Here is a 50300-nt window from a genome sequence, read left to right as displayed (position 1 = left end):
CCGATGGTAGTGTGGGGTCTCCCCATGTGAGAGTAGGTCATCGTCAAGCTTTTAATACCAACCCCAGGCCAGAGATGGTCTGGGGTTTTTTTATGCCTGTGACTTCGGTTCGACAGACGATGACCTACTCTCATGAGAGCCGAAGCGTCGGACCGAACGTAGCGCCGCCCGGGTCCTCGTAAAGCTTTTAATACCAACCCCAGTATCGAAAGGTCCGGGGTTTTTTTTATGCACTGGTTAATACCCTTTTACAGCGAATGGTTTTTCAACGGCGTCTTAACTCGTTATACTTCGCCCACCTTCGAATTTGATTACATAATACAGGTCTGATAATGAATAAACTGATAGGTCTGATCACCGTAACCCTGTTGGCGGGTTTCGCCTGGGGTGAGTCTTATGAAGATCAGGTGCGCGAGCGCCTGGCGCCAGCTGGTAATGTGTGTGTTGAAGGCCAGGAGTGCGCAACAGCGACAGTTGCCGCTTCCGCACCACAAAGCTCTGAGCCCAGAAGTGGTGATGCAGTCTACGCTGCGGCTTGCGCTGCCTGTCACACCTCGGGTGTATTGGGGGCTCCGGTTTTCGGAGATGCCGGTCAGTGGTCTGCTCGCCTGGAACAGGATACAGCAACACTGTACGACCATGCGATCAACGGCATTGGCTCCATGCCAGCCAAAGGCGGCAATGCCAGTTTGAGCGATGAAGAAGTTCAGGCAGCCGTCGATCACATGATAGCGGCTGTACAGTAGACGGCACTCGACGCACTTCGGCCTGTCAGAACCGACTGCAAAGGCCTATTTGCTCAACAGAAAAGCCAGATTGAGCCGGTAATCCGGCTTGCTCTGGCTTTTTTGCTGTTGGCCGGTTGGCCGGTCGAGAGAGACCGGATCACTGCTCGCCTTCAAATATTCTGAAGACCGTGGTCAGTTTCTTCTGCTTTTCTCACCCCACCGTTCCGTTACCATGGTCGTTAATAATTTAGGGCTGTCGCTTAGTGATGGCTGGGGCCCGGTGTCTTCATGCAGTTACCTGTGTGGAGGCTACAACCACCAGAGGAGAACACCATGGGGCTGTTAGTAAACGGACAATGGCAGGATAAGTGGTACGACACCAGTAAAAGCGGTGGCAAATTCGAGCGTGAAGACGCGCATTTCCGTAACTGGGTGACCAGAGACGGTGAAGCTGGGCCTTCGGGTCGTGGTGGTTTCAAGGCTGAAAGTGGGCGCTACCACCTCTATGTCTCTATGGCGTGTCCCTGGGCCCACCGCACCATGATTTTTCGCAAGCTGAAAGGTTTAGAAGACCACATTGGTTTGTCGGCCGTGCACCCTGACATGCTGGAAAATGGCTGGACGTTTGAAGGCCCCAATCTAGACAGCCCGACTGTTGTTGGTGATAACCTGCACCAAAGCCGGTTTTATCATGAGCTCTACACCCGGGCCAAGGCCGACTATACCGGTCGGGTAACCGTGCCAGTGCTGTGGGATACCGAGCAAAACACCATCGCCAGCAACGAAAGTGCCGAGATCATTCGCATGCTGAACAGCGAATTCGATCACATCACCGGCAACACGCTCGATTTCTATCCGGAAGCGCTGCGTACGGAAATCGATGAGGTCAACGACCGGGTGTATCACACCGTTAATAATGGGGTCTACAAAAGCGGCTTCGCAACCACTCAGGACGCCTACGAGAAAGCGTTCGATGAATTGTTCGACAGTCTGGACTGGCTGGAGGATCGGCTGAGCACCCGGCGTTACCTGGTCGGCGAGCAAATCACTGAAGCTGACTGGCGTTTGTTTACCACCCTGGTTCGGTTCGATCCGGTGTATGTGGGACATTTCAAGTGCAACCACCAGCGCATCCAGGATTACCCGAACCTGCAAAACTATGTAAGGGATCTTTACCAGCAGCCTGGTATTGCCGAAACAGTGGATCTGGTGCACATCAAGCGCCATTACTATTTCAGCCACAAGACCATCAACCCCCATGGCGTCATCCCGAAAGGCCCGGCGCTGAGCTTTGATGCGCCCCACGATCGCGATCGCTTCAACCGCTGAATAGCCTGTACCAGTGAACCGGTGCCCTAAGCCGCACCGGTTCCTCCGCTCTGCCGGGTGGGGTATCATCCGCACTCGGTTCTAGCGGATAACCTCCTGATGATTCACCCTCAATTCGACCCGGTTGCCCTGGCTCTGGGGCCTCTTAAAATCCAGTGGTACGGCCTGATGTACCTGGCTGGCTTTGCCGCCGGTCTGTATCTGGGGATCTGGCGTGCGCGCAAGCAGTCCTGGCGCGGTTTCACCCCGGAACAGGTGCAGGATCTGCTGTTTTACATTGTCGTCGGCATCATTGTAGGTGGGCGCGTCGGCTATGTCCTGTTCTACAACCTGAGCGAATTTTTCCAGAACCCTCTCTATCTGTTCCGTATCTGGGAAGGTGGTATGAGCTTCCATGGCGGCTTCCTGGGGGTCTGTCTGGCCGTGATTCTGTTTGCCCGCAAGACCGGCAAACGGATATTCGCCGTAGGCGACTTTGTCGCGCCGCTGGTACCGCCGGGCATCTTCTTTGGTCGCCTGGGTAACTTCATTAACGGAGAGCTCTGGGGGCGCCCCACCGATGTTTCCTGGGGCATGATCTTCCCGCAGATAGATGGCCTGGTGCGCCACCCGTCTCAGTTGTACCAGATGGCCGGCGAAGGCCTTGGGCTGTTTATTCTGATGTGGTGGTTTAGTCGCAACCCGCGACCACGCATGGCGGTGTCGGGTCTGTTCATTGTCGGCTATGGTGTCTTTCGGACCACCGCCGAATTCTTCCGGGAGCCAGACGAGCACCTGGGCATTCGGGCGCTGGGTTTCCTGACCCAGGGCATGATACTGAGCATACCGATGATCCTGATCGGCATCCTGATGATGGTCTGGGCCTACCGTCGTAATGTGTTTGATACGGCCTCTGCGGTTGAACCGAGCGTGACTGGATCAACCTCAGCCTCAACGGCCAAAGCCGGTAAGACATCTTCCAAAAAGCAGTCCGGGAAGTCGGGCAAAGGCAAGCGCACATGAAGCAGTATCTGGACCTGATGCAACGCATCAAAGACGAAGGCACCCGAAAGGCAGACCGTACCGGCACCGGTACCCTCAGCATTTTCGGCCACCAGATGCGGTTCGACCTGAACCAGGGGTTTCCGCTGGTGACCACCAAAAAACTGCACTTGCGCAGTATCATCCACGAACTGCTGTGGTTTCTGAGTGGCGACACCAATATTCAATACCTGAAAGACAACGGCGTACGCATCTGGGATGAGTGGGCCGATGAAAACGGTGACCTGGGTCCGGTTTATGGCCAGCAATGGCGTCACTGGCGCACACCGGATGGCGACACCATTGATCAGATCAGCCAGGTGATGCAGACCCTGAAAACCAACCCCGATAGCCGGCGTATGCTGGTCGTTGCCTATAACCCGGCCGACGTCGACAAGATGGCGCTCCCGCCCTGCCACAGTTTGTTTCAGTTTTACGTCGCCAACGGCAAGCTCAGTTGCCAGCTGTATCAACGCTCCTGCGATGTGTTTCTCGGGTTGCCGTTCAACATTGCCAGCTATGCGTTGCTGACGCACATGGTGGCCCAGCAGGCCGGGTTGGGCGTGGGCGATTTTGTCTGGAGCGGCGGTGATGTGCATCTGTATCTGAACCACCTGGAACAGACAGACCTGCAGCTCAGTCGCGAGCCATACCCTCTGCCGCAACTGCGCCTGGCGCGGAAACCGGAGTCATTGTTTGACTATCGGTTCGACGATTTTGAGATTCTGGATTATCAGTCACACCCGCACATCAAGGCCGAGGTTTCGGTCTGATGCATGGCCCTGGCATCCGGAGTAGGGACATTCCGGCGAGCCTGGTGACAGACCCGTTATCAGGCCTGGTAGCAACGCATAACTCACACTGTTTGCTCTTGGAGTATTGAATTAAGCAGGACGCTTGCTTCAACAACTCGGTAGAGTAAGGAACAAAATGCCCAACACAGTCACAACCCCGACAGCCGATCGCTTGCAGCCCGAACAACTCAAAGCTCAGGTGTCGCTGGAGCATCTGCTGATCGAAACCTCAGACGATCTTGAGGGCGTTAGCGGCTTTCTCGGCCAGCCACGCGCCAAAGATTCGCTGGAATTCGGCATCGCCATGCGGGGTTCCGGGTACAACCTCTATGTGATGGGCGCTTCCGGCACCGGCCGGCAATCGCTGGTCTCCAAGTACGTTAAAGACCTGGCCGACACCCAGCAGTCGCCAACCGAATGGGCTTACATCAATAATTTTGACAACGCGCGGGAGCCCATGACACTGGAGCTGCCAGCCTCCCGTGGCGACGACTTGCTGAAAGCCATCAACGGTTTTATTGGCGAGTTGATGGATACCTTTCCGGCGGCGTTTGAAAACCCGACTTACCAGCGCAAACGCACCGCCATCGACCGGGAATTCAATCAGAAATACGACGCCGCCATGGCTGTGGTGGAGCGGTTTGCCAACCAGCATGAAATTGCCGTCGTCTCCGATGGCAATTCGGTCATGCTGCTGCCAGTGATCGATGGCAAAGCCCTCGATGAAACCGAATTTGCACAACTGCCAGAAGAACTGCGCAGTGAATTTCAACGTCGCATCAGTGAGATTGAAGAGCACCTGAACGAGCAACTGCTGGAGATGCCCACCTGGCGGCGTACCAGCTCGGAAAAGCTGCGAGAACTCAATAACGAGACCGTGCAGCAGGCCATCAAGCCATTGCTCAAGGAGCTGGAAGTTCGCTATCAGAGCCAGCTGTCGGTGCTGCGTTATCTGCGTGCGGTTAAACAGCATTTGCCGCCGCTGATTCTCGAATTGTATTCTGATGAACTGGGGCTGGAAGTGCGTTCAGACCAGGAGCGCAAGCAAACGCTGCAGACCTATTTGCGGCCCAATTTACTGACCCAGCACGAAATGAACGCCGGCGCTCCGGTGGTTTACGAAATGCTGCCAACGTACCAGAACCTGTTTGGCCGCATTGAGTACAGCACCCAGCAAGGCATTCCCGTCACCAACTTTCAATTGATCCGACCCGGGAGTTTGCTGCGTGCCAACGGCGGTTACCTGATTCTCGATGCGGAAAAACTGCTGATCGAGCCCTTTGCCTGGGAAGCGTTGAAACTGGCGTTGAAGACCAAGCAAGTGAAGATGGAATCGCCTTTTATCGATGCGTCACTGATGCACACCATCACGCTCAGCCCGCAAAGCATTCCGTTGAACGTGAAAGTCATTCTGATTGGCTCGCGTGATATCTATTATCAGCTGCAGGAATGGGACCCGGAATTCAATGAACTGTTTCGGGTGCCGGTCGATTTCGATAATTTCATTCCGCGCAACGCTGAAACCGTTGATAACCTGATTCTGCGCATCAAAGCCTATGGCGATGACAAGGGCTTCCGCCCGTTAACGCGCGCCGCTCTGGAACGGCTGGTTGAATTCAGCCTGCGCGAGGCGGAACATCAGTCAAGGCTGTCGGCCCAGGTGATCAAGGTGTTCAAGGTGTTTGCTGAAGCCGATTTTCTGTGCCGGCACGACGACGCCCGGGTGATCGATGCCGAACACATAGAGCGCGCCCTGAATGCGGCGGAGTATCGCAATGGTCGTATTGCCGATCAGATGCTGATGGAAATTCAGGAAGGCACCGTGTTGATTGACACTCAGGGTCAGCGCGTCGGTTGCGTGAACGGCTTGACCGTGATGGAAATTGGCGAGAGCCGCTTTGGCTCCCCGGCTCGCATTACCGGCACCGTGCATGTGGGCGCCAAGGGCGTTGTCGACATCGAGCGCGAAGTCGAGCTCGGCCAGGCGATTCACAGCAAGGGCGTGATGATCCTCAGTGGCTTTCTGGGCCATGATTTTGGTCGCCAGTTTCCGCTGACGTTGTCGGCACACATTGCCATGGAACAGAGTTATGGCGCTATTGATGGCGACAGCGCCACCGTCGCCGAATATTGCGCGCTGATCAGTGCCATCGCCCAGATTCCAGTGAATCAGGGCTATGCGATTACCGGCTCAATGAACCAGCTGGGCGAAGTACAGGCGGTCGGCGGCATTAATGAAAAAATCGAGGGCTTCTTCAAGCTCTGCGAGATTCGTGGGCTGACCGGTGAGCAGGGTGTGATTATTCCGGCCGATAACGTCAAGCACCTGATGCTGAAACAGGACGTCATCGAGGCGGTCAGCGCCGGGCGCTTTCAGATTCATGCGGTGCGGCACGTGTATCAGGCGCTGGCGCTGCTGACCGGCATGCAACCCGGCGAAGCCGACAGCAAAGGGCTGTTCCCGGGCGATTCCGTGAACGGCCAGGCCCAGGCTGCCTTGAAACAGCTGTTCGAGAACTATCAGGATACCGACGAAGAGTAAGTCAGCTCTCTCTGCGCTCCTGGCATAGGCATTGATTGTCATGAGCCGAATCGACTAATGTCGCATTGTGGTTCAACCGCCAAAAACAACAATAGGAGGCTACACTCGACTAGCCATGGCCGGGTGCTACTCCCTGCTCCGGGCAACCGACGCACAGGGAGTTCAGCTGAAACGGCCAGAATCATTTTAAAACAAGAACATAGGGGAAGAATATGGACAGCAAGGTCTATCCGGTGCCCGCTGCGGCACGTGAACGTGCCCTGGTCACTTCTGAAGACTATGACCGCCTGTATCAGCAGTCAGTCGAAGATAACGAGGGTTTTTGGCGCGAACAGGGCCAGCGACTCGACTGGTTCAAGCCCTATACCCAGGTTCGGGACGTCAGTTTCGACAAGAACAACCTGCACATCAAATGGTTTCAGGATGGCACCCTGAACGTTGCCCATAACTGCATCGACCGCCACCTGGCCACCAAAGGCGATCAGACCGCCATTATCTTCGAAGGCGATGAACTGACCGACGAGAAGACCGAAATCACCTATCGCCAACTGCATGGTCACGTCAGCCGGTTGGCGAACACCCTAAAAGACCTGGGCGTCAGCAAAGGCGACCGGGTCACCATTTACATGCCCATGATTCCAGAAGCCGCCTACGCCATGCTGGCCTGTGCCCGTATTGGCGCGATTCACTCGGTGGTGTTCGGTGGTTTCTCGCCCGATGCACTGGCCGGTCGCATTGAAGACTGTGATTCCAACCTGGTCATCACCGCCGACGAGGGCGTACGGGGTGCCAAGGCTATTCCGCTCAAGCAGAACGTCGACAAGGCGCTGGAACACTCCGGCACCGAGTGCGTCAACAAGGTGCTGGTGGTGCGTCGCACCGGCGCCCAGGTGGGCTGGAAAGAAGGCCGCGATGTCTGGTATCACGAGACGGTAGACAAGGCCAGCGATGACTGCCCTGCCGAGGAGATGAACGCAGAAGACCCGCTGTTCATCCTCTACACCTCCGGTTCGACCGGCAAGCCCAAGGGCGTGCTGCACACCACCGGTGGCTATTTGGTGTACGCTTCTTTGACGCACCAGTACGTATTCGACTACCAGGATGGCGATGTCTACTGGTGCGCCGCCGATGTGGGCTGGATCACTGGTCACAGCTACATTCTGTACGGACCGCTGGCCAACGGCGCGAAAACCCTGATGTTCGAAGGCGTGCCCACCTACCCGTCGGTGAAGCGCATTGCCCAGGTCATCGACAAGCACCAGGTGAATGTTCTGTACACCGCCCCCACTGCCATTCGCGCGCTGATGGCCAAAGGCAACGAAGCCACCGATGGCACCGATCTTTCCACCATTCGCCTGCTGGGCTCGGTTGGCGAACCGATCAACCCGGAAGCCTGGGAGTGGTACCACAGCCATTATGGCCGCAATGAAGTGCCCATCGTCGATACCTGGTGGCAAACCGAAACCGGCGGCATCCTGATTACTCCGCTGCCCGGCGCTACCGACCTCAAGCCCGGCTCGGCCACCCGACCTTTCTTTGGTGTTCAGCCAGCGCTGGTCGATAACGCCGGTCGCGAATTGAAAGGTGCAGTAGAAGGCAACCTGGTCATCACCGACAGCTGGCCGGGCCAGATGCGCAGCATCTATGGCGACCACGACCGTTTCGCCCAAACCTACTTCAGTACCTACGAAGGGTATTACTTCACCGGTGACGGCGCCCGTCGGGATGAAGACGGCTACTACTGGATTACCGGTCGTGTTGACGACGTACTTAACGTCTCCGGTCACCGTCTCGGCACGGCCGAGATTGAAAGCGCGCTGGTCGCGCACCCATCGGTTTCGGAAGCCGCGGTTGTTGGCTACCCGCACGATCTGAAAGGGCAGGGCATCTACGTCTACGTCAGCCCCATGGCCGGCGTGGTACCGAGCGATGAACTGACCAAAGAGCTGGTGCAATGGGTGCGCAAGGAAATTGGCCCCATCGCTTCACCAGACCTGATTCAATGGACTGATGGCCTGCCGAAAACCCGCTCCGGCAAGATCATGCGCCGCATTTTGCGCAAGATTGCCGCCAACGAGCAGGACAGCCTGGGCGATACCTCTACCCTGGCCGATCCATCGGTGGTGGATGATCTGATTGAGCATCGTCTGAATCAGAAATAAGCACCCGCTGTCTCCAAGGTAATCGACAACCCGGCCCCGAGCCGGGTTTTTGTTGGTTCACAGACGCCAAAAAACAGGTCAAACTAGGTTAAGAGAGAAACTGGCGTCAATCACGGCTCGACTACAACAACAAAATGCACCAACAAGCCAGACCCGAAGCCCCATGAACCGGTCTGGCCAAGCTGCCCTGCAGCCTCAGCAATAGGAAGGCCCATGTCATATCAGCTACTCATCGCCGATGACCACCCTTTGTTCCGGGATGCACTGATGATGGCCCTGCAGCAGGGTGACCTGAGCGACAGCACCATTGCCCTGGCCTCAACGCTGGAGGAAACCCTCACCGTGCTGGAGCAACGAGAGGATCTTGATCTGCTGATGCTCGATTTGCGCATGCCAGGCAGCGACGGCTTCTTCGGCCTGATTCAGGTTCGCAAGACGTTTCCGGACGTACCGGTTGTGGTGATCTCCGGCAGCGACGACCCGGCTGTCATCGCGCGTACCCGCACCTTTGGCGCGCTGGGGTTCATTGCCAAGTCAGCCCCGACAGACGTCATACGTCAGTCGGTACTGGCCATTCTGAACGGAGACGAAGTCTGGCCGGAGGGCGTCGATGCCACTCCGGAAGACGACGAACTGCTCGACATCGTGCGCCGACTCGGAGAGCTGACCGACCAGCAACGCCGGGTGTTGCAGCACCTGCAGCAAGGGCGGCTGAATAAACAGATCGCTTACGATCTGAACATCTCTGAAGCCACGGTTAAAGCCCACGTAACCGCTATTTTCCGCAAACTCGGTGTGTTAAACCGGACCCAGGCGGTCATTCTGGTCAATCGCCTGGCGATGGACTCCGAAAACACCTGACTGCCGAGAACCCAGCGACGTACTGACAAAAAGCGTCACATTCTGGCTGATACCGCAAAGGCTGTGAACCAGTACTCCCCTGGAATGCCGACTGAGCGGCTTTCCCAACATTGGCACACTTCTCGCTCTATGCTCTGTGTAGACGAATTAAATTAACGTATTTGATTCAGTACCCAGTGGGAAACAAGGGGAAGTGACATGACCTCCACGTTCAAACACAGCACCACCCGCCGCAGCCAGGACGACTCGGCCAGCAAGGTCGTGCACCTATATCAGGTTCGCCCCGAACTCGCGCTGGCGCACCTCAAGCGCACCACCGGGCTGGATTTCGATTCCGTACCCCAAAGTCTGGTCAATCATGTGAATCTGGCCAAAGAAGACGACGACCGGTATTCAGAGCCGCCTATTCTGACAGACGTAGTGGAGTGTCGCGGCTGATCAGCCCCTGAGGGCTGACAACCGCGACATGCTGGCAAGCGCTAGAAAAGCAGTTATCCATCCTTTGGGGCAGCGAATCAGCTCTCTGACGTGCCCCAAATGACCTTGCGCGCAGGGCGTGACCGCTCGGCCGATTTATCCTGCACCGGCTGTACAAAGAGTTCATCGACCACATAGTGATCGAGATCGCTCTGCAAAATGACATCGATGCGTTCCAGCCGGCCCGTCAATTTCAGATTGGCCACACCGGAGAGCAGCAGTGTCTTGCTGTTGATTCTTCCCTGGTCTACGGCAACATCTCGTACGCCAGAGGCATCCCGATAACGAAGCAGCAACCGAACCGGGCTGTTGTCCTGGGCGTCAAAGCGTATCCAACTGGCCACATTGAAGCGCTTTTGCCAGCGCTGGGTAACGGCGATCTGGTTCGGTGCAGTAAAGATGTGCTCCGGAACCTGGGTCAAAATGTGCATTTTCTGCATCTTGTGAATCCTCCTCGAACCACTCAGCTTATAGAAATGCCCGACCCAGTTCAGAGCATCAGGTCTCAACTTCAGTAATTGCCTAAAACATCTGTTTTAAGTCTCGCTGTCCATACCTTTGATGCCCCAATAGACTCAAGCCGCCGTCATCGCCCTCAGCAATGACCTCAGCGTGGCCGGTTTTACGGGCTTGCGCAGATAACTCAGCCCCATGGCTTCGGCCTCGCCGCGTAACTGGTCGTCCGGGTGCGCGGTGATCAGAATGCCCGGAACCGAGGCTTTCCAGTGTGCCAGCAACTGCGGGTAAAGCGTCAATCCGGTTTCGTTTTCACCCAGGTGGTAGTCGAGCAGCACCAGATCGGGCGCGGGCACCTCGAGCGCCTGGTCGCCACTGGTCGCGAAATGAGTCTCGCACCCCCAGCGTTGCAGCAGTGTAACCAGAGCGTCCACATTCTGGGGCTCATTGTCGATCACCAGTACCTTAAGGGTTAGGTCGGACCGGGAGGTGGCCGTTATGGTCTGGGCGGGTTTCAACACCACTGTTGGCTGCGCCAAGGGTAGCTCCACTTCGAAGCAGGAGCCTCGTCCCGGGCGTGAGTAAACCCGAATCGGGTGCTGCAGCAGCTGACTCAGACGAGTCACAACACCCAGACCCAGGCCCACGCCTTCGGCCTCCTGGCTGTGTTGGTCAAGCCGGGTGAAGTCATTGAAAATGCGCTGTAAATCCCGGTCATCAATGCCCAGACCGGAATCCCAAACCTGAATAACCACTCGGTCACCGCGCTTTCGCGCTCCCACCAGAACGCCACCCGAGCGTGTGTACTTAATGGCATTCGACACCATATTCTGCACGATGCGACGCAGCGCATTGGGGACCGACTTCACCGCCAGACGGGTGTGCCGAATCCGCAACTGAAGCTGCTTTTCGCGGGCGACAGGCTGAAACTCGTTGTCGATGCCCAGCAACAGAGGGCCTAACGCCATCGGTTGGGATTCGGGAGCCACCTCCTGACCATCGAGTCGGGCGATCTCAAGCAACGTCGACATCAGCTCTTCCGTCGTGCGCAGCGACTGATCCAGTTTGCCCAGCGTCGTCTCCGCCGGCCATTGCTCGGCCAGGGCCGCCGTATAAAGCCGGGCCGCGTTCAGAGGCTGCAGAATGTCGTGACTGGCGAGCGCCAGAAAGCGGGTCTTACTGGCATTGGCGCGTTCGGCTTCACTTTTAGCTGCCAGCAGCGCCGTTTCAGCGCGTTCCCGCTCACCGATTTCAGCCCGCAATTCCGCATTGATCAGCCGTGCCGCTTCCGTCCGTTCCGCTACGCGAATCTCAAGCGTGTTCTTGGCATCCTGCAGTTCATCCTGTGCTTTTACAAACTCGGTAATGTCGTTAAAGGTCGTTACAAAGCCGCCACCCGGCAGCGGGTTGCCCCGAATTTCGATCACCGACCCATCGCGCCTCACCCGGATAAAGCGGTGCGACGTACCCTGCTTCAAGTGCTCAACACGGCGCCGCACGTGCTCATCCGGTGAGCCGGGCCCGCATTCACCGCGCTCGGCATTGAACCGCACCAGCGTCTCGACCGGCACGCCTACCCGAATCATGCCTTTGGGGTACTGGTACATCTCCAGGTATTTGCGGTTCCAGGCGACCAGGTTCATATCGCCATCGAGCACTGAAACGCCGTGGTCAATGTTTTCCAGCGTGGCCGACAGCACCTTCTGGTTGAACTGGATTGCCTGAGTCGTCTCATCAAAGAAGGTCACCACATCTTCAAAGTTCAGGTGACGCCCCGACAGTGCCGAGTGCATCATGGCGCGGGCCGAACTGGCACCGATCACACCTGAGAGGGTGCGTTCGACGTAGCGTATGAAATCGGCCGTCGGGGCTTCCTGGGGGTTCAGGTGCAAGTGGTTCACCCGCTCGAAATCTTCGATCAGGGTGCGGGTGCGGCCGTAGCCGGCAAAGCGTTCCAGCATGGCAATCAGCTCACCGGTGCGAATGCTGATCTTGCGCGGCACTTGCCCGGGATGGTGCAGGTGCTCATCGAGGTTCACGTAGGCCGCCGCCTGCATCCGGTCGCTTAGGCTGGGCTGGGTGCGACGCGATAACCAGATGTACACCACCGTATTGGCCAGCAAGCTGAAGAAAACACCGTGGCTCAGCGGGTCGGTAAACTCGAACCCGAAGAGCGCCTCTGGTTTAAGCCAGTCGAACCCGAACAGGCCATGCTGCAAAAAAGTATCCGGGAGCATGGTGGAACGGACCAGGGTAGGCAGCATCAGCGTCCACACCCAGAGCAAGGTGCCGATCAGCATGCCGCCGTAAGCCCCCCAGGCATTGCCCTTGCGCCAATACAGACCCCCGATCAACGCTGGCATCAACTGCACCACCAGGGAAAACGCCAGCAGGCCGATGGTCGACAGTTCATCAATACCGCCGAAACTGTGGTGATACAGCCAGGCCGCCAGAATCACCCCGACAATGGCCAGGCGTCTCACCATGATCAGCGCCGGTCCAACCTGGCGTCTGGGCTCCGCCATGCGCCCGCGCATCAGCAGGGGCAAGATGACATCATTGCTGAGCATGGTCGACAGCGTGAGCGTAGTGATCACAATCATCGCCGTCGACGCTGAAAACCCGCCAATAAACACCAGCGCGCTTAGCCAGTTCTGCTGGGTTGCCTGGGGAATCAGCAGCACATAGGTATCAGCGTTGACCGTATCCGCAGGAAACAGCATCAGACCAGCCGTGGTAATGGGCAGAATCACCAGGCTGATCAGGATCAGGTACAGGCTGAACCCCCAGCGGGCCTGGTTCAGATGGCGCAGGTCGGTGTTTTCCACCACCGTCACGTGGAACTGGCGCGGCAGCACCAGAATGGCGCTGGCGGCCAGTATCGTCTGGGTAATGAAATTGAGCGATGGTCCATCCCAGTTGAAGACTTCGATTTGCCGGAAGGTCGTCATGTAATCTGCCGGGCCGTTAAAGAAGACATAAATCACGAAGAGCGCCAGCGTCACCAGGGCGGCCAGCTTGATCACCGATTCAAACGCAATCGCCAGCATCATGCCGCGGTGATGTTCCGACACATTGACTTGCCGGGTGCCGAACAGGGTGGCAAAGCCGATCATCGCCAGCGCCACCATCAGCGCCGTGTCGCTGATGCCGCTTTGCTGAATCAGCACCGGGTCGACCAGGACTTCCAGGCTGGTCGAGACCGCTTTCAACTGAAGCGCAATGTAGGGCACCCCCGCCAGGGTGCAAATAGAGGTTACCAACAGGGCTATGCCGTTGCGCTTGCCATAGCGCGAGGCCAGAAAATCGGCGATTGAGGTCGTATTCTGCCGGTGCCCGAGCTTCACCAGCTTGATCAGTACTGGCCCACCCAGGGTGAACACAATAATAGGCCCGAGATAAATGGGCAGAAACTCCCAGCCACCGCTGGCGGCACGGCCCACGCCGCCGTAGTAGGTCCAACTGGTGCAATAGACCGCGAGCGACATGGAATAAATGCTCGCGTTGATCCACCCTGGCCAGCGTTTTTCTTTTTGCCGGTCACCATAGAGGGCGATCACAAACAGGACCGCCACATAGGCGATTGCCAGGGAGAATAACGACCAGGGGTTCATCACGGGGGTACTGCACCTCTTATTATTGGGTATTCTTAGACGTCACCGGTTGAAAGCCGGCACCGGGCATGCCTATCCGGCAGCCGGCAGATTCTCCGGCTCTATTTAACGCTGCCCCGAATAGGCTGACCCGGTAGCTGGCACGATTTATGGCGCTGTTGAACCGTCAACCAGTGATATCCGTAGTGTCTGAGTCGCAGTGGTATAAAACCCGATGCCAGACGTGCATTATTGGTCAGCGGGCCTATCGCGTTACAATGCGTTATCAGTAATCATGGTTTTAGCAGTATTCATGGTGTAACCCTCGCCGTAAAGATCTACTCGCCCCTATCGCCCGATTGGAAGGAACGGAATGTCTAAACCCGAGCAACATCCTGCAGTAAAACACGGTCGCATTGGCGTCTTGCTGGTCAACCTGGGCACGCCGGATGCACCCGATACCGCCAGTGTGCGCCGCTATCTGCGCGAATTCCTGATGGACCGGCGCATTATCGAAGTCAGTCCGCTGATCTGGTGGCCCATACTGTTTGGCCCCATTCTGACATTTCGCCCGAAAAAATCGGCCGCTGCCTACCAGAAAATCTGGCTCTCCAACCCGGATGAATCTCCGCTGCGGCGTTACACCCGCGAGCAGGCAGAGCGTCTGCAACAGCAACAGCCCGAATGGGTCATCGACTGGGCCATGCGCTACGGAACCCCGTCGATCGCCTCGCGCATCGAATCCCTGATGGCTCAGGGCTGTGACCGTTTGCTGGTCTTGCCGCTGTACCCGCAATATTCCGCCACCACCTCAGCCTCGGTCACCGATGCGGTATTTGATACCCTGAAGACGATGCGCTGGCAGCCAACCCTGCGCGTTGCCCACCCCTGGCACGACCATCCGGCCCATATCGATGCACTGGTCTCACAAACCCGGGAACAACTGGCTGCGCTGGAGCAGGAGCCCGAGGTCCTAGTGCTGTCGTTCCACGGTCTGCCACAAGCCTATTTCGATAAAGGCGACCCCTATTACTGCCATTGCCAGAAAACCGCCCGTTTGCTGCGTGAAGGGCTGGGCTGGCCGAAAGACCGGGTGCGGGTGACGTTTCAGTCGCGGCTTGGGCCAACCAAGTGGCTGCAACCCTATACCGCCGAGGTGCTCGAAAAGCTACCGGAAGAGGGGATTAAACGCATTGCCGTGGCAACGCCGGGGTTTGTGTCGGATTGCGTTGAAACGCTCGAAGAGATAGCCATTGAGGCCCGTCATGGGTTTCTGGAAGCAGGCGGTGACGTATGCGACGTACTGCCGTGCCTGAATGCCTCCGATCGGAGCATTGAGATGCTGGACAAAATTGTTACTCAGGAGTTGCAGGGCTGGGTGTAAACCGGCATCCGGTAGTCGCCCTAACCCCCCTGGAAGGGTTCAGGGCGACTGGCTTGCAGGTTTAACTCCGGCGCTTGGGGTTCAGCGGTTTAACATTGCTGGGCGGCGTGTCTTGTTGGCTGACCAGCCGGTCGAGTTTGGCATCGATGCGTTCGAGCGCGCTGGCAATGCGGCCCAGGGCCGTATCGTCGGTCGGGGCTGACGCTTGCTCGCTGACCGTTGGCGTGTCGGCAACTGCGGTTGAGTTGTCCACTGTGCCCGACGGTTTCTCTTCGTCGCCGGTTTCCGCTTCCATATGGGCCATAAAGGTCTCACCCATCAGGTCCTGGCGAATTTCGACCAGATCGGCGGCGTTAAGGTGAGGGCGATCGTCGGAATAGGCGCACAGCATCAGGCCGTCGCATAACTTGTTGATCAACCGGGGAATCCCTTTGCTGAGTGCATAAACCTGTTGCACCGTGTCGGCGTTAAACAGGGTGTCGCCTTCGTAACCGGCAATAAAGAGGCGATGATCAATGTACTCACCAGTCTCCTTCGCGCTCAGGCCGTTGAGGTGAAAAAAGAGTTTAACGCGCTGTGCCAGCTGCGGAATGTTGTAGATGGCGTCTTTCAATTCGGGCTGGCCCAGCAGGATGACTCGCATCACCGGGCCACCCTTACCCTCCAGGCCCGATAGCATGCGAATGTCTTCCAGGTTTTCGCGGCTCAGGTTTTGCGCTTCATCCACTGCCAGTACCACGGGTACGCCATCGTCCGACAGTTTTTGCAAATAGTCGTTAATCGCCAGCAGCATCGATACCTTGTTCTTATCGTCATACGGCAAACCAGCCTGGCGGACAATCAGGTGGAACAGATCATCCGATTTCAGGTTGGTGTAGGCAATGTGAAACAGCTTCAGATCCTGATTCAGGCCACGCATCAATTTCTTGAGCAAGGTTGTCTTGCCCGACCCAATTTCGCCGCTGATGACGACAAAGCCTTCAGGACTCCAGACAGCCGAATCCATATACACGAACGCGCGCGAATGCTGCTGACTCATATAAATGAAGTCATCTTCCGGCGCCATCCGGAACGGGTGACGTTGCAGACCGAAATGTTCGAGGTACATGTTATTGCATCCAGTTGGGTGCCAGTCGTGGGCACCGAACAGTTTTAGGGGTGATGACAGATCTGGTCATCGGGGTCAGACCGCTCTTCCAAGTTCACTGGCAAAAAACACCGTGTCTGCCGGTTGATACTGCCGGTAACTGTTCGACACGGTATCAAACTGAAAATCATCCAGCAGTCGCTCCAGGCGAGCATAGCACCGGTCCAGATTCGTGTAGTGTCTGAATCGTGAAAACCAGCTGGCGGCATCGAACCGGGGTTGATCCGGGTCGATTTCCCAGGGGTGTAGATAGAACATTTGGGGAACGCTGTCCCCCTGGCTCGCCTGGCGAAACAACTGTCGGAATACAGGATAAGGAAATTGACGAAAATAACCACCACCAGCAGCCGGAATCGAGAGGCCCATAATCTGCGCGGTGGTTAACGGAAACTCACGCAAGGTTTGCCCGTTAGCGGCTTGCAGCAGGTAAGGCTCGCGCGGGGAACCGGGAATGCCGTAGTTGTCGTGGCGGATCGGGAAAATGCTGGAATCCCAGGTAAAGCCGAGTTCGGTCAGTACATCGAGTGCCCAGAGTGAACGATGGGTAATGGAATAACTGGCCGCGCGATAGCCCGTGACCGGTTGCTGAACAATGTCTTCAAGCAAGGCTTTGGAACGTCGGGTTTCTTCGGTGAAAACGTCGCGTGTCTGATTGTAAATAAGTTGGTGGCTGTAACCGTGCGACGCGATTTCATGACCGTGGTCAGCCAGTCGGCGAATCAGCTGTGGGTAGCGTTCGGCGACCCAACCGAGGACAAAAAACGTCGCCTTGACGCCTTTGCGTTCAAACAACTGAAGCAGCGCCTCTGTGTTGGCTTCTACCCGGGAAGGCATCGCATCCCAGTCAGCCGGTTTGACCACCTTGGCCATGGCCGCGACGTGAAAGTAATCTTCCACATCGATGCTCAGCGCGTGAACGGCTCGGGTCGGGTCGGGCTTGGTGTTTTGGCTCATGTGAACTCTCCTGCGGACATACCGCGGTTACAGACGCCAGACCGGTAGCTGCAGCTCAGCGCACCGGGCCCGATCGAGAATGCATTTTATGTCGAATGCGCCCGCCCCCGGAACCAACATGCCTTTTAGGTCGGCTGGGGTCATGGCCCGGTATTCGTTATGGGCGACGGCGATAACGATGCCATCCAGCTGATTCAGGTCTTCCAGTTTTGCCAGCGGCAGACCGTATTCATGCAAGGTGTCGGCTTCATCGGCGTGCGGGTCATGAACGAACACCTCAACATCCCAGCTGCGCAGACTGCGAATGACATCAATGACTTTCGAATTGCGAATGTCGGGGCAGTTTTCTTTAAACGTAATACCGAAAATGCCGAGCCGTGCGCCTTTAACCGGCTGATTTCTTGCCACCAGTTGTTTCACAATCTGGGTTGCCAGAAATTCACCCATGCCGTCATTAATTCGGCGGCCAGCTAAAATAACATCCGGGTGATAGCCAAGTTTCTCAGCTTTGTGTGTCAAATAATAAGGATCTACACCGATGCAGTGCCCCCCAACCAGGCCGGGTTTGAAGGGCAGGAAATTCCACTTGGTACCGGCGGCTTCCAGAACTTCGGTGGTGTCGATGTTCATGTGATTAAAAATAATGGCCAGCTCATTCATCAATGCAATATTAAGGTCGCGTTGGGTGTTCTCGATCACCTTGGCTGCTTCGGCCACTTTGATGGAGGGTGCCCGATGCACGCCGGCCGTCACCACCGATTCATACACCCGGGCGACGATCTCGAGAATTTCCGGTGTCTGGCCAGACACGATTTTCAGAATATTGGTAAAAGTACGCTCACGATCCCCCGGGTTGATTCGCTCGGGCGAATAGCCGACAAAGAAATCCACCCCGCAGGTCAGGCCCGAGGTGCGTTCGAGCACCGGCACGCAGTCTTCTTCAGTGGTGCCCGGGTAGACGGTTGACTCATACACGACGATGTCGCCGGTTTTCAGGTGGGGGCCCAGCGTCTCAGAGGCTCTGATCAGCGGCGTCAGGTCGGGTTGCTTTGAATCGTTAATCGGCGTCGGTACGCAGACGATGTGAAAATCGGCCCGTGCAAGGTCGGCCGCATCGCTGGTAAACAGAATGTCAGCCTGGTTCAGGTCCTCAATAGCCACTTCGCCGGTATGATCGTCGCCCTGCTGAAGCTGTTGGATGCGGCTGGTGTTCACGTCGAAACCAACGCAGCCATGCTGGTGCCCAAAAGCGACGGCGACCGGCAGGCCAACATACCCCAGGCCGATGATGGAGATACGGCGGTTGTGGGGCGAATGATCCGCCGGGGCGGGATCGAGAGCGGGATTGGAGTGTTTTTGGGTCATAGTCACATCCTGTGAGAGTGTGGTTGCCAGTGGTCAGTCAGGTCAATTGAACGAGCGAACCGTCCAGATTGGTGTAGGTCGTTGCCCAGCGATGGCCGGTAAAGCTTTGGCTCAGCGTGGTAAACTGAAAGTCATCAAGCAGGCGCTTAAACTGCTTGAAACAAGGCTTAAGGTGGCGGTAATGACGCAGCCGGGATACCAGGCTCAAGCCACTGAAATGCGGTTGTTCCGGGTCGATTTCCCAGGGGTGCAGATAGAACACCCGCGGGGTGTTGCCACTCTGGCCCGCTGCCCGAAACAGATAGCGGAACAGCGGGTAGGGCATCTGCCGAAATGAGCCACCGCCGGATACCGGCACCTGCAAGCCCATGAAATGGGTGGTGGTAAACGGAAACTCAGACAAGCTCCGGCCCGACCGGGTAATGATGGTGTAAGGTTCTGAAGGCGTTTCCGGAAGGCCATACTGGTCGTGGTAGATCGGGTAGATGCTGGCGTCCCACTTGAACCCAAGCTCGACCAGTACATCCAACACCCATAGCGAACTGCGGGTGACCGAGCAGTTGACGGCACGATAGCCGTCTATGCGTTGCCCGGTCAGATCTTCAAGCAGGAATTTGGCACGGCGGGTTTCTTCGCGAAACGTTGCGGGTAACTGATCGTGTGCCGATTCATGGTGGTAGCCATAACAGCCAATCTCGTGGCCGCCGGCGGCAATGCGATGCACCAGGTTGGGAAACCGCTCAGCCACCCAGCCAAGAATGAAAAAAGTGGCTTTGACATCCTGCTGCTCGAACAGCTCTAGCAACCGATCAGTGTTCATTTCAACGCGGGAGGGCAAGCGGTGCCAGTCGGCCCGGGAGACCGCACCAGACAGCGCCAGGGTGTGAAAATAGTCTTCCACATCAATGGTCATGGCGTTGATCGGCGCTGGGGAGTTGGCTGTGGTGGTTCGGGCAAGCATGGCTACATCCTGTAACATCGTACCCGGGTATCAAACGTTGGAACAACGCTGCCGGGTTGGCTATCCTTTGAAGGGCGAGTTTACTGCTTCTGTTAACAATATGCACTAGGGCAGTACTTGTGATTTTCATGGAAAAAGAGCACCATAATGCGCGATAGCCATCGGAGTTGGCTGTCTCATTGGTGCTAGCCAATTGGGTCATCGTTCCAGATCATTGGGCAAGGAAGCTACTGTGTCGTATATCCGTATTCGAAAACATTATCTGCACGTCCCCTACCTGGCGCTCGGTCTGCTCGAGTTTCTGGTGCTGTTTCTGAGTTTTTACGTACTCAGCGAGATCCAGCAAGCGCTCGACCTGGTGCCGGTCTCTTACAGTCTCTGGTCGTCCCTGTTATATGCCTCCCTGCTCAGTGCCGGTTCCCTGGCCATGGGGGTGTACCTGGCGATGATGCGTGAAGGCTTTGCCGCCATGTTTTTTCGAACCCTGGTTGCCTTCTGTTTTCTGGGGTCGCTGGGGTTATCGGTTGTTACGGTCATCTGGCCCGCGCTCGATGTGGGCAGCTCCAACCTGTTCTGGGCGGTGATGATCTCAACCGGCATCACCCTGCTGGTGCGGCGGGCCTTTGTGCATCTGGTCGACTCAGACCAGCTGTCGCGCCGTATCCTGGTCCTTGGCACCGGCCAGTTAGCCGGTCAGATTCATCGTGAGTATGAGCGCTACCGGCGCAGCCTGGGGGTTCGCATTGTCGGGTATCTGGGCAGCGAGGAAGAAGCGTTGCCCGCCCATGCTTGCATGCCAACACCGGATGACCTCTTTACCTTTTGCAAAAACAACCGTATCTCCGAGATTGTCGTTGCAACACAGGAGCGCCGGCGCACCGAGGGCGCCCAGTTCCCGCTCGACGACCTGATACGCTGCAAGCTCGGGGGCGTGCAAATTTCAAGTGCCCAGGCGTTTTACGAACGCGAGCTCAACCGCATTGACCTGACTCTGTTGCAACCATCGTGGATCATCTTTTCCGACGGCTTCAAGGCATCCAAGGCGCGCGATGCCATCAAGCGCCTGTTCGACCTGGTGGTTAGCGTAGCGCTGGCCATACTGCTGGCGCCCATCATGTTGTTTGTCTTTGCGGCGGTTTATCTGGAGTCGGGCCGGCCGTTCGTTTACAGCCAGATACGCACCGGGCAGCACGGCAAACCCTTTAAAATCTACAAAGTCAGAAGCATGCGTCAGGATGCTGAAAAAGACGGCAAGGCTGTCTGGGCCAAAGCGCAGGATTCGCGCGTAACCCGGGTGGGCGCCTTTATTCGCAATACCCGGCTGGACGAGATTCCACAGCTCTACAACGTGATTCGCGGTGACATGAGTTTCGTTGGCCCCCGGCCCGAACGGCCCGAATTCGTGGTTGATCTCGAAAACAGCATTCCCTTCTATACTCACCGTCACGCGGTCAAACCCGGGTTGATGGGGTGGGCACAGCTGAATTACCCCTACGGTGCGTCGGTTGAAGATGCGCGCTGCAAACTTGAGTACGACCTCTACTACGCCAAGAACCACAGCTTTGTGATGGACATACTGATCATGATCCAAACCGTTGAAGTGGTATTGCTCGGCAAAGGAGTTCATTGATGAGTGTTTTAGGCTGCAAACGTTCTCTGCTGGGCGCCCTGGGAGTGATGTGGGCCCTGGCTCTGGCCGGGTGTGCCTCTTCTGGTGTGATCGACGGGCAAGGCCCGGAAATCACCTACAAACGCGAGGCCTATGTTATTGGTATCGGGGACCAGTTGCGGGTTGATGTCTGGCGCAACCAGGAGTTAACCAGGGATCTGGTCGTCAGACCCGATGGACTGATCACCATGCCGCTGATGGGCGACATGCAAGCCGAAGGGGAAACGCCCGAAGAACTGGCGGCTGCCATTTCAAATGAGCTGGGCGTTATTATTATTTCACCCGAAGTCAGCGTCACGGTGACCAACCCGGTCAGCGTTGCCTACCAATACCGGGTGCGGGCCATGGGGCAGGTGAATGAAGCCGTGTCGATCGCCTTTGTCGATGGCATGACGGTCGTCGACCTGGTACTTGCCGCTGGCGGAGTCAGCCCATTCGGTGCCGGCAACCGGGCAGTACTGAACCGGGAAACGCCCGATGGTTATGTTGAATACCGAGTCCGACTCGACGACATATTAAACAAGGGTGACATAGAGACCAACTATCCTTTACAGCCGTCCGACATTCTAACCGTGCCTGAAAAATCAGTGTTTCGAGGAGAGCTCTGATGGATCCGAGTAATATTAAAGATCTACTGCAGTCGTTGAAAATGGAAGCCTTGCGCTACCGCTATGTCATCGCGGCGTTGTTTATCGCTGTTTCTTCGATCGTGCTGGTTGCCGGGTTCATGATGCCCAAAACCTATTCGTCCAAAGTCATTCTCTATGCGGACGTGAGTAATATTATTGGTAATCTGCTGGAAGGCCAGGCGGAAATAACCCGTATCGATCGGGCCAAGGAAGCACGAGACATCGTCTTTACCGATCGCATTTTGCGGTCAGTCGCCATTGAAAGCGGTTTTGAGAACCCTGACGACACCATTCCCCGGCTGCGTAACGGGTTGCGAATCTCGGCTAACGGCGACTACGTGGAAATCAGCTATCGTTCCAGTAATGCCGATACCGCCTTTAAGGTGGTGAGTGCTGTTACCCAGGAATTTATTGAAGAGACGTCACGCAAGAAGCGGGAAGAGAGCCGGGGAGCCTTTGAGTTTATCGACTCACAGGTTGCTTCCTACCAGCGCCAGCTGGAAGCGGCTGAAAACCGGTTGAAGGAATTCAACAGCCAGAACATCGATGTTACCGAACAAAGCGTGACCAACCGGGTAAACGGCATCAAAAATGAAATACAAACCCTGCGTCTTTCCGTACAGGACAGTGAGGCCCGGTTGCGCAGCTTTGAAGCCCAGATGCTAACCGAGCCTGAGTTCCTCACGGTAGAGCGAGACATTGAGCCCACCAGTCGTGAACGCCGCATGGAAGCCTATGAAGAGCAACTGGCGGAACTGCGTTTGAGCTATCGCGATACCCATCCGGACATCGTGAATTTAAAGGAGCAGATGGCCGTTCTGGAAACCCAGATCGAACAGGAACGCATCAATAACCCGGGGCGCAGTGCGGTAGAACGGGTGGAAAACCCGGCCATGACTAACCTGAAAGAAATGATCAGCAACGAGCGAGCCACTCTCAGTGCAGCGCGTCAGCGGTTGACCAACCTGAACAGTTTGCTGGAAACCGAATATGCCAGTGCCGAGACAGTGGCGTCGAAACAGGCCCGGCTGCAAGAGCTGACGCGCGATTATTCGGTGACCAAAGACGTCTACGAAGACATGCTAAAGACCCGGGAAAATGCACGCTTGTCGATGACTCTGGATATCGAAGGCCAGGGCGTAACCTACAAAATTCATGAGCCGCCGTCTTACCCGGTCAGATGGGACGGCTTGCAACTGGTTCATTTTGCAGCGCTGGGGCCCTTGCTTGGCTTGATGTTACCGCTGGGGCTCACCGGTGCGCTGGTGCTGTTTGACCCCCGGGTGCGCTCAGCCAGTTATATGGAGTCGCAATTGCCGGCCCATGTGCAACTGGTGACCAGCATTCCGCTTTACAACAGCGCCGTCAGTGAGGTGGCCAGTAAACGGAGCCTGATTCTTCTGGCGCTGTTGGTGCTATTGTATCTGGCGGTTTATGGCTTTGTTGTATTTGGTGCATCGCCCGAACTGATCAGCACCTTTTTGCCAACCTTGTAAGGCCGTGCCGGAGTACGAATGGATAACAGTAAGCTCTTGCGAGCATTGGAGAAAAACAAGGCACAACGCAGCCAGGCGGCTGAGTTTGAGCTGCAAAGTGAAACCAAGCCCGTACGCGAAAAGCCACGGGGGGCTGACATTATTACCGACCTGCTGCCCCAGGAGCATCGACTGACCCGCCAGGCGTCACTTGAATTAATGCCCAACCCGGATCCGATGTCGAAGGCCGATATGAAAAAGAACAAGCTCGTCTATTCCGGCATGAAAAACCGCGCAGTGCTCAATGCCTACCGCGAATTGCGCATCAAGCTCATTGAAAAAAGCACGGCCGGCAGCGCCAACACCAACGGTGGCAACATCGTTGTCATGCTGACCTCGGTCGACGTGAACAGCAATTCCATTCTGACGCCGATGAACCTCGCCATTTCCTTTGCGCTCGACCTTAACTCCTCGGCATTACTAGTCGACTGCAACCCGTACGGTTCCGATTTGCAACGTCTGGTGACCGCCCCGCTGTCGGTGGGTGTTACCGATTACCTGAAAGACCGCTCGCTGGGGCTGGATCGAATTATTTATCCTTCGGGTATTGATCGGGTGGCGGTTATACCGGCCGGTAATGAAACCGGCATCAGCGTCGAGCAATTCTCATCTCAGGGCATGGAGCACCTGATTTACGAATTGAAAAACCGCTACCCGGACCGCTTCATCGTGATCAATACACCGCCGGTGCTGGCGAACAGTGAAGCCCGGGTATTGTCCAAGTTCTGCGACCAGTCGGTGATAACCGTGCCGTATGGCCGGGCCAGTATGGACGCCATTGAAGATGCGGTGGAGGCAATAGGCGCTGAGCGGGTGACCGGTGTTGTGTACCAGCAATAACAGCCATTGCCCACAGTGTTCAACACCCCGGCAAATTGGCCGGTGGGTGGCGTTACTGGCGCTGATCGCTGCGACTGAACCGGCGCTGGCCGAATGGTCACTGGAAGCGGCCGCAACAGGTGCCGTGGCCGACGACGGCTCCGAAACAACCGGGTCCATAACGCCGGAATTCCAGTTTGAGCTGGAAACCCCCTGGGTTGACTGGACATCCGCAGCAAACGTAGCGGTCACATCGCCCCTCGACGAGTGGCAGCCAACCACGCCCTGGCAGGCCGAGAACGATATAGTCTGGACCTCCAGTGACGAGGTGTTGTCAGTGGCACTGGAACATCAGCATACCGAAGACGAGGTCGACTTTAGCCAGGCCCGGACCATTGATGACCGGGTGGCTACCCTGGTTGCCCTGCAACGCCGACAGGGCCAGCGGCTGATTCATCGGCTGGAAGCAGAGTGGGACTGGCAGAACAATCGCCAGGTTGATGATGATCTGGTGCTGTCGGAGGTGGAAGACCAGGGCTGGCAGGCGGGCTATGCCCCCGCTTTTCAGCAGAGCCGGCAAACCCTGTGGCAGGCCGAGACCCGCTTCCAGGAGCGCGAATCGGGGCTCAGTGAATGGCGCTATGGGTTGGGCTGGCAATACCAGACCCAGGTGAATACCTGGAGCCTGAATGGCCAGTGGATTGAGGCCAGCCGCGAACAGCAGGAACTGGAAACCTACAGCCTGTCGGCACGGTGGCAACGCGAAACCGACCTGGGTCTGTGGCAGGCGCAACTGGCGAGATCGGTGGATGACACCCTGAGCTCCCAAACCATTGGCAACCAGAACACAGCGGTAGACCAGCAAGCGCTGGCCATTACCCGCCAGTTCACCCTGAGCCTGTCCGACGTGCAGTGGCAGCCGGATCTGACGGTTTCGGCACTGCTGGAACTGGGTGATCAGGAACAGGAATTGACGCTTGCCGGCAGCAACATAGCCGACGACCGCGAACGCACGGCACGGGTAGAACTCGGGTTTGAATATCAGGCCTCGCAGCGTTCAACCACCACGCTGGATACCTCGTACCAGTGGCTGGAAGAATCGCTGTGGCAAACCAACCTGGGGTGGACGCGGGTGCTGAGTCCGCGCTGGCAAAGTCAGGCAGAAGTGCAGTACACCGAAAGTGAAACCGATGAGGAATGGCAATGGCTGATCGGGCTGAGAGTGCAGTTGATCGACGCCGGTCAATAACACCCCCGGGGTGTAATCGGACCGCCATGCTCAGGAACTAGCGCTCTGCTATCAGAGCAACAGGATATCGACCGTTAAGGAGGACACCATGACGCAGTTGGTTCAGGACTATTTTACCGCCTCGGCACGCCGCTTCCCCGACAAAATAGCCGTGCGTTGCGCCGATCAGTCCATCACCTACCAGGCACTTGATCAGGCCACCAACCGACTGGCCCGTCATCTTTCAGGGTGCGGCGTACCGGCCCAGTCCATGGTCGCGTTTTTCATGCCCAAGAGTCTCGAGTCGATGCACTGCATCCTCGGCATTTTGAAAGCCGACTGCGCCTACGTTCCCATTGATGTGAATTCACCCGCGCAACGACTGCAATCGATACTTAAGAGTCTCGACTCCCAGGTCATTCTGGTCAGCGATGCCAGCGAAGCCCTGTTGCGGGAGCGCCTGCCTGAGGTTTTCGGCATCGACATTATCAACGTTAATCAACTTGCTGAAGCGTCGTTGAGTTCTGAGCCGCCAGCCTGCACCAATTTATCGATCGACCTGGCCTATGTGTTGTTTACTTCCGGTTCCACCGGTGTGCCCAAGGGCGTGATGATTCCGCACAAAGCCATTGTGGATTACATCGACTGGTGTGTTGACACCTACGAACTGACCGACCAGGACGAGATTGCCAACCACGCACCGCTGTACTTCGATAATTCGACCTTCGATCTCTACACCGCTTTCAAAACGGGCGCGACCCTGCATCTGGTCGACGATGCCCTGAATGCGGTCTTGCCCAGGCTGATCCGCTGGCTCGACGAGCATGCCATCACCACCTTTTTCTGCGTGCCGTCGGTGCTGACCCTGCTGCTCAAATCCCGTCGCCTGAAGCCGGAGTCGTTTCGCCAGGTGCGGCATATTCTGTGTGCCGGCGAAGCCTTGCCACCGACCGTGGTGCGTCAGTGGATGCTGATGTACCCCCACATTCAGTTCACCAACATGTACGGCCCCACAGAAATCACCGTCGATTGCACCTATCACATCATCGACGAGGTACCGGCCGCTGACGCCCGCTCTATTCCCATTGGCAAACCGAGGCGCAACATGGACATCTGGGTCAGAACCGAGCTGGGCGAGCTGACCCGTAAGCCGGGTGCCCAGGGGGAATTGCTGGTGCGCGGTACCTCGGTCGCCTATGGCTATTTGGGGCTGACCGAAAAGACCGCCGAGGTGTTCATTCAAAACCCCTGGCACGAGCGCTTCCACGACCCGCTGTATTGCACGGGCGATCTGGTTCAGATCGATGACGCCGGTTTGCTGCATTACCTCGGCCGACTGGACGACCAAATCAAATACCTTGGTTATCGCATTGAGCTGGGTGAAATCGAAGCCGGATTGAACAGTCTGGATGCCATTGAAGAAGCCGTTGTCGTGTTCAGCCCGGAACAGGATGGGGAGGAACCGTTTATTGCCGCTCTGATTCACGCCGACCCGGCCGTCAGCCAGACGGACCTGATCGATGCCATGAAAGCGCGGCTGCCGGGTTATATGGTACCCACCCGCATTGAGCGAACCGACCAGCCGTTTCCCCGCACACCCAATGGCAAGTACGACCGGAAAACCATTCTGAAACGCTTTGTCACGACGGAGGCCGCATGATTGTAAATCCTCTGATCAAACGCCGGCGCCCGGGTCTTAAATGGGTTTTGTTGATCACCGCCGTTGTGCTGGCCACGCTGGCTACGGTCGCGATTGCCTTTTTCAGGCAAACGGATCTGCCGCTCAGAGATGCGATGTTTGATGAGCATGCGGCACAGCGTCAGCAAGTGTTGCTGGAACAGGACAGCGCCACCGACGCTGGTGCTATCGTACTGCTTGGCGACAGCCATCTGGAATTGATGGATAACGAGCAGCGTTGGCCGGGTTCCTTGAATCTCGGTATTCGTGGCGATACCACGGCCGCCGTGCTCGATCGAATGGACAGCTACCAGAGCCTGGCAACCGCCCGTGTTGTGATCATCAGCCTGGGCGCCAACGACATCGCCCAGGGCTATCGGGTCAACCAAACCGTTGCCAACCTGCGCGACATCGTCGCGCGACTGCCTGGGCATACCCCGGTCTTACTGACGACCATTCACGCCATGGATGAACGCGTCGGGCTGGTGGGTTATAACCGCAATATTCGCCGCTGGAATGACGCCTACCGGGAGGCCTTTGCCGGCTCGGATCAGGTGCAACTGGTCGCCTCACCCCATGCTCCGCAGAGCGACAGCGACAACCTGGCCGTGGCCATGCACATCGGCGATGGCATTCACCTGAACCAGGCCGGTTATGACGCCTGGCTTTCCGCCCTGAGACCTGTTGTTGATAGCGTACTTGAAGAGTGATCGACAAGGGCTAACTGCTGGCAGAGATGGTCGATCAGCCGCTGCCGGCTAACGCCGGTGGTGAAGGTGTGATCGGCCTGTTCGACCTGGTCCCAGCTGACCTGCCCGATTCGAGTTAGTTGTGCCAGGGTATGCCCGCCCGCCTCCTGTAATGCCGCCAAGCCAGGTTCGTCTGGCGAAAACACAAAACGAACCACCAGACCACGCTCCGTCAGCCGACTGAGATCCCGCTCCAAAGGCGACCGTTGCCGGGTGAGGCGATTGCGGGCACTCAGGGCCACTGCGCCGACCCGCGACACCAGATAACGCCCCACATTCACCCATTTTTGAGGCGAGGTCAGCAAGCGCAGCCAGGCCTTCGGATTACTGCTAGATTGCGCATACTGTGCACTGGTCAGTGCCGATTGCGCTCCGGAAGGCATACGGCTGTCGTCACCTTCTTGCCAGTAAAGCGTTTGCACATTAATCAGCGTCAGCCCGGCCACGGGAACGTCCGGGTGCGCAAGGGCCGCCTGAAAGGCGTTGTAAGCACCGGCGCAGACCCCAAGCAAGGTCACCGCAGGCGCCCCAAGGTCAATCACCGCCCGGGCCATGGTGGCCAGGTCATCGCGACCGGTCAGGTTGTAGGCTTCATTGCTCAATGCCTGGGCCTGTTGCGGGCTGTCTCCCAAATGCGCCAGGTCCAGTCGAACGCTGGCAATGCCCTGCGCCGCCAACTGCCGGGCAAGGTCAACGTGCAACCGGTTTGGCCCGGCATGGTGGCCCGCGCCGGTATTGGGGATCAACACCCAGGGGGCTGTGCTCGCCGATCGTAACGGCCGGGTCAGAATGCCAAAGACGGCGCCGGCCCGCAGTGATGTCTCGGTAAACCCGGCGGATTGCCAGCTTTCTTTGGGCGCCGGTTTTTCGAGCTGTTGAGCGTTGGCTGTGCGCGGTTGTGAACCAAGCCAGGCGATCAGGTGCTCGATGTCCGGTTGCGGAACCACCGATGCCTCAGCCTGGCGCGCCATGCCTGACAGTGCGGTAGAGCTGATGCGTTCTATCTGGCCGCCAGCCGCCTCAAGCCCGGCCAACGCAGCAATGCGCTTGTGTTCCGGCGTGTGAATCACCAGGGTATTCAGTGGGTAGTCGGGTTCAACCGTCAGCGACCGTTGCTCCAGTTGCGCCGCCGTGTCGCGGTGCATGGGGTAGCCGCCCCCGGTCAGGCAGGGGGCATCGTCCAGTGCCTCGCTGTGCAATTGCCGGTCAATCAGATTCAGGTCCCGAACGAACGTCTGGCCCCGGGTGTGCGGGTACCACCACACCAGCCCGGCCAGTTGGCAGCGGGAAATAACCGCCGGTGTGAGCAAACAGCTGGCCCGCATGGCCAGTAACGCAGGGGCAAGATCGCAGGTCCGATGCACCCAGCCGGTGACCGCGATCAGAGCCTGTTCCCAGTCGCCCAGTATACCGGGCTCGGTTAACTGACCGCTGCTGTTGCCGTAACCGGGCAGGTCAAACACCAGCGCGGCCTGACCGGCGGCCTGCAATTGCAACGCCAGCTGACGCAGCGTCGTGTGGCAGTGCATGTATTCCGGGCCGATCGGGTGACACAGCACCACTGGCGGTGCACGGTGTGTGTCTACGTCGAACCAGTGCGCAAAAACAGCACCGCTGTTGCCTGTGGGTAGCCAGAAGGTGTGCTGCTTCATGTAGGGCTCGTTTCGGTGGCGTTGCGAAGGGTGAACAGGGCGCGCGCCGCCTGTGTTTGTTGCGCCAGCCTGTCACGTTTAATGCGGTTGTGGTCCAGTGCCAGTGTGTCCAGAAAATCCTGTAGGGGGCGGTTGCGCTCGGTGTTCACCCGGTCGAAAACCAGCGTCTCGCTTGCGATCGGCTGCTCAGTCAGAACATGCAAAAACGCCGCTTCGACCTGACGTTGCAGCACCCGGCACGACATCACCCAGGCACGAATGCAGCCCTCCACATCGATCAGACAGGCCATGATCTCGCCATGGGCTCCGTGCGCATCGGCCAGGCTGGCGGAGTACAGCCGGCCACCCTGGCCAAGAACGAGATCGAGCTCGTCGTCCGTCCAGCGCTTGCCATTCAAATTGAACTGATTGGTTTTGTTGATCAGTTGCAAGGCCCGGTCGCGCTGTGTCTCGCTGCGGTCGTGCCAGGTGAGCTGCATCTCGAGTGAACTCAGAAAGGCCGTCAGGTCGGCCCCTTCGGCGTTTACCGGCGCCATGCCCTTAAGCCGGGTCCGGTAGAGTTCTGTGCGTTGCCGGTCTTCCTGGCTGGTGGTGTCCTGCTCGAAGTGCGCTAGCAGCCGGGCCAGAAAATCCGGGAAGGCGGCCACGGATTCTGGAAATTGCAGGCACTGAACCTCGGGCAACGCAGTGCTGACTTCCGACAGTTCAACCGGGTTGTCGTCGACAAACACCACGGCATCCAGACCCAGATCCAGCTGTTCCAGCAAGTGACGGATCTGGGCCGACTTGGGCTGATAACTGCCCAGAATAGCGACCAGGTCAGCGTCATTCAGCGTCATGCTGCCTGCTTCAAACGGAGCCCGGGCCAGGTCGGCATCGTTGCGACTGACGGCAGCGATCAGGGTGCCGCCGTGCTTCAGGCGCTGCAGTACCTGCTGATACAAAAAATGCGGGTAGCCGGCGCCGTCGGGCCGGTACTGAATGCCTTCCAGGCCGTCTTCACCGATGATGCCTTGCCACATGACCTGGTCGAGGTCGGTCACCAGGACCTTGCGCGGGACCTTCGGGCCTGGGTAGCGCAGTTCATAGAGGGCTTTGGCAACGGCATCGGCACTGCGGCCTGCAATGGCAACGCCGGTATTCAGATAACTGGGTAATTCAAAGGCCTCGCCATCAAGCAGCCTGGCACCAGCCCGATACGCGGCTTCGCGCAGCCGGTGGGCAAGTTGGGCTTGCAGTGCTTGGTTGGCCATAACCGGTGGCATGGGCGCATCGAGGTAGAGAATGGCCATGCCGCGTTGCCGCAGGCGTTGTTCTTGTGCGGCCAACCTCGCCTCCAGGTCAGCCAGATCCAGTGGCTGTGCGGGCAACCCGGTGCGCCAGTCGGTTTCCGGCAACCAGTCCCAGGGCAGCATCAGCCAGACTTCATCGAGGCTGGCGGCGGTATAGCTTTGTTGTGCCAGGGTGTTGAACGGCAAATGCTGAACCGTCAGTCGATGCCCTGCCAGGGCGTGTCGCGCCTGTAAGTACAGATCGAGATTCTCACTCTGAAACGACGTTGCCAGCAGGACGGTTGAGGCAGGGGCGTCGTCCGCGAGCGAGGCGACCGTGCGTTGTGCTTGCAGATATTTCATGGAAGCGGCCTAGAGATAGCGGTTCACCAGCTCGACGCAATCGTCGAGCGTGTTCAGTTGCATGGCGTCGTCGAGGCTTAACGCCAGGTCGAATTCCCCTTCCAGTGCCGAAACCAGAGCCACCTGTGCCATTGAATCCCAGGTGGCACACTGGCTGCGATGCACGCCCTCAGCCGTGTCGAGTTTGATGATGCTGCTCAGAATGGCGTCGATGTCGTCACGAAGGGAGGCTTCCATGCGCGGGTCCTTTTGGTGTTGGTCGATGAGTGAATTTGGGTCTGATGCGGTGTTTATAGACGTGGCGGCAGGCACCGGCGATCCAGCGATCACCGAGCAGGTGAACCAGCAACGCAAACAGCAGGCTCAGGGCGGTGCACAGCAACAGAATCACCAGGCCCGGCATTTGCCCGTACCAGGCGTCTATCAGGTAGCGGCCTAACTGGTGATGCACCAGATACAGCGGGTACGTCAGGCTACCAAGCAGCAGGATCCAGGGGCGGTTGGCCGGGTTCCAGTAACCCAGGCTAATGGCCGTCAGCGCAGCAAAACCGAGTGCGAGCAACAGGCTGCCGGCCAGCCAGTCGAGGCCGGTGCTGGTGCCAAAGTTGTAAAACGCGATTTGCTCGGGCAGGTAACTGCAGGCCAGCGCAAAGCTGCCCAGCAACACCAGCCAGGCCCAGGGGTCCCGCCGCTCGGTGCGCAAGGTGCACAGGGCCATACCGGCAATAAAATAGGCGGAGTAGTCGGGCGCGATGAGGTATTTCAGAAAAAACGGCTGACCCACCAAACGGTAGCCGATGGCGGAGATTAGCCAGAGGCTCAGCCAGAACCGGTAGGCACCCAGCTGGCGAGTCAGTAACGCCAGCCCGATCAGGATGTAAAAATGCAGTTCGACCAGCAACGTCCAGTACACCGGGTCGAGATGGGTCACACCCAGGTAAGGTTGCACCATGGTCAGATTGGCGGCGACCTCGAAAGCACTGACTTCAAGGCTGGCACCAAGAAAGAACCAGAGCATGGCAAGAGTAAACAGAATGGATACCCAGTAAGTTGGAAACAGTCGAATCCAGCGATAGACCGCAAAATCGAGTGCCGTGCGGCCACTGGCCGACGCAAAAATAATAAAGCCACTGATCAGAAAAAAGAGATTAACGCCCATAAACCCGAAATGGGTAACGTTGGACCAGCCCGGCAGTAACTCGGTCGAGGCAATGAGGTTGTAGCGATTGGGAAAATTCGTGTTGCCCGCGCCGCTGGCGGTGTAGTGGTACAACAGAACCATCAGGGCTGCAAAAAACCGCAGCAGATCCAGCGCGGGCAAACGCATGTCCTGTCGTGGCAGCGATGCCGAAAACCAGTAAGCCTTCATGCCCACCCCCGTGGCTGGCCAATCAGCCAGTTGGCCTGGTGCGAGAACACCCGGCGGGTGATCACCATGGCGCCGTAAAAGACAGCCAAACTCAGCACTACCCGAGTCAGCCAGGTACCCAGATTAGCCACAATGAGACCATGGTCCAGCGCGATGGCAACGGCAAGGGTGCCATAGGTATGCGCCAGAAAAATCCCGTAACTTTCGGCGGCCCAAGGCCGCAATACACGATGCATTGTCGCCGACAGTGATAGGCAGACACTCAGCAACAAGACCGCCAGTGACAGCTTGTTGATCAACAAAAAATCGATCAGCGCACGCTCGGGGCCAAACCATTCAGTCACCCGGTAAACACCGGCATGCTGTTCCACCAGTGTCATCCACAGAAAGGATGCAACGGCCAGCACGGCACAGACCCACACAATGGTGCGATGACCTGGCTGCCCCCGTTCAAGCCAAAGCGCCGCCAGCATACCCAGCAACAAACCGGGCCAGAAATACATCCATAGCCACCAGACCTCCCGGTTGGGGTAGTGTGGGCGTTGAATCATGTTGGCCCAGATGAGCGCCCCGATAAACACGCAAAGCAGCAGGGCGGGGCGTCGAGCCAGAGCAAGCCACAGCGGCAGCGACAGGTAAATCAGGGCGAGCATCGGTATGAACCAGAGCGGGTAATTCGCCGTGGTGCCGCCGGTCATAACGTACCAGCCCAATTGCAGCCAGAGGGGCCACTCGGCCAGGTGTGGATAATTCGCGCTTGGCTCGCCGTTGGGAAAATACTCATAGGCCAGCCCCGGTAACAGCCAAACCAGATAGGGCACCCCAACGAAACAGGCTTGTCTTGCCAGAAAGCGGCCATAAGAGGCTGCCGTGCTGAGTTCAGTGCGCTTCAGCGTCAGCAACAGGCCGCTTAGAAAAACAAAAAACACCGGTGCGTTGTTAAACAGATTCAGTAGCCAGCGCTCCGTGGTGCGATTGTCCGGCCAGTTTAGAAGATCGAAACAGGCGAGACTCGCCACCGCTATCAGCAACGCCAGCGCGCGGTAACTCGACAAAGCAGCACGCCAGGAGGCGTCTATTGGCTCACCCATGGGGCGCGGCTCCGTTGTCTGGTGAGGCTATCTGGGCTGCATTTGCACTCGCCAGAGACGCCAACAACTGGGCTACGACCGCGCGGCTTCGGTACCACGAAAAGGTGTGGTTGGCCTCGGTGACCGGGTGAATGCGAACGCCAAGCTTGCGCGCCAGTTTGGTTTTGGGCAGCCGGGTTTCGTCGGCCAGAATGTCCCAGCCCGGGTCACGATCCGAAAACACGAAGTTCACCTCAACGCCGGCTCGCACCAGTTGCTGCAAGTCCCGATTCAGGGCGGTATCGGGAATGGGTCTGACCATTCCGCTGAGCTGATCACCCAGGGCCGCCAGGCGTTTGCGTGTAAAGCGAACCGCGTAACCGGCGATATAGCCCAGGCTGGCCTGGCCTTTCAATAATTTTATCCAGCGTTTCGGGTCTTTCATCGCTTGTCGGTAGTAGGCGGTATCCTGATGCGTGGATGACTCCCGGGGGATGTCCAGCGACAGCCCAGGTCGCCAGTAAAACGTCAGTGGGTTGATGATCGCCAGCCGCTGCACCAGACCGGGTTGTTTCAGCGCGGTGTGCAGAGCGTGGTGGGCACCGGAACAAATGCCGCCCAGCGTGATGGTACGCCCGGGAAAACGCTGCCGGATGTCGGCGAGCAGGGAAGCAACATAGTCATTGGCGTCGGCCGGGTAGCAATGGTTTTCTTCAGCCACGGTTGTCCGGGCACTGTCCCCGAGGTTTAGCAGATCGAGCCGGACGGAAGGAATACCCTGCTGCGCCGCTGCGCGGCAGAATTCGGTATAGGTGCGGTTCGGGCCAACATGATGCACCGACCCCGAGTTGATCAGCACCAGAACCGAAGTGCCGGGGGCCTCGTTAACCGGCTGGGTGATCAGATAAAACTGGCCCTGTGGATCGGTCGTGGTGCTCTCTGTGAATCGGCCTTCGCGCCATTGGTGGTCTGCTACGTCGATGCGCTCGGGGTGAGAGGGTGTTGAGGTGCCCCTGGGTGCGGGCACGGCGGCACTGACGATTTGCGTTAACAGATCAACGGGAATTTCCGTGTACTGCGGCTCGGCCATCATACCGGCATAGCCCTGGTAGGGCTGGCTGACTGCGTCGACTTCCGCCAGGCTGGCCCGCAGAGCCTTTGACGGTTGTTCACTGAAACAGAGCACGCCCTCGGCCAGTTGCAGGTCGGTACCGGAAATGGACAGCGCGCTGAGGGCGGCCAGTGTCGCTTCGGTGTAGATAAACCCGCCCGATTCAATAAAATCGCTCTGGCTTTGCACTTCGGAAAAACGTGAGGCTGCGGTAAGTTCCCGCACCATGCGCTTGCCGCTGGCCACCGGTTCAATCAGCACCAGGTCGTCACCGGGTTGGGTGGCCTGCACGGCCAGGGTCGCTCCCAGGCGAAGACCCATCAGGGTGCACGCCAGGTCGGGGCGCTGACGTTTCAAATCATTGCGAACGGCGCCTATGGCGTCAATCCAGCGGTTGACCAGATTTGGAGAAGTCAGGTCTGACCCGGCATTGCCGGTGCCCGGGTAGTCGAGTCGGGCGACGCAACAGCCCGCCTCGGCCAACTGATCGGCCAGAAACTTCAGCGTACGATGGCTGTGCACATACTCGTAGCCAATCGGCGGGCACAGCACCACCAGGTGAGTCACGGGCTGCTCAGCCGGCTGATGCAACCAATAGAAGGTCTGGTCATCGTGGTGCGCCAGCCAGCCCGCCTGGCGATGAATGGCCGGCGTGGGAGATGTGGCGGACAGTACAGTCGTTGTTGTCACTTCAGAGACGGTGGTCATAATGCGTCGACCTCCGCGGCCAGGCGCACGGTACTGGCCAGATTCAGGGCGCTGAGGTGACCGCGCAAGCGGGTTTGGCCCGGCGCATCGGGTATCAGCTGCACGCGCTGTATCTGTCCCGGCAGCAGGTGCACGCCCTGGCGCGCCGCCTGCCAGCCAGTCAGGGTGATTTCGGCAAAATACACAAAGCGCTCGGCGCTCAGGGTCAGCCAGACATCGTCACCTTGGCGGCTTATGTCACAGCTCAGCCCCAAACGGTCGCGGTCGTATTCAACGGGCAAATTCAGGCCGGTCGGGAAGTGGCAGTGCTGGCTGAGCAGGGCGTCGTTTTCGCCATAGAGCGACACGGCAATGACATCCCAGGGTTCTGCACCAAAGTGATAGCTCGCGGTGGTGTCCTGAAACCCATCCAGTACCGAGTCCAGGCTGGTCAGGGTGTTGCTGTGCGGTGCCAGCGTCACATCCTGATCGTGCGCCAAAGTGTTGCCCCGGCCAGTATTGAGCAAGGTCACCCTAACCCGAGCATTGATGGTGGCCGGGCTTTCATTAATACACGACAGGCTGTGGCCATTCAGACCCTGCGGTATCAGGCTCACCTGCACGGCCTGCCAGGCCGTGGCGACACCGTGCAGTGCCGGTTTGGCACCGCCGTCGCTGTCGAATAACCCCCAGCCAGCGCCGGGGACCAGGTCGTTCAGCCACCAGACGAGGGCACCCTGGCAGGGGCTGGCGTTGCTGCGCCACAAGTGAAACGCCTGGCTCAGCAGGTAGCCGGTCAGTAGGCGGCTGCGCTGGGCGTAGCCGGCTGGGTCAACGGAGCGCAACTGCACCGGGTCGCAGTGGAAATACTGGCGCAAGTAATGATCGCGAATGTCTTCGAAATCCCAGCCGCATCCGGCATCCCTGGGCACACCGGCTTTCCAGGCCGGGGTGTGGGTCAGCGGTGGGGTGGCGCCAAAGTGCCGGGCGGTAAAGGCATCGTCCGGTAAGTGTGAGTGCCCCAGGCACTCGGGGGTAAACCGAACCTGGCTCAGTTGCAGGTCCTGTTCATCCCGGCGGTAGGCGCCCAGCCCGAAATAGTGCGCGAGGCCAGTATCGGTATGAAACGGCAAGGCGCCATCGCACGGGGTTGAGGGCCAGTAGGGCCAGTCTGGGTTGGCATCGCGCAGCAGCGCGGGCAGGTGTTCTGCAAACCAGGGGTTGCGCCATCGCTCGCGGGGCTGGCCCAGCATGGCGGCCTGTTGTTCGACTTCGCTGTTGCCACACCAGGCAACCACGGCGGCATACTGGCTAAGCCGGCGGGCTTGCTGCTGCAGTTCGGCTGAGGCTGAGGCCAGCCAGTCCGGGTCGTCATGCGGGTAGTCCATATTGGCGAAGGCGGCGTCCTGCCATACCAGCAAGCCCAACTCATCGCACAGGTCGTAAAACGCATCGGTTTCATACTGCATGGTGCCGCCGATACGAAGCATGGTCATGCCCGCATCCCGGGCTGCGGTGAGAATGCGCCGGGTTTTTTCGGCATCGAATTCAAAGCCAGCCAGGTTGCTGTGTGACCAGCAGGCACCGCGCATAAATAGCCATTGCCGGTTGATGTGGAAGCTTGGGGCCTGCCCGCTCAGGCTAACCGCCAGTTCCCGGAACCCCAACTGAATGCGTCGCTCGGCCAGACACTGGTCGCCCTGCCACAGTGCCAGGGTAACCCGGTGCCTGTGCGGCGTGCCCTGGCTGTGAACCTGCCAGCGAGGCAAGTCGCCGAACGACAGGGTTTCACACTCGCCAGATAGGGTAACCGGCGCAGCATCGCCCAGCTGAAGTGTCAGCTGCTGGCCTTGCGGGTTGAACGCGACGTCTTCGGGTGGGCGCGCTATAACCTGGCAATCGTCGCCCTGTACCCGCGGGCACAGCGACCATTGATCGAGCCAGGCCTGCGCCTCAGTCAGCCATTCAAGCGGCTGACAGGGACCAATGGCCCACTGCGAACCCGACCAGGCTGTATGACCCAGCAACGAGGTGCGAAACCAGCGCAGGTTGTTGTTAACCAGCCCGGTTTTCCATTGGGGCCGGGGCTTGCGGGCGCTGAGCGCGCTGGCCAGAGACCGGAACCGCAGCGTCAGTTGCCGGGCACTCGCGGGCACGGGCAAATAGTCGGTTAGGAAGGAGTTACTGCCAGAGAACACCAGTTGGTCGTCGAACCACACATCAAACAGTGTCGCCAGGCTGGCCAGGCGCAGTACGGCCTGGTCTGGCCGTTCTGAGGGTAAGTTAAGCCGGTACCACCAGTCCCGTTCGCCGGGTTGGTTAACCGCTTGACTGGCCATAACGTCGAGCTCACCTTCATACAGAAGCGCATTCACGGTCCGTGCAGCAGAGATGGGTAGCCAGTCGGACGCGGCTGGCGTGCCTTCGGGCTCTGTACTGGCCAGGTGCCACCCGGTGGCCTGAGTGAGAGACACAGCGCTCATCGGATCATTCCCGCATCAGTGTGCGAACCTGATCGACCGCCTGTTGCCAGTCGCCTGCCATCTGCTCCAGTGCGGTCAAGTCCAAGGGTTTGTCGCGCGCAATGGCCCGGGCCAGTTGGAATTGCAGTGTCTTGGCGGCGAGGCTAATGCGCCCGAAGGCCGCAGCCGCCTCGGCGAAGGGTAAGTCTGTTCGCTGGTCAAGCCAGTTCAAATAGGTTTCAGCCAGCGCATAACAGGCACCAAACTGCCGCAGCGTGGCAAAAGAGTAGAGATGGAAGTGAGGCATGCCCGCCGCTTTTAATTCGGGTAATTCGCGACTGAACGCTTCAATAAACAGGCTGAACGGGTTGTGCTTGGGTATCAGGTCACACTGATGGCGCAGCGAAGCCAGCGAGCGTTGCGTCAGGGTCTGGTCATCCAGTGTGGTGGTATGATGCCGTTTAATGTATTCAACATAAGGCGGCAGCATGCGTTCGTGCACCAGCCCGTCGGTTTGAAACAACCGGTCGAAATCCTCGCCGTCGACCTGGTAGTACGACTGACCGTGAAAGTAACCCAGGGTTCGGTCGGCCACGGAAATGGCGTTGACAGAGACCGTCGATTTAACGTGTTCGCAGTGGTAAGTGGTTCCCTGTGTGTCTGGTAAATAATACGAGTCCAGTTCTATCAAAACGGGCCGGCCTGCGCCAACCTGACGTTCAACGTGGTCGGCCAGTCGATGCCAGGGGTTCATTTCCTGAATTTCAAAGCCGTACAGCTGCCACAGGTCGGCATGGGGGTATTTGAAGAAAGTCCACTGATCGACTTCAAAGTCGATCGCCAGGGTAAAGGCGAGACCGGCCACGGGGTCGAAACCCAGGGCGTGTATTTGTTCGATCAGAACATCGACGTAGCAGTTGGTTTCCGACCACACCCGGTCTTCGCCGTGCAGGGCATGACGCTGATAGGTGGTCGGGTCCAGAGACACTATGTGTTTCATAAGCAGCGCTGGCCGGCTTTGTACAGCCCGGCCTCTCCTTGCGATTCGGGTGTTAGCTTTCCTTAACCACTACTTGCATGGTGGCATTGTGCCCGCGTATCCGGTCGTTGTTGACCATCAGCGCGGCGCCATGGGCATCGCGCAGTTCACGGCACAGACTGTATTTTCCATCGTTGCGATAGCCGCCGATACCGACAATTTGCAACGCCTTGCCGACCACATCGACCACCATTTCCGAACAGCGGGTTTTGACGTTGTTCACCTGAATGGCGAAGCCGTATTTTTCGGCCTGAAACAGGTTGTTGTCATCGAGCATCGCCTGGTAAGCCTGCATGGCACCGGCCAGCCCGCCTTTCATGCTGAACAACACTTCATCCAGCTCGGCCAGGCGCAAGGCGGTCACCTGGGGCAGTTCATCGCTGCGGCGCATCATGTCGCGCACAGCCAGCCGGGCCTTGTTGGTCGCGCCCTGGGCCATCCCGGTCCAGAGTGAGCCCCAGGTGAGGTGCGATACCGGGTGCATGGTATGCGCCAGGACCACCGAGAAGGGAGTGGGCAGAATCTGATCTTTATGACCCTGGGCTTCCAGTGTGAAGCCGGCACTGCAGGTGCCGCGAAAGCCCAGGGTATCCCAGCCGGTCAACGGGGTCAGATTGGTTTTCTGGGTTTCAACCAATACCTGAACCTGGTCGCTGGCCGGGGCGTCTTTATGGCCGCGGCAGGTAACCAGAATGGCATCGGAATGCAGAGCGTAGGAGATAACCGGCGCCTGCTTGGTCAGGGTGAACTGATCGTCAGCGACCTCGACGTGGCAGATGCTGGAACGCAAGTCACCGCCGACGCCCATCTCTGTTGTTGCCGATGCCAGCAACAGTTGCTGTTCGCACATCTGGCGCAAATAACGGCTGAAGTAGGCGGAGTCCTGACCGTGGTGAACGATGCAGGCCACCTGAATCTGATGCATGGCGTAAATCATCGCGGTCGAAGAGCAATAGTGGCCGAGAATTCGGCACAGCTCGGATACTTCCGTCAGGCTCAGGCCATCGCCGCCAAAGCTTGAAGGAACATAGCTCGACAGCAAGCGTTCACTGCGCAAGGCGGCAAAGGCTTCGTGCGGAAAGCGGGCTTGCTGGTCTACGTCGTCGGCGTGAGCGGCAACAATGCTCTGACCCAGTTCATGAACGGTGGCCTTAATTTGAGCGAAGGTTCTCAGTGCGTGTGCTTCCATGCGTTTTCTCCTGTTCTTTCACAATAGAACTGAGCTTGCTACCGACAGGTGCGGTCAGGCACTCAGCTCTTCTACCGCGTCGTTTAACGCAGCAATGCTTTCAAAGGTTTGCCGGGACAGGCGGTTATCGTCGAATTCAATGTCGAATTCGTCTTCGAGAGAGAGCATCAGGTTGACGGTGGTCAGTGAGGTGAGGCCGACAGAATACAGGTCGTCGGAATCCTGTATGTCATTGATATCTTTGGACAACTTGACGGACTTGGCGACAATCGTGCGAATCCTTTCCTGGTACACGGCGTATGCTCCCTTTTGCATCTGTAGTGAGTATATTCAGTTTTGGCTAAATTTCCACGCTCTAATGGTGTCAGAAGGCGTAGCGTCGTTCTTTAAACCATTCCAGCCAGCTGCAGTATTGGCGAAAGTCGCTGAGCTTGTCGGGAAAGGCGAATCGCCTCAGGGCGAATAAGTTGTTGTGTGCATCGGCACCCAGGTCGATGTAACCCGCATCGGCCGACATGGCGGCCTTTAGGCCTATGTGCTGGGCAATGGCCATTTCACGCGGGCCAAAATCCACGCCGCTGCGCCCTGTTGGGTAGCAAAATACCGGCAGCGGGTGTTTGAGTTCGGCCTTCAGCCGGCTCCAGCTGTGACGAATTTCGCGCTCGGCGTCGGCCAACGACTGCGCTTGTAAAATATTGTGTCGGTGCGAATGGGGGCCGAATTCCACACCCTGGGATTCCAGCGCCCGCGCCTGAGACCAGGAAATGGCCCGGTACGCCGGTGGCGGCAAGGGCGGCAGGTCACACCCCAGTTGGTGGCTGATGTCTTCCACGAAAGCATCGTACCCGGTGCCATCCTGGCCTTTGATGTAATTGCGCATAGACCGCATGCAGCGCCGGCGAGTGTCGCGGTCGGCGTTGTCCAAATGCCAGGTCTGGTCGCCAATGTGCACCTGCTGAGCGCTTTGCATGCGCGACATGATCAGGTATTCCAGCTTGTAGTCCCACGACCACCATTCGTTGTCTGGCAGACCAGTGGCGATGAAGATGGTGACCGGTACCTGAAACTCCTGAAAAATGGGCACGGCGATTTCAGCCTGATCGTAGAAACCATCGTCCATGGTGAATGCGACAGCTTTCTCGGGCAGGGGCGTTCCCTGGCTCAGGTGGTCTACCAGTGTGCGTATTGAAATGGGCTTAAAATTATTCTGACGGACGTAAGACAAGGCAGCACGCAAAGTGTCTGGCTGGTGACCATAGACGCCAAGCGGTTTGTCCTGCATGCGATGCAGCATAAATATGGGCAGGCATTGGTTGCGCAAACCACCCATTAGGCGGTTCATAGGCGCGCTGGTGAGTGCTTGAATCAGGGTGCTCTTGACGGTCATCCGTAACATCTCGTCTGTACTGCTGTTATCCTTAACAACGCCAACTTTGTCACAGTTTAGTCCTTAACGAAAGAGGCCATGACGGTTTTATGGTCTGCAAGTATAAGCAGCATGACGCAAGTTTCATCGATTATGTGTGCGGTTTAGTTAGGCTTTGCCAAAAGGATCTTAATAGCAACTATTAAGACTGTATTAGTAACTTATTGATTTTAATGGAAACCGGTAGATGGTAGTAGAACATAATGGCGCCTGAAAAATGGGTTCTAAAGCGATGGACGGAGCAAGATTTTCATAACAATAAAGTCTTATGGGATACCCTGCTTGAACACTCTGGAGCCGATCGGCTGTTTTTATCTTGGTCCTGGATGAACCAGTGGTGGCAGGATCACAAGACACCGCAATGCACGCTTTGCATCTTCGCGCTTTACTCAGGCAAAACGCTGCTCGGTGTGGCCCCCTTATACATCGAGAGGGACACCTATGTTCGGGGACTACTCCGCACCCGCCGCCTGCAGTTTATTGGCAAGCGCCTGTCGTACAGTTCGGGCATTCGCTCCGAGTACATGGGTTTTATCGTTCACCAGAGCTACGAACAGCCGGTGATGGAGCGGCTGCTGGATGCCATCGCCCGGGAGCCTTCCTGGTCCGAGCTGGCCTTGTTCGATGTGGACGAGACCAGTTCATTGTACAAAGCATTACCGCACTGGGCGGCAGCTCGGGCATACCATAAGCGTCATGAGCAAGCCGGCCCGACTTATGTTGTCGACTGCCGCAAGCGCTTTGCCGACTATCTGGCGAGCCTGGGTTCCAATACACGCCTTAAGTTGTACAACCGGCGAAAGGTGCTTGAACAAAAGGGCCGGGTAGAGCTGGTACCACTCACCGAGGTTACCTGGCAAACCCTGATCGATTCGTTGCTGCACTGGCACCAGGGGCGTTGGTCGAGATGTGTCTTTGGTAACAGCAGCATGGCCTTTTTACGAGCGGTGACCTCCATGCCTGCCCTGCGTGACTCCAGCTTGCTGATGCTCGATGACGTACCCGTCTCTGTTATGGTGAATGTGCGTGTAGGCAAGACCGTGTATAACATTCAACTGGCGTTTAACGATGATCTGGATAAACGCATTTCAATGGGTACATTGCACCTTGGTTATGTCATCGAGCAGATGTTTCTGGACCCGGCAGTCGAGCGTTTTGACCTGCTGATCGGAAAGGGAAAGCATTCAAACTATAAAAGCCACATTGCTACTCAGGGCCCGATGCTGGCGTCTGATCGCTGGATACGGCGGCGGCCGCTTAAATGGGTTTTCCAACTTTACGACCGCTATTGTCGAACCTGACGCCAGGTAAAGCCCTGCTAGGGCAGATGCTTTATAACCGGCGGCCCAATGACCCGGGTTAACCAGACAGGCAAACGTTGCCAGACGGCAATCATCAGCTTGAATTTCGGGCTGTCTGGCCGGGTTTCTGCGGCCGGTTGGTTTTCTGCCGACAGCGTATACCAGTAATGCTGTACTGGCCTGGCCCCCCATTGTTTCTTGAACTGGAAGGTTGGAGCGTCCCGGGTGGAGCGCCCGAAATCGAACCAGTCGTACCCTTGTTCGATGGCATGGCGCAGAATCTGCCGGTACATCCACATGTTAATGTTCATGGGGTTGGCGCGGCGCAGTGTTGAAGCCCAGGGGATTTCGAGCACAGAGCCCTGTCCCATTAGAAAACCGCACGCAACCGGCCGCTGTCCCTGATAAACGACGGCCAGCTGTGCTTTGAATACCTCGTTTTCCAGTAACGTTCGAAACCAGTCTTTTCCATAGACGGGCGTACCCAGATCCCGCATGTTGTGTGCGAAAACCCGGTAAAAGTCATCCAGCAGTTCGCTGTGTCCAAAGCGAATAACCGGCCGGTGCTCTTCTGCTTTATTTGCCTGGGCTCGAACTTTGGCGCCCAATTGCTGGTCTAGCCGGTCGTCGGTTGTAGGCAGTGGTAACAGCATTGAGACCTTTTGTTCGCTGCATGGGTAGGGCAAGCCAGGCTGCGTGGTGCGTACCTCGATATGGCTTAACCCATGCTGCGCCAACAGTGGCTTAGCTGCGTCAATTAATGCCTGGGCAACGGCTTTAGAGTGAGTGAGCGGGCCTCCATAGTTAAAGTAAGGCACAGAGGTAGCAAAGCGACCAAACAAGCGGCTGCTTTGTATGACCAGCGGCAAGGCGCCAACCACATTGCCTCCTTCAACCGCCAGCAAAACCGGGCCCTGGTGGCCCATTGCGGTTTGAATCACGTTGCCCATGTCGGGGTGGTGATATTGGCTGCGCTGCGGTTGGCGCAGGCACCAATCGGCCCAGAGTGGGTCATCCCAGGTTGTGATCTTGATCTCGCCGGTGAAGGGCTGTGCTGAATCGTCGGGCCAGGGTGTAAACTGGGCGATGGCATCGGCTTCCGGGGGCTGCACCAAAACGGTTAGCTGTTCGATGAGTGACTGGCGCTGTGCTTTTATGTCGCTTTCCAGCGCAGCAAGCGACTGGCTGGCTTGTGCCATGCTTGCCTTTAGCCCGGCACGAGATTCCTCTGTGGCATCCCGGAACTGGCGGGCAATGGCTTTTTTCTCGGCCAGCCGCTGTTTCAGTTCCGGTTGGCGCTGACGCAGGGCGTCGGCCTGAGCCAGCAAGGCAGCCTGGTGAGCTTCGTCCAGCGTGTGTGCAGCGTATGGCAAATCGGACAAAAAGGCGGCCAGTTGCTCCGGCCGTTTGATCAAGTCGTTCACATCCATGTCAGATCCAGTCGGTCTTGTTGAGGTCCATTTACACGGCGCAGAATTGTCGTGATACTGCGCAGTGTAATGGATCGACTCTACAAACCAAAGGAAGGTTGCATGGCTGTGTCTTATCAGTGGTCGACAACCCGTTCGCGACCGGGTTTTGTAGCCCAGCGCGGGTTACCACTTTTTCTTTGCCTGTTTGGGGCAACCCTGTTTCTGGCCCTGGCACCCGATACCCTGGGCGCCTTGCACCGCCGCTGGACGGAATTAAACGGCACCTACTCTCACGGCTACTTATGGGTTCCTGTTTGTTTGGGGCTGGTGGTCTATCGTCTGGCAACGGGGGTGTTTCACACCCGGCCCAGTGTGTTCGGTGCGGTGGCGGTGTTGTTCAGCGCCGCCACCTGGCTTGCCGGGTTCGTTATTCAACTGGGGTTGCTGCAACAACTGGTGCTGCCCGCCATGCTGGGCAGCCTCATCCTCACCTGTTTCGGCTGGGCAGCCCTGCGCCTTACGCTGGCCCCCTTGTTGGCCCTGTATCTGGCCATTCCCATCTGGGATGTGTTTACCGGGCCGCTGCAGACCCTGACTACAGCAGTGAGCACCTTTGCCATTGCACAGCTGTCTATTCCCGCCTTTATTGACGGCTTTTTCATTCATTTGCCCTACGGCATTGTGGAAGTGGCGGGCGGGTGTTCTGGCTTGAATTACAGTCTGGTGGCCATTGTGTTGGCGTTGGCCTATGCACACCAGCGGCGGCTATCCACACCCATGACATTGCTTGCCGTACTGGTGATGCTGGTGTTGAGCATGGTGGGTAACTGGGTACGAGTCAGCGCTCTGATCTTAATCGCCTATTACAGCGAGATGAACAGCTCACTGGTTACCGAACACGGCCTGTTTGGTTGGGCGATTTTTTGCGTGTTTTATCTGGGGTTTCTGGTCTGGGCGCACCGGTTGAAAGCGCGTCAGCTAAAAGCGAGCAGCGCCAGCACCTATAAAGCCTCTGGCAGTGATGTTCCCGCTGCGGTTTCTCTACTGACCCAGGTTGTTACAGGGGCAATTGTTCTGGTTGTTATTGCAGGCACTCCCTGGCTGGCGCAGCAACGCTGGCAAACCAGCTGGAGCTTTCCGGAGCAATGGTCGGCCACGGTTCCCGCTCAGCAAAGTACACCGGGCTGGCAACCCGATTTCCACCATTACGATCTGCAAGCTAACCTGCGTGTGGACCATTCCGGCCTTGCCCTGACGCTAGGGCAACGGGTGTACCTCGACCAGGCACAAGGCAAAGAATTGGTGGGGTACGGTAATCGCATAGCGCCAGCCACGCAGATTGAACAACGCGACAACCGGCGATTGGAGAGCGGCCGGGTGGTGCAAGTGCTGGAACTGAATGACCGGGGTGAGCACAGGCTGGTGGTCTGGACCTACCAGCTGGGTCAGGCAACGGCCGTTTCGGAGCTGGCTGCGAAATATCAACAGTTGGTGCAGTGGATAAAAGGCCGGGCGGTAACCGCCCTGTTTTACGTGCAAACGCCATGCGCCCGAGCCGGTTGTGACGCTGAGCGCGCCGCCTTGGGTGACGACCTGGCGGTACTGGATACCTGGCTCGACCAGCGCAGCCTGTACCCGGAATAGAGGTCTAACCCAGGCCCGACAACCGGGCCCGGAATTGCAGCGGCGTTTTGGCGTTGCCCTCATGCACGCCAATTCGGTACAGCTGGTGTAGATCCAGCGAGCTCAGGCGGTTCAGGCCATTTTGGGTGGTCACTGCGGCCTGGTATTGCTCCCGCACCAGGTTCAGGCTGGCGTCATCGTAATCACCATTCGGAAAGCAAAATAACGGTACCTCATGGCCCAATTGTTGTTCCAGGCGTTGGCGGCTGCCTACGATTTCTTCCTGCCGCTGTTCCGGGGAGCTGGCGTGATTCAACCGCCGGTGGGTGCAGGTGTGCGAACCAACGGAGAAGACACCGCTGGCATCCATCTCCAGCAGAGCAGGCCAGGGCATTAAATCGGGCGAGAGGCTGTTTTCGGGCTGGGCGTCTTCTCCCAGGCTATTCAGTGCGGCATTCAAGGTGTCTTCACTGTGTTGCTTGAGCGTTTGAATGCAGGCCGAGACAGCGTCCCGAGAGTAAGGTTGCCCCAGTAAGCCAGCCGCGGGTGCCAGTACCGGGTGTTGGCGCAACAAAGGCGATTGGCGCAACACCAGGTCTGCAATGCGGTTGGGCCAGAACGGGGCCGCCTGGCCGACTTTGTCGGCCACGGCAAAAATAGAGGCCACCAGGCCCCGCCGTTTCAGTTCCGGATAGGCGTATTGGTAGTTATCGAGCCAACCATCGTCGAAGGTGATGGCGCATGCTTTTTCCGGCAGCGGCTCGCCAGCTTTGTAGCGTTTAACCCAATCAGCCAGCGCGACCACGGGCATCCAGCGCTGCAACTCCTCCAGATGCATGCTGAAGGTTTCCGGGGTAACAACCATGCCCGGCTCTTCCGTTTCACACCGCGGATCATCGGCGGGTAATACCCGGTGGTACATCAGCACCCACAGTGTGGGCTCTGCCGGCCGCGCACGGTGCGCGCCGCGTAAGTCCCGCCCAAGGTTCAGAGCGGCCTTTACCGGCCGCTTGATCGTTTGTTTCAGTTTGGTGGCAAACGATGTCATGCGGGGATCACCTCAGGGCCTTTAAATACTGTTTCAATTCAAACCAGGCCGGGGCCGGGTCGCGCCAGCGGTTGACCTCGTGGCGCTGATGTCTGAACCGGGGCGTTAGGAACTGAGCAAGCCGTTGCAACCGCGCAGGCCAACCCGACGAGCGCTTGAACACGAGATACAGACTATCCAGATCACCCAGCAGCCAGCGCAACCGCTGACCCACTCGGTAGTGCCCGGCCACGGGGATTGGCCAGCCAAGCTCGGCACACAGCAACTGATACGGGAAGTCGACCCCCGCATCGATCGCCAACTGCAACGAGCCCCAAAAGCGAGTGTTTACTTCCATCAGGTAGGGCGTGCCGTCTTCACCGATGCGGAATTCCACCATGGCGACGCCGTGCCAGTTAACGGCTTGTAACAATGTTTGGGCGTGCGCCTGCAGACCAGCCGGCACCTGACAGCTTTGGCTGAGCACACTGACCCCGCCCTCCGGCGGCTTTTCACGCAGCCGCTGGTGGGCAAAAAACTGCACGGGCTCGCCGCGATTGAACAGGGCGAACACACCGGCACCGGTACCCGGAATAAACGCCTGTAGCATGAAGGGGTGATCGTTCAGGTAGGCGTTCTGCTGAAAAATACCCGTCAGCTCGTCGGGCGTGTGGGCAATGCGAACCGTGGTTGCCTGCCATTGCTTCCCATCGAACAGGCGAGAAAGCGCCGGTTTAACCACCACCGGGTACGATACGGCCTGCACATCCACCTGATGCGCCCCTTCATAATGCTGGCTATGCGGCACCGGAACGCCAGATCGTTCGGCCAGGGTTACCAGGTGAGACTTATTGGCCAGCTGCAATACCGTCGACAACGGCGAAAATGGGAGCCTGAGGCCAGGCACACTTTCCTGAAACTGTAACAACAGCTGGCTGGTTACCTCGGTAACCGGCATGACCAGCTGGCAGGGCTGACTTTCCAGAAATCGCGTCAGCCAGGCCACAAAATGCATGGGCTCATATTCGGAAGACGGGCACTGAACGTACAAATTGCTATAACGCGACTGGCCGGCAAGGGCGGTGGGGGTGGAATCACAGGTAATAACGCGCAGGTTGGGTTGACGGCCCAGGCTGCGGACTACGGCGAGCGCACTGCGTTGATTGGCGTCTGGTATCAGAACGCTGATCGATGTCGAATCCATTCGAGGCTTTCCAGTAGTGACTGCTTGGAATTAAGCCCACAGAGTGTACAAAATGGATTTTACCTTGAACAGCACTAGCCGGGAGTAAGTGCAGCGTTTAGAATGTTGTTTCTTCACTGGATCAAAGGAAATGACCAGCGTGCGCACTGCCACCACCCCTACCATACTGCACACCATCGATACCACCGGCCCAGGTGGCGCCGAAACCGTGTTCCTGGATATTGCCCAACACCTGCAAATACCCGGCTACCAGACGCTGGCGCTGATTAAAGGCCCAGGCTGGGTGTGCGACCAGCTTGAAGCGCGCAACATTCCCTACCAAACACTAAAGCCCCATGGCTTCTTAAGTCTGCCCTATTACTGGCAAGTGTTCCGGCTGATAAAAAAACACAACGTTCGTCTGGCCTATGCCCACTTGCTGGGTTCTGCACTAACGTTCTCCCTGCTTGGCCTGCTAACCCGTCTGCCCGCCATAGGCGTGCTGCACGGCCAGGTAGATGTGAATCCGAACGAGCGGTTTGTGCCGATGAAACGCTGGTTGATGAAGCACGGCCTGCGAAAGGTAGTGGCGGTAAGCCAGCGCCTGGCTTCCAACATGGTTGATCGGGGGGTGTTCACCGAACAGCAGGTTGCCGTTATTCACAACGGCATTGATACCAGTCGCTACCACAACATCAAAACCGGGGCTCTGAAAGCCTCCCTCAACCTGCCCGAAGCAGCGTTATTGGTGGGTAGCCTGGGCAACATCAGACCCGCAAAAGACTATGCTAACCTCTTGAATGCGGCAGCTATAGTTATAGAGCAGCAGCCACAAGCCCACTTTGTGATTGCAGGGCATCAAAAAGAACCGCTGATGTCGGTATTAAACCAGCAAGCCGAGACGCTGGGCATTACAGACCATGTTCACTTCATCGGTTTCACAGATTCAACGGCTGACTTTCTGGCTGAACTGGATGTATTTGCGCTGTCTTCATCCAGTGAAGGGTTCTCGATAGCGACCATAGAAGCCATGGCAAGTGGCATTCCCGTTGTAGCCACACGATGTGGTGGACCCGAAGAAATTATCCGGGCTGATGTAGATGGCGCCTTGGTGCCTGTTGGCGAACCACTGGCACTGGCCCGGAAAATAGATGAAGCTCTAAAAAGCACCCCAAAACTTTCAGCACGAATTGAAAGCTCTCGCAGCCAAGTGGACGCACTATTCAGTCTGCATGCCATGCTAAAGCACTACAAACACCTGGGGTTACCCTACTGCAGGCAGGACGCCGCGCAGATGAAACACTCACATGAGGCCGCTCAAAAGAGCGGGGAAGAAGTTAAAAAGGAAGCATGATGACGACGGCTGGCAGCTTGCCCATTCAGGATAACTGGATAAACAATCGCTTTGGCTCCAAGAAAGGTATGTTGAATTATACTTTATTTGAGACTAAACGATTGATAGGTCAGTATTCCAGTCTAATTGTCAAACCCAACTTAAGACCGCAACGGTTAGTATTTGTTTGTGTCGGCAATATTTGCCGAAGTCCACTTGCCGAAGCTGTTGCAACCACTCTAGGTTACAATGCTATATCCTACGGCTTAGATACCCGTGGTGGTGACCAGGCAGACCCTAGAGCAATTAGTTTTGGCAATAGTATCTATGTTGATTTAGTAAATCATAAAACCAGAAAAATAGATGAATATTGTGCAAAAGATGGCGACTTGCTGGTTTGCATGGAGCCCAAGCATTTAAGAATTCTAGAAAAACTCGGAAATCGAACACCAGTGACTTTGCTCGGTCTATATGGGGTAAAGCCCTGTGCCTACCTTCATGATCCCTACAATTCACGGCCATCCTTTTTTAATCACTGTGAATCCAAGGTCGCTGCAGCAACAAAAGCACTCATTGATCATGTCACGTAAAAGTATTGAATACACAGTTGAAGACTTTTATTTCTTGAAGATTGGGCCTTTATGGCGCTATTTTTGGAGTGAGCATCCTGCATTTTGGCTAATATGTGGCTATCTTTTTTTT

At 57.4% G+C, this 50300-nt stretch carries 40 protein-coding genes; 20 read left to right on the top strand and 20 right to left on the bottom strand.

All coding sequences use genetic code 11. The annotated features are described in order from the left end of the window. The first annotated feature begins 332 nt into the window (after positions 1 to 332). The 8 genes from EP166_RS20895 (at position 333) to EP166_RS20860 (ending at position 9874) form a co-directional block, all read left to right on the top strand. Positions 333 to 746, top strand: coding sequence for a c-type cytochrome (locus EP166_RS20895; RefSeq protein ID WP_127560785.1), 414 nt, complete (start codon positions 333 to 335; stop codon positions 744 to 746). Positions 747 to 1061: 315 nt separating this feature from the next. Next, on the top strand, positions 1062 to 2057 hold the full coding sequence (locus EP166_RS20890) for a glutathione S-transferase family protein (protein WP_127560783.1): 996 nt from the start codon (positions 1062 to 1064) through the stop codon (positions 2055 to 2057). Between the two features lie 99 nt (positions 2058 to 2156). Beyond that, entirely contained in the window at positions 2157 to 3059 is a 903-nt protein-coding gene (gene lgt / locus EP166_RS20885) for a prolipoprotein diacylglyceryl transferase (RefSeq protein ID WP_220432667.1), read from the top strand. Continuing rightward, positions 3056 to 3850, top strand: coding sequence for a thymidylate synthase (gene thyA, locus EP166_RS20880; protein WP_127560781.1), 795 nt, complete (start codon positions 3056 to 3058; stop codon positions 3848 to 3850). Before lgt ends, thyA begins: the two co-directional genes overlap by 4 nt. A 157-nt stretch (positions 3851 to 4007) precedes the next feature. After that, the gene (locus EP166_RS20875) at positions 4008 to 6413 is read left to right on the top strand and encodes a Lon protease family protein (protein ID WP_127560779.1); all 2406 of its coding nucleotides are present in this window, start codon (positions 4008 to 4010) and stop codon (positions 6411 to 6413) included. Positions 6414 to 6625: 212 nt separating this feature from the next. Then, positions 6626 to 8575: an acetate--CoA ligase gene (gene acs / locus EP166_RS20870; protein ID WP_127560777.1), complete on the top strand. Its 1950-nt coding sequence runs from the start codon at positions 6626 to 6628 to the stop codon at positions 8573 to 8575. Between the two features lie 213 nt (positions 8576 to 8788). Continuing rightward, positions 8789 to 9436, top strand: coding sequence for a response regulator (locus EP166_RS20865; RefSeq protein ID WP_127560775.1), 648 nt, complete (start codon positions 8789 to 8791; stop codon positions 9434 to 9436). 198 nt (positions 9437 to 9634) lie between these two features. Next, positions 9635 to 9874 (top strand): hypothetical protein, encoded by a 240-nt coding sequence (locus EP166_RS20860; protein WP_127560773.1) that lies wholly within the window; start codon positions 9635 to 9637, stop codon positions 9872 to 9874. Positions 9875 to 9951: 77 nt separating this feature from the next. On the opposite strand, the gene EP166_RS20855 is transcribed toward EP166_RS20860, so the two are convergent. After that, a complete protein-coding gene (locus EP166_RS20855; RefSeq protein WP_127560771.1) occupies positions 9952 to 10353 on the bottom strand; it encodes a hypothetical protein in 402 nt (133 codons plus the stop codon). Between the two features lie 135 nt (positions 10354 to 10488). Beyond that, on the bottom strand, positions 10489 to 13983 hold the full coding sequence (locus EP166_RS20850) for a PAS domain-containing hybrid sensor histidine kinase/response regulator (RefSeq protein ID WP_127560789.1): 3495 nt from the start codon (positions 13981 to 13983) through the stop codon (positions 10489 to 10491). A gap of 352 nt (positions 13984 to 14335) precedes the next feature. On the opposite strand from EP166_RS20850, the gene hemH reads away from it, so the two are divergent. Further along, positions 14336 to 15346, top strand: coding sequence for a ferrochelatase (gene hemH, locus EP166_RS20845; protein WP_127560769.1), 1011 nt, complete (start codon positions 14336 to 14338; stop codon positions 15344 to 15346). Positions 15347 to 15407: 61 nt separating this feature from the next. Here hemH and EP166_RS20840 read toward each other — a convergent pair whose 3' ends face one another. From EP166_RS20840 to EP166_RS20825, 4 genes are all read right to left on the bottom strand, one after another. Beyond that, entirely contained in the window at positions 15408 to 16454 is a 1047-nt protein-coding gene (locus tag EP166_RS20840) for an ExeA family protein (protein WP_127560767.1), read from the bottom strand. A gap of 75 nt (positions 16455 to 16529) precedes the next feature. Then, entirely contained in the window at positions 16530 to 17447 is a 918-nt protein-coding gene (locus EP166_RS20835) for an XrtA system polysaccharide deacetylase (protein WP_127560766.1), read from the bottom strand. A 27-nt stretch (positions 17448 to 17474) separates the two neighbouring features. Then, complete coding sequence (locus EP166_RS20830) at positions 17475 to 18812, bottom strand: nucleotide sugar dehydrogenase (protein ID WP_127560764.1); 1338 nt, start codon at positions 18810 to 18812, stop codon at positions 17475 to 17477. A gap of 37 nt (positions 18813 to 18849) precedes the next feature. Continuing rightward, entirely contained in the window at positions 18850 to 19773 is a 924-nt protein-coding gene (locus tag EP166_RS20825) for an XrtA system polysaccharide deacetylase (RefSeq protein ID WP_220432665.1), read from the bottom strand. Between the two features lie 232 nt (positions 19774 to 20005). On the opposite strand from EP166_RS20825, the gene EP166_RS20820 reads away from it, so the two are divergent. The 7 genes from EP166_RS20820 to EP166_RS20790 all read left to right on the top strand — a co-directional run bounded on the left by EP166_RS20820 (position 20006) and on the right by EP166_RS20790 (position 28041). Next, positions 20006 to 21403, top strand: a complete 1398-nt coding sequence (locus tag EP166_RS20820) for a TIGR03013 family XrtA/PEP-CTERM system glycosyltransferase (protein ID WP_127560762.1) — start codon at positions 20006 to 20008, stop codon at positions 21401 to 21403. After that, positions 21403 to 22050, top strand: a complete 648-nt coding sequence (locus EP166_RS20815; protein WP_127560760.1) for a polysaccharide biosynthesis/export family protein — start codon at positions 21403 to 21405, stop codon at positions 22048 to 22050. Before EP166_RS20820 ends, EP166_RS20815 begins: the two co-directional genes overlap by 1 nt. Beyond that, complete coding sequence (locus EP166_RS20810) at positions 22050 to 23567, top strand: XrtA system polysaccharide chain length determinant (protein WP_127560758.1); 1518 nt, start codon at positions 22050 to 22052, stop codon at positions 23565 to 23567. The genes EP166_RS20815 and EP166_RS20810 overlap by 1 nt, the downstream gene beginning before the upstream one ends. A gap of 18 nt (positions 23568 to 23585) precedes the next feature. Next, on the top strand, positions 23586 to 24446 hold the full coding sequence (locus EP166_RS20805) for a P-loop NTPase family protein (RefSeq protein WP_127560756.1): 861 nt from the start codon (positions 23586 to 23588) through the stop codon (positions 24444 to 24446). Beyond that, a complete protein-coding gene (locus tag EP166_RS20800; RefSeq protein ID WP_164744049.1) occupies positions 24427 to 25674 on the top strand; it encodes a hypothetical protein in 1248 nt (415 codons plus the stop codon). Before EP166_RS20805 ends, EP166_RS20800 begins: the two co-directional genes overlap by 20 nt. Positions 25675 to 25762: 88 nt before the next feature. Beyond that, positions 25763 to 27313, top strand: coding sequence for an amino acid adenylation domain-containing protein (locus EP166_RS20795; protein ID WP_127560752.1), 1551 nt, complete (start codon positions 25763 to 25765; stop codon positions 27311 to 27313). Further along, positions 27310 to 28041 (top strand): GDSL-type esterase/lipase family protein, encoded by a 732-nt coding sequence (locus EP166_RS20790; protein ID WP_127560750.1) that lies wholly within the window; start codon positions 27310 to 27312, stop codon positions 28039 to 28041. The genes EP166_RS20795 and EP166_RS20790 overlap by 4 nt, the downstream gene beginning before the upstream one ends. Here EP166_RS20790 and EP166_RS20785 read toward each other — a convergent pair. The 11 genes from EP166_RS20785 to EP166_RS20735 form a co-directional block, all read right to left on the bottom strand. Then, positions 27984 to 29732, bottom strand: a complete 1749-nt coding sequence (locus tag EP166_RS20785; protein WP_127560748.1) for an alpha/beta fold hydrolase — start codon at positions 29730 to 29732, stop codon at positions 27984 to 27986. The genes EP166_RS20790 and EP166_RS20785 overlap by 58 nt on opposite strands. Continuing rightward, positions 29729 to 31366: an HAD-IIIC family phosphatase gene (locus tag EP166_RS20780; RefSeq protein WP_127560746.1), complete on the bottom strand. Its 1638-nt coding sequence runs from the start codon at positions 31364 to 31366 to the stop codon at positions 29729 to 29731. Before EP166_RS20780 ends, EP166_RS20785 begins: the two co-directional genes overlap by 4 nt. A gap of 9 nt (positions 31367 to 31375) precedes the next feature. After that, positions 31376 to 31603, bottom strand: a complete 228-nt coding sequence (locus EP166_RS20775) for a phosphopantetheine-binding protein (protein ID WP_127560743.1) — start codon at positions 31601 to 31603, stop codon at positions 31376 to 31378. After that, a complete protein-coding gene (locus EP166_RS20770) occupies positions 31584 to 32735 on the bottom strand; it encodes an acyltransferase family protein (protein ID WP_127560741.1) in 1152 nt (383 codons plus the stop codon). The genes EP166_RS20775 and EP166_RS20770 overlap by 20 nt, the downstream gene beginning before the upstream one ends. Next, positions 32732 to 33826, bottom strand: coding sequence for an acyltransferase family protein (locus EP166_RS20765; protein ID WP_127560739.1), 1095 nt, complete (start codon positions 33824 to 33826; stop codon positions 32732 to 32734). Before EP166_RS20765 ends, EP166_RS20770 begins: the two co-directional genes overlap by 4 nt. Continuing rightward, positions 33819 to 35624 carry an alpha/beta hydrolase gene (locus EP166_RS20760; protein WP_127560737.1) on the bottom strand — a complete coding sequence of 602 codons (1806 nt, stop codon included), beginning with the start codon at positions 35622 to 35624 and terminating at the stop codon, positions 33819 to 33821. The genes EP166_RS20765 and EP166_RS20760 overlap by 8 nt, the downstream gene beginning before the upstream one ends. Further along, a complete protein-coding gene (locus EP166_RS20755; protein ID WP_127560735.1) occupies positions 35621 to 38086 on the bottom strand; it encodes a glycoside hydrolase family 2 protein in 2466 nt (821 codons plus the stop codon). The genes EP166_RS20760 and EP166_RS20755 overlap by 4 nt, the downstream gene beginning before the upstream one ends. 4 nt (positions 38087 to 38090) lie before the next feature. Further along, positions 38091 to 39065 carry a DUF1839 family protein gene (locus tag EP166_RS20750; RefSeq protein WP_127560733.1) on the bottom strand — a complete coding sequence of 325 codons (975 nt, stop codon included), beginning with the start codon at positions 39063 to 39065 and terminating at the stop codon, positions 38091 to 38093. Positions 39066 to 39117: 52 nt separating this feature from the next. Further along, positions 39118 to 40293, bottom strand: a complete 1176-nt coding sequence (locus EP166_RS20745) for an acyl-CoA dehydrogenase family protein (RefSeq protein ID WP_127560731.1) — start codon at positions 40291 to 40293, stop codon at positions 39118 to 39120. A gap of 54 nt (positions 40294 to 40347) precedes the next feature. Next, entirely contained in the window at positions 40348 to 40587 is a 240-nt protein-coding gene (locus tag EP166_RS20740) for an acyl carrier protein (protein WP_246026372.1), read from the bottom strand. Between the two features lie 70 nt (positions 40588 to 40657). Next, positions 40658 to 41680 carry a polysaccharide deacetylase family protein gene (locus EP166_RS20735; RefSeq protein WP_164744048.1) on the bottom strand — a complete coding sequence of 341 codons (1023 nt, stop codon included), beginning with the start codon at positions 41678 to 41680 and terminating at the stop codon, positions 40658 to 40660. A gap of 242 nt (positions 41681 to 41922) precedes the next feature. Here EP166_RS20735 and EP166_RS20730 point away from each other — a divergent pair, with 242 nt between their 5' ends. After that, positions 41923 to 43020, top strand: a complete 1098-nt coding sequence (locus tag EP166_RS20730; protein ID WP_127560725.1) for a GNAT family N-acetyltransferase — start codon at positions 41923 to 41925, stop codon at positions 43018 to 43020. A gap of 17 nt (positions 43021 to 43037) precedes the next feature. Here EP166_RS20730 and EP166_RS20725 read toward each other — a convergent pair whose 3' ends face one another. Beyond that, positions 43038 to 44450, bottom strand: coding sequence for a FemAB family XrtA/PEP-CTERM system-associated protein (locus EP166_RS20725; RefSeq protein WP_127560723.1), 1413 nt, complete (start codon positions 44448 to 44450; stop codon positions 43038 to 43040). Between the two features lie 102 nt (positions 44451 to 44552). Here EP166_RS20725 and xrt point away from each other — a divergent pair, with 102 nt between their 5' ends. Continuing rightward, positions 44553 to 46076: an exosortase gene (gene xrt, locus EP166_RS20720; protein WP_164744047.1), complete on the top strand. Its 1524-nt coding sequence runs from the start codon at positions 44553 to 44555 to the stop codon at positions 46074 to 46076. A gap of 4 nt (positions 46077 to 46080) precedes the next feature. Here xrt and EP166_RS20715 read toward each other — a convergent pair whose 3' ends face one another. Further along, complete coding sequence (locus EP166_RS20715; protein ID WP_127560719.1) at positions 46081 to 47103, bottom strand: polysaccharide deacetylase family protein; 1023 nt, start codon at positions 47101 to 47103, stop codon at positions 46081 to 46083. Between the two features lie 7 nt (positions 47104 to 47110). Then, the gene (locus EP166_RS20710) at positions 47111 to 48286 is read right to left on the bottom strand and encodes a carboxylate--amine ligase (RefSeq protein ID WP_127560717.1); all 1176 of its coding nucleotides are present in this window, start codon (positions 48284 to 48286) and stop codon (positions 47111 to 47113) included. A gap of 139 nt (positions 48287 to 48425) precedes the next feature. On the opposite strand from EP166_RS20710, the gene EP166_RS20705 reads away from it, so the two are divergent. Continuing rightward, a complete protein-coding gene (locus tag EP166_RS20705; RefSeq protein ID WP_164744046.1) occupies positions 48426 to 49619 on the top strand; it encodes a glycosyltransferase in 1194 nt (397 codons plus the stop codon). Next, positions 49616 to 50188 carry an arsenate-mycothiol transferase ArsC gene (locus EP166_RS20700; RefSeq protein ID WP_127560713.1) on the top strand — a complete coding sequence of 191 codons (573 nt, stop codon included), beginning with the start codon at positions 49616 to 49618 and terminating at the stop codon, positions 50186 to 50188. The genes EP166_RS20705 and EP166_RS20700 overlap by 4 nt, the downstream gene beginning before the upstream one ends. The last annotated feature ends 112 nt before the right edge of the window (positions 50189 to 50300 follow it).

The organism is Saccharospirillum alexandrii (assembly GCF_004000275.1).
In the GTDB taxonomy this organism is placed as follows: Bacteria; Pseudomonadota; Gammaproteobacteria; order Pseudomonadales; family Natronospirillaceae; genus Saccharospirillum; species Saccharospirillum alexandrii.
Note: the sequence above shows the minus strand (reverse complement) of the source record. Positions and strands in the feature narration are given on the sequence as shown.

Bases quoted from the DNA above. Each gene is read 5' to 3' on its own strand.
- EP166_RS20735 (WP_164744048.1), bottom strand. From the start codon at position 41,680: ATGACCGTCAAGAGCACCCTGATTCAAGCACTCACCAGCGCGCCTATG.
- EP166_RS20850 (WP_127560789.1), bottom strand. From the start codon at position 13,983: ATGAACCCCTGGTCGTTATTCTCCCTGGCAATCGCCTATGTGGCGGTC.
- EP166_RS20795 (WP_127560752.1), top strand. From the start codon at position 25,763: ATGACGCAGTTGGTTCAGGACTATTTTACCGCCTCGGCACGCCGCTTC.
- lgt (WP_220432667.1), top strand. From the start codon at position 2,157: ATGATTCACCCTCAATTCGACCCGGTTGCCCTGGCTCTGGGGCCTCTT.
- EP166_RS20780 (WP_127560746.1), bottom strand. From the start codon at position 31,366: ATGAAATATCTGCAAGCACAACGCACGGTCGCCTCGCTCGCGGACGAC.
- EP166_RS20825 (WP_220432665.1), bottom strand. From the start codon at position 19,773: ATGCTTGCCCGAACCACCACAGCCAACTCCCCAGCGCCGATCAACGCC.
- EP166_RS20755 (WP_127560735.1), bottom strand. From the start codon at position 38,086: ATGAGCGCTGTGTCTCTCACTCAGGCCACCGGGTGGCACCTGGCCAGT.
- EP166_RS20895 (WP_127560785.1), top strand. From the start codon at position 333: ATGAATAAACTGATAGGTCTGATCACCGTAACCCTGTTGGCGGGTTTC.
- EP166_RS20750 (WP_127560733.1), bottom strand. From the start codon at position 39,065: ATGAAACACATAGTGTCTCTGGACCCGACCACCTATCAGCGTCATGCC.
- EP166_RS20710 (WP_127560717.1), bottom strand. From the start codon at position 48,286: ATGGATTCGACATCGATCAGCGTTCTGATACCAGACGCCAATCAACGC.
- EP166_RS20840 (WP_127560767.1), bottom strand. From the start codon at position 16,454: ATGTACCTCGAACATTTCGGTCTGCAACGTCACCCGTTCCGGATGGCG.
- EP166_RS20745 (WP_127560731.1), bottom strand. From the start codon at position 40,293: ATGGAAGCACACGCACTGAGAACCTTCGCTCAAATTAAGGCCACCGTT.
- EP166_RS20810 (WP_127560758.1), top strand. From the start codon at position 22,050: ATGGATCCGAGTAATATTAAAGATCTACTGCAGTCGTTGAAAATGGAA.
- hemH (WP_127560769.1), top strand. From the start codon at position 14,336: ATGTCTAAACCCGAGCAACATCCTGCAGTAAAACACGGTCGCATTGGC.
- EP166_RS20700 (WP_127560713.1), top strand. From the start codon at position 49,616: ATGATGACGACGGCTGGCAGCTTGCCCATTCAGGATAACTGGATAAAC.
- EP166_RS20830 (WP_127560764.1), bottom strand. From the start codon at position 18,812: ATGACCCAAAAACACTCCAATCCCGCTCTCGATCCCGCCCCGGCGGAT.
- EP166_RS20785 (WP_127560748.1), bottom strand. From the start codon at position 29,732: ATGAAGCAGCACACCTTCTGGCTACCCACAGGCAACAGCGGTGCTGTT.
- xrt (WP_164744047.1), top strand. From the start codon at position 44,553: ATGGCTGTGTCTTATCAGTGGTCGACAACCCGTTCGCGACCGGGTTTT.
- EP166_RS20805 (WP_127560756.1), top strand. From the start codon at position 23,586: ATGGATAACAGTAAGCTCTTGCGAGCATTGGAGAAAAACAAGGCACAA.
- EP166_RS20890 (WP_127560783.1), top strand. From the start codon at position 1,062: ATGGGGCTGTTAGTAAACGGACAATGGCAGGATAAGTGGTACGACACC.
- EP166_RS20765 (WP_127560739.1), bottom strand. From the start codon at position 33,826: ATGGGTGAGCCAATAGACGCCTCCTGGCGTGCTGCTTTGTCGAGTTAC.
- EP166_RS20835 (WP_127560766.1), bottom strand. From the start codon at position 17,447: ATGAGCCAAAACACCAAGCCCGACCCGACCCGAGCCGTTCACGCGCTG.
- acs (WP_127560777.1), top strand. From the start codon at position 6,626: ATGGACAGCAAGGTCTATCCGGTGCCCGCTGCGGCACGTGAACGTGCC.
- EP166_RS20775 (WP_127560743.1), bottom strand. From the start codon at position 31,603: ATGGAAGCCTCCCTTCGTGACGACATCGACGCCATTCTGAGCAGCATC.
- EP166_RS20725 (WP_127560723.1), bottom strand. From the start codon at position 44,450: ATGGATGTGAACGACTTGATCAAACGGCCGGAGCAACTGGCCGCCTTT.
- EP166_RS20815 (WP_127560760.1), top strand. From the start codon at position 21,403: ATGAGTGTTTTAGGCTGCAAACGTTCTCTGCTGGGCGCCCTGGGAGTG.
- EP166_RS20715 (WP_127560719.1), bottom strand. From the start codon at position 47,103: ATGACATCGTTTGCCACCAAACTGAAACAAACGATCAAGCGGCCGGTA.
- EP166_RS20875 (WP_127560779.1), top strand. From the start codon at position 4,008: ATGCCCAACACAGTCACAACCCCGACAGCCGATCGCTTGCAGCCCGAA.
- EP166_RS20865 (WP_127560775.1), top strand. From the start codon at position 8,789: ATGTCATATCAGCTACTCATCGCCGATGACCACCCTTTGTTCCGGGAT.
- EP166_RS20855 (WP_127560771.1), bottom strand. From the start codon at position 10,353: ATGCAGAAAATGCACATTTTGACCCAGGTTCCGGAGCACATCTTTACT.
- EP166_RS20770 (WP_127560741.1), bottom strand. From the start codon at position 32,735: ATGAAGGCTTACTGGTTTTCGGCATCGCTGCCACGACAGGACATGCGT.
- thyA (WP_127560781.1), top strand. From the start codon at position 3,056: ATGAAGCAGTATCTGGACCTGATGCAACGCATCAAAGACGAAGGCACC.
- EP166_RS20790 (WP_127560750.1), top strand. From the start codon at position 27,310: ATGATTGTAAATCCTCTGATCAAACGCCGGCGCCCGGGTCTTAAATGG.
- EP166_RS20760 (WP_127560737.1), bottom strand. From the start codon at position 35,624: ATGACCACCGTCTCTGAAGTGACAACAACGACTGTACTGTCCGCCACA.
- EP166_RS20730 (WP_127560725.1), top strand. From the start codon at position 41,923: ATGGCGCCTGAAAAATGGGTTCTAAAGCGATGGACGGAGCAAGATTTT.
- EP166_RS20860 (WP_127560773.1), top strand. From the start codon at position 9,635: ATGACCTCCACGTTCAAACACAGCACCACCCGCCGCAGCCAGGACGAC.